The sequence below is a fragment of the Bacteroides sp. D55t1_190419_B8 genome (genome assembly GCF_015558905.1).
GTDB lineage: Bacteria > Bacteroidota > Bacteroidia > Bacteroidales > Bacteroidaceae > Bacteroides > Bacteroides vicugnae.
Window position 1 is genome coordinate 1 of the sequence record NZ_JADMOU010000004.1, and the last position, 57671, is coordinate 57671.

Annotated in this window: 43 protein-coding genes, 1 tRNA gene and 1 pseudogene (1 of these 45 running past the window's edge); 26 read left to right on the forward strand and 19 right to left on the reverse strand. The window is 41.5% G+C overall.

What is annotated here, in order from left to right; all coding sequences use genetic code 11:
- Positions 1-142: 142 nt before the first annotated feature.
- The 9 genes from I2I13_RS04970 to I2I13_RS05010 are packed head-to-tail and all read right to left on the reverse strand — an operon-like array spanning position 143 to position 3866.
- Complete coding sequence (locus tag I2I13_RS04970) at positions 143-451, reverse strand: hypothetical protein (RefSeq protein WP_195648978.1); 309 nt, start codon at positions 449-451, stop codon at positions 143-145.
- Positions 448-666 carry a DUF3873 family protein gene (locus tag I2I13_RS04975; RefSeq protein WP_195648979.1) on the reverse strand — a complete coding sequence of 73 codons (219 nt, stop codon included), beginning with the start codon at positions 664-666 and terminating at the stop codon, positions 448-450. The genes I2I13_RS04970 and I2I13_RS04975 overlap by 4 nt, the downstream gene beginning before the upstream one ends.
- Positions 667-701: 35 nt before the next feature.
- Positions 702-1085 carry a hypothetical protein gene (locus tag I2I13_RS24415; RefSeq protein ID WP_229128562.1) on the reverse strand — a complete coding sequence of 128 codons (384 nt, stop codon included), beginning with the start codon at positions 1083-1085 and terminating at the stop codon, positions 702-704.
- Between the two features lie 3 nt (positions 1086-1088).
- A complete protein-coding gene (locus I2I13_RS04985) occupies positions 1089-1334 on the reverse strand; it encodes a hypothetical protein (RefSeq protein WP_195648980.1) in 246 nt (81 codons plus the stop codon).
- Positions 1335-1355: 21 nt separating this feature from the next.
- Positions 1356-2639 carry a PcfJ domain-containing protein gene (locus I2I13_RS04990; RefSeq protein ID WP_195648981.1) on the reverse strand — a complete coding sequence of 428 codons (1284 nt, stop codon included), beginning with the start codon at positions 2637-2639 and terminating at the stop codon, positions 1356-1358.
- Positions 2640-2644: 5 nt separating this feature from the next.
- Positions 2645-3064: a PcfK-like family protein gene (locus I2I13_RS04995; RefSeq protein WP_195648982.1), complete on the reverse strand. Its 420-nt coding sequence runs from the start codon at positions 3062-3064 to the stop codon at positions 2645-2647.
- A 21-nt stretch (positions 3065-3085) separates the two neighbouring features.
- On the reverse strand, positions 3086-3307 hold the full coding sequence (locus tag I2I13_RS05000; protein ID WP_195648983.1) for a hypothetical protein: 222 nt from the start codon (positions 3305-3307) through the stop codon (positions 3086-3088).
- A 7-nt stretch (positions 3308-3314) separates the two neighbouring features.
- Complete coding sequence (locus tag I2I13_RS05005) at positions 3315-3650, reverse strand: molybdenum ABC transporter ATP-binding protein (protein WP_195648984.1); 336 nt, start codon at positions 3648-3650, stop codon at positions 3315-3317.
- Between the two features lie 6 nt (positions 3651-3656).
- Positions 3657-3866, reverse strand: a complete 210-nt coding sequence (locus I2I13_RS05010; RefSeq protein WP_195648985.1) for a hypothetical protein — start codon at positions 3864-3866, stop codon at positions 3657-3659.
- Between the two features lie 695 nt (positions 3867-4561).
- On the opposite strand from I2I13_RS05010, the gene I2I13_RS05015 reads away from it, so the two are divergent.
- The 5 genes from I2I13_RS05015 to I2I13_RS05035 all read left to right on the forward strand — a co-directional run bounded on the left by I2I13_RS05015 (position 4562) and on the right by I2I13_RS05035 (position 11913).
- Complete coding sequence (locus I2I13_RS05015; protein WP_195648986.1) at positions 4562-4837, forward strand: hypothetical protein; 276 nt, start codon at positions 4562-4564, stop codon at positions 4835-4837.
- Positions 4838-5585: 748 nt separating this feature from the next.
- Entirely contained in the window at positions 5586-7448 is a 1863-nt protein-coding gene (locus I2I13_RS05020; protein WP_195648987.1) for a hypothetical protein, read from the forward strand.
- A 367-nt stretch (positions 7449-7815) separates the two neighbouring features.
- Complete coding sequence (locus I2I13_RS05025) at positions 7816-9261, forward strand: SIR2 family protein (protein WP_195648988.1); 1446 nt, start codon at positions 7816-7818, stop codon at positions 9259-9261.
- A 3-nt stretch (positions 9262-9264) separates the two neighbouring features.
- On the forward strand, positions 9265-11319 hold the full coding sequence (locus tag I2I13_RS05030) for an ATP-binding protein (RefSeq protein ID WP_195648989.1): 2055 nt from the start codon (positions 9265-9267) through the stop codon (positions 11317-11319).
- A gap of 506 nt (positions 11320-11825) precedes the next feature.
- A tRNA-Ser gene (locus I2I13_RS05035) sits at positions 11826-11913 on the forward strand.
- A 91-nt stretch (positions 11914-12004) separates the two neighbouring features.
- Here I2I13_RS05035 and nuoE read toward each other — a convergent pair.
- From nuoE to I2I13_RS05050, 3 genes are read right to left on the reverse strand one after another with little or no spacing between them, the layout of a single operon-like run.
- Positions 12005-12481, reverse strand: a complete 477-nt coding sequence (gene nuoE / locus I2I13_RS05040; RefSeq protein ID WP_117935149.1) for an NADH-quinone oxidoreductase subunit NuoE — start codon at positions 12479-12481, stop codon at positions 12005-12007.
- 19 nt (positions 12482-12500) lie between these two features.
- On the reverse strand, positions 12501-14267 hold the full coding sequence (locus tag I2I13_RS05045; protein ID WP_117935148.1) for an NADH-dependent [FeFe] hydrogenase, group A6: 1767 nt from the start codon (positions 14265-14267) through the stop codon (positions 12501-12503).
- Between the two features lie 12 nt (positions 14268-14279).
- Positions 14280-16187, reverse strand: a complete 1908-nt coding sequence (locus I2I13_RS05050; protein ID WP_195648990.1) for an NADH-quinone oxidoreductase subunit NuoF — start codon at positions 16185-16187, stop codon at positions 14280-14282.
- A gap of 164 nt (positions 16188-16351) precedes the next feature.
- On the opposite strand from I2I13_RS05050, the gene I2I13_RS05055 reads away from it, so the two are divergent.
- The 15 genes from I2I13_RS05055 to I2I13_RS05125 all read left to right on the forward strand — a co-directional run bounded on the left by I2I13_RS05055 (position 16352) and on the right by I2I13_RS05125 (position 43380).
- Positions 16352-19105 carry a heparinase II/III family protein gene (locus I2I13_RS05055; protein ID WP_195648991.1) on the forward strand — a complete coding sequence of 918 codons (2754 nt, stop codon included), beginning with the start codon at positions 16352-16354 and terminating at the stop codon, positions 19103-19105.
- A gap of 240 nt (positions 19106-19345) precedes the next feature.
- Positions 19346-19891 carry a DUF3575 domain-containing protein gene (locus I2I13_RS05060; RefSeq protein WP_148366366.1) on the forward strand — a complete coding sequence of 182 codons (546 nt, stop codon included), beginning with the start codon at positions 19346-19348 and terminating at the stop codon, positions 19889-19891.
- A 26-nt stretch (positions 19892-19917) separates the two neighbouring features.
- Positions 19918-21951 (forward strand): tetratricopeptide repeat protein, encoded by a 2034-nt coding sequence (locus tag I2I13_RS05065; protein WP_195648992.1) that lies wholly within the window; start codon positions 19918-19920, stop codon positions 21949-21951.
- Between the two features lie 24 nt (positions 21952-21975).
- Positions 21976-24342 (forward strand): hypothetical protein, encoded by a 2367-nt coding sequence (locus tag I2I13_RS05070; RefSeq protein WP_195648993.1) that lies wholly within the window; start codon positions 21976-21978, stop codon positions 24340-24342.
- 363 nt (positions 24343-24705) lie between these two features.
- Positions 24706-26118, forward strand: coding sequence for a glycosyl hydrolase family 28 protein (locus I2I13_RS05075; RefSeq protein ID WP_148366008.1), 1413 nt, complete (start codon positions 24706-24708; stop codon positions 26116-26118).
- Positions 26119-26447: 329 nt separating this feature from the next.
- Positions 26448-26777 (forward strand): hypothetical protein, encoded by a 330-nt coding sequence (locus I2I13_RS05080; protein WP_229128564.1) that lies wholly within the window; start codon positions 26448-26450, stop codon positions 26775-26777.
- Positions 26778-26821: 44 nt separating this feature from the next.
- A complete protein-coding gene (locus I2I13_RS05085; protein WP_195648994.1) occupies positions 26822-30898 on the forward strand; it encodes a hybrid sensor histidine kinase/response regulator transcription factor in 4077 nt (1358 codons plus the stop codon).
- Between the two features lie 114 nt (positions 30899-31012).
- Positions 31013-31387, forward strand: a complete 375-nt coding sequence (locus tag I2I13_RS05090; RefSeq protein WP_195648995.1) for a hypothetical protein — start codon at positions 31013-31015, stop codon at positions 31385-31387.
- A 237-nt stretch (positions 31388-31624) separates the two neighbouring features.
- Positions 31625-32155 carry a sigma-70 family RNA polymerase sigma factor gene (locus tag I2I13_RS05095; RefSeq protein WP_148366018.1) on the forward strand — a complete coding sequence of 177 codons (531 nt, stop codon included), beginning with the start codon at positions 31625-31627 and terminating at the stop codon, positions 32153-32155.
- 49 nt (positions 32156-32204) lie between these two features.
- Complete coding sequence (locus tag I2I13_RS05100) at positions 32205-35453, forward strand: TonB-dependent receptor (RefSeq protein ID WP_195648996.1); 3249 nt, start codon at positions 32205-32207, stop codon at positions 35451-35453.
- Between the two features lie 33 nt (positions 35454-35486).
- The gene (locus I2I13_RS05105; RefSeq protein ID WP_195648997.1) at positions 35487-37283 is read left to right on the forward strand and encodes a RagB/SusD family nutrient uptake outer membrane protein; all 1797 of its coding nucleotides are present in this window, start codon (positions 35487-35489) and stop codon (positions 37281-37283) included.
- Positions 37284-37319: 36 nt separating this feature from the next.
- Positions 37320-38513, forward strand: a complete 1194-nt coding sequence (locus tag I2I13_RS05110) for a DUF5013 domain-containing protein (RefSeq protein ID WP_148366024.1) — start codon at positions 37320-37322, stop codon at positions 38511-38513.
- A 49-nt stretch (positions 38514-38562) separates the two neighbouring features.
- Positions 38563-40602 carry an IPT/TIG domain-containing protein gene (locus tag I2I13_RS05115; protein ID WP_195648998.1) on the forward strand — a complete coding sequence of 680 codons (2040 nt, stop codon included), beginning with the start codon at positions 38563-38565 and terminating at the stop codon, positions 40600-40602.
- Positions 40603-40660: 58 nt separating this feature from the next.
- Positions 40661-41959, forward strand: coding sequence for an alginate lyase family protein (locus tag I2I13_RS05120; RefSeq protein ID WP_195648999.1), 1299 nt, complete (start codon positions 40661-40663; stop codon positions 41957-41959).
- A gap of 14 nt (positions 41960-41973) precedes the next feature.
- Positions 41974-43380: a glycosyl hydrolase family 28 protein gene (locus I2I13_RS05125; protein ID WP_195649000.1), complete on the forward strand. Its 1407-nt coding sequence runs from the start codon at positions 41974-41976 to the stop codon at positions 43378-43380.
- 386 nt (positions 43381-43766) lie between these two features.
- Here I2I13_RS05125 and uxuA read toward each other — a convergent pair whose 3' ends face one another.
- Together uxuA and I2I13_RS05135 are read right to left on the reverse strand one after the other, a co-directional pair.
- Positions 43767-44954, reverse strand: coding sequence for a mannonate dehydratase (gene uxuA / locus I2I13_RS05130; protein WP_195649001.1), 1188 nt, complete (start codon positions 44952-44954; stop codon positions 43767-43769).
- A 30-nt stretch (positions 44955-44984) separates the two neighbouring features.
- Complete coding sequence (locus I2I13_RS05135; protein WP_117935118.1) at positions 44985-45800, reverse strand: SDR family oxidoreductase; 816 nt, start codon at positions 45798-45800, stop codon at positions 44985-44987.
- A 120-nt stretch (positions 45801-45920) separates the two neighbouring features.
- Here I2I13_RS05135 and I2I13_RS05140 point away from each other — a divergent pair, with 120 nt between their 5' ends.
- Positions 45921-46802: an AraC family transcriptional regulator gene (locus I2I13_RS05140; RefSeq protein WP_148366036.1), complete on the forward strand. Its 882-nt coding sequence runs from the start codon at positions 45921-45923 to the stop codon at positions 46800-46802.
- 252 nt (positions 46803-47054) lie between these two features.
- On the opposite strand, the gene I2I13_RS24675 is transcribed toward I2I13_RS05140, so the two are convergent.
- The gene (locus tag I2I13_RS24675; protein ID WP_370540801.1) at positions 47055-47261 is read right to left on the reverse strand and encodes a PIN domain-containing protein; all 207 of its coding nucleotides are present in this window, start codon (positions 47259-47261) and stop codon (positions 47055-47057) included.
- A complete protein-coding gene (locus tag I2I13_RS05145; protein ID WP_195649002.1) occupies positions 47258-47533 on the reverse strand; it encodes a hypothetical protein in 276 nt (91 codons plus the stop codon). Before I2I13_RS05145 ends, I2I13_RS24675 begins: the two co-directional genes overlap by 4 nt.
- A 136-nt stretch (positions 47534-47669) precedes the next feature.
- Here I2I13_RS05145 and I2I13_RS05150 point away from each other — a divergent pair, with 136 nt between their 5' ends.
- The gene (locus tag I2I13_RS05150) at positions 47670-49625 is read left to right on the forward strand and encodes a glycoside hydrolase family 97 protein (RefSeq protein WP_195649003.1); all 1956 of its coding nucleotides are present in this window, start codon (positions 47670-47672) and stop codon (positions 49623-49625) included.
- A gap of 295 nt (positions 49626-49920) precedes the next feature.
- Here the strand turns inward: I2I13_RS05150 and I2I13_RS05155 are convergent, their stop codons facing one another.
- Positions 49921-50763, reverse strand: a complete 843-nt coding sequence (locus tag I2I13_RS05155) for an aldo/keto reductase (RefSeq protein ID WP_195649004.1) — start codon at positions 50761-50763, stop codon at positions 49921-49923.
- Between the two features lie 232 nt (positions 50764-50995).
- On the opposite strand from I2I13_RS05155, the gene I2I13_RS05160 reads away from it, so the two are divergent.
- Complete coding sequence (locus I2I13_RS05160) at positions 50996-52612, forward strand: alpha/beta fold hydrolase (RefSeq protein ID WP_195649005.1); 1617 nt, start codon at positions 50996-50998, stop codon at positions 52610-52612.
- 25 nt (positions 52613-52637) lie between these two features.
- On the opposite strand, the gene I2I13_RS05165 is transcribed toward I2I13_RS05160, so the two are convergent.
- The gene (locus tag I2I13_RS05165; protein WP_195649006.1) at positions 52638-53021 is read right to left on the reverse strand and encodes a DUF3037 domain-containing protein; all 384 of its coding nucleotides are present in this window, start codon (positions 53019-53021) and stop codon (positions 52638-52640) included.
- The gene (locus I2I13_RS05170) at positions 52999-53781 is read right to left on the reverse strand and encodes a HipA family kinase (RefSeq protein WP_195358738.1); all 783 of its coding nucleotides are present in this window, start codon (positions 53779-53781) and stop codon (positions 52999-53001) included. The genes I2I13_RS05165 and I2I13_RS05170 overlap by 23 nt, the downstream gene beginning before the upstream one ends.
- Positions 53782-53945: 164 nt before the next feature.
- Here I2I13_RS05170 and I2I13_RS05175 point away from each other — a divergent pair, with 164 nt between their 5' ends.
- The 3 genes and pseudogenes from I2I13_RS05175 to I2I13_RS05185 form a co-directional block, all read left to right on the forward strand.
- Positions 53946-55877, forward strand: a complete 1932-nt coding sequence (locus I2I13_RS05175; RefSeq protein ID WP_195649007.1) for a glycoside hydrolase family 127 protein — start codon at positions 53946-53948, stop codon at positions 55875-55877.
- 139 nt (positions 55878-56016) lie between these two features.
- A pseudogene (locus tag I2I13_RS05180) lies at positions 56017-56907 on the forward strand (alpha/beta fold hydrolase); the annotation flags it as partial.
- 139 nt (positions 56908-57046) lie between these two features.
- Positions 57047-57671, forward strand: partial view of a two-component regulator propeller domain-containing protein gene (locus tag I2I13_RS05185; protein ID WP_195649008.1) — the beginning only. The gene runs 2108 nt beyond the window's last position; 625 of the gene's 2733 nt are visible here — the first part of the coding sequence; its start codon is at positions 57047-57049; the stop codon falls past the right edge of the window.

Genomic DNA, 57671 nt, shown 5'->3' on the forward strand with positions numbered 1-57671 from the left:
AAACTATTTTTGTATAACATGTTGTTATACAATAATGATACAATAAATAGTTTGGATAATGGATAAGTTTTGATAAGCTACTTTTGTGCCGCCTTAGCTCACTGTCAAAAGTAGTGCCGGGCGGTTTTCACCGCCCGTCCTATCATAGCCTTGTGTATAATCCTGTGGTGGAAGTGAACATTTCTTCCAGCATATCGCAATAGACGCCTTCATGCAGCGCAATATCCTTTTTAGATACTTCAAAGGTCTTTTTGCTGAATGTCTGACGGTAAAACTTCATTGTATAAGTGTCCGTTTCCCTATCCAAAATTATTTCAAGACGGTTTGCGGAGGTCTTGTTCCTCGCAAGGCTCATTCTTAACCCGTTTCCCAAATCTATGAAATTCTTGCTTCCGGTCATGGTGGAAAAACGACTTCCGCCTATTTGCTGTAAAATCGTCTGTGCTATCATTGTTCTTTGTTTTTAGAGTTTAACCATTCGTCCTTTCGTTCTCTGCATATTTCCAATGTCGGGGCTACAGTGCTGAAAAGTACCCCTTCGGGGGTGCGATAGTCGTATTGGCAATACCTGCTTTTCTTACGCAATCGGGGCATTAGGTTGAAATACACAGACTTTTCCTCTCCTGCTTGGCATACGGATACGCCGTTCTTGTTCAATGATTCCATAAGCTGATTTATAATTATTCTATTCGTTATTGTGATTAAATGAACCTCTCCAAATATTTTTCCTGTACATTCAACGCTTTTGCATAAACGCTTAATTGTACGGCATACCTGCCTTCGTAAAAATCCTTCTCCATGTTATTTTTTGAGTATTTGATGTTCTCTTTTATTTCGTTCAGATGCCTTTTTACAATGTTCTTGTAATAGTGGCATTTCTTTTGCCTTGCTTGGCTGACAGACACTTCGTTTCTGTTTAATGGTTTCATGTTTACTACTGATTGAAATTTATACCAACTATCGTGATAATTGTCTCCTATGAGAGTGAACACGCCTATTAATCCACTCTCTGTTGCAAATTTCTTGGCTTCCCGAATGGTCGGGAACTCGCCTATTTTCCGAAAGCCTATAAATAATCTGTACATGGCTTAGTCCTCCTGCAATGTTTCTATCGGTGTATATCGCTGTAGCCACTCGACAACATGTTCCATGTTATACTCGGAAGTGATTACCACCGTATTTTTGCCAATCTGTACAAGTCGGCTGCTTTCATAGGCATCTACCCACTCTTTGAGAGTGGATACTCCCCACGTTTGGGGAGTATCAAAGATGTTGTTCAGCCTGTCGATACTTTCTCTGAAAGTAACAATTATCGTTTTATAGGTCGTTTCCATATTCTATTATCTGTTAATTGATTATGCTGCCATCCGTTTACGGATAAGGCGTTTGTTCTTGTTTACAAGTTCAATAATACGGTCGTGATATTCGGTATTCTTATTGCAAACACCACGACTTTGCAGGACTTTCAGCGTTTTGAGCGACACTTCTATCGTTTCTATCCGTTTGCCGTCTATGCAGGCGGAAAGTATAAGGCTGTCGGGTTTGAGATAATAAGTATTGGTAAATACACAATGGTGCATTGCTGTTCCTTCCTCTAAAAACTCGGCTACACTTTCCAATACCCGTACTTGTATAGTGCCGTCGGTAAATGATATGCCGAAGAATTTGGCTTTCAGTTCTTGGAATTTCCGTTCATTTTCCAATGCCTTGTGCTTCTGCTGTTCAATCCGTTCACGTTCCAAACGTTCCGTTTTCTTCCGCACAAGGCGGTCATGCTCGGCTTTCAAGTCGGCAGGACAAATGCATTTCGGATTGTTGGTGTCCTTATTGAAATAGCGGAGCAGGTCGATATAATCACACCATATACCTGCATCTTCCACTATGTATTTGCTGCGGGTTGCAATACGGATAGCATTCCAATAAGTGGCGACACTTTTGGATGAATAGCGTATGAAATAACTTAGCAGGCTGTATTGCCCTGTCTTTATCAGTGTTTCCGCTTGGTTGTTCTTTAATAGTTCACAGAACAGTTCAAACGGTTGGAGGTTATGAAACTCCCCTTTGAAGCCGTTACGCTTGAGTTCGGGAATTATCCTCACTCTCGGATAAGTGCAGGCAGGGGTTATATCATATACATGGTGGTTCCTGCGGATTTCCATCGGGCTGTATTCCTGCCATAAATCATAGTAGATGAAACTTATTCCCCTTAGTTTGGCAATCGTTTCAAATTTACCATTGGGGGCAATCCAACGTTGGGCAACCTCGTAAATGGAGTATTCGGCAGCTTGTCCGATTTTATAATATGCTTTCGCAAAGAAAAAACGTATTACTTGATAACCTTTGCAGGCGGTAATGATAGAGAAATACTCGTTCTCCTTAAATACCCGTTTTCGGGTGGTATGGACTTTTAGTTCCATGCCGCAATGAGGACAAGTACAATCGCAAAGGGTATCTGCCAACGCTCCATTGCCCTGCCATTGGTGTCCGCACTCACCACAGGTGATGATGCCTTTGGCAGACCTGCGCCCGATATGTTCAAAACTGTGGTGGAAAGCATACCGTCTTTGTACCTCTGTAATTTTAGGAAGTCGCTTGCTTAGGCGCATTACCTCTTTCTGTATCTTTGTTCTCGGTTTCATAATTGTCAGAATAATAGTGTCATTTGTCCGTTATTGTTATTTTTGCTCTCTTTCTTGGTGGAAGCAGGCTTACGTTGCGCCATTTTTTGGTAAGCCTCGTTCTCGGCTCGCTTAATGGCATCCTTACGTGCCTGTGCCTTTTCTTCTTCGGTTAGTTCCACATGGTGGTTTACCACTACTTTGCAGTCGATTGGCTTGCCTATCTCAATATCGGCTTCATCGTAGTAGTGTACGGCTTGCCCGAATATTTCATCATCATCAAAACCGTTACAACCGCTTTTCTGAACATAGTTCAAAATATAGGTTATACAATCTTCTATGTTTTTCAATGGGTTGCGGTACGAACGGGCGAATAATTCGTCATATTCGGCTCTCTGTTCCAGATAGGATTGGATAGCGTTCTTAAAAGGTGCTGATACTTTCATTGTATATTTATTTTAGGGTTGTTAAATGGTTGCTTGTATTATTTCTATCCGCCATGCAGGGATTACCTCGTTGAACAGATAGTCGATAAAGTCTTTCTTCGCTTCACGGTTCAACTCCTTGTGCAGTTCCTTAAATGAAGTGATGTTGCCGTTTATGTAGGTCGATACCATATACTCGAAAATGTTGTCTACCTCGTAATATCTGCATTGCTGCGCTGCTGTCTTTCCTCTTCTTGTTCTCATTATGATACTATTTTGATTGAATTTCTACTATTTGATTGATTGTGCCGTATAAGGTATTGCGAAGGCTTGTTTTGTCGGGCGCATAATATTCGCTCCATTGTCCGTATTGGTTCACAAGGAATTTGCGGAGTACGTCTGAAAAGTCGAAACGGTAGCCCATCAGTGGCACTGCGGTACGGAAACAGGCGTTGTTCCGCACATTCTCCGCAAGCCAATCCTTTTCGGCTCTGTCCAATTTTTGTCCGTTGTTGAGTTTTTCCCGAAGCTGGTACACACGGCTTCCATTCAAGTTTTCAAGGGGTTGAACTTCCCACTGTACGAATTGTGTCGCTATCATATCCATATTGTTTTATCCGATTAATATCCAAAGTATTCCACCGATGATGAAGGCATAGACAAGACAGTAAATGACTATCGCCAACGCTATGGTAAAGAGTATGCGTATTACAAACTTGCCCACCAATAAGCCTGCTAACCACCACCAAAAGCCACCACCCAAAAGGAGTGAACCTGCTACGGCAACAAGTGCCCAAACTGCTATCTTATACCTTGTTTTCATTTTCGCTGTTTTTTTAAGTTTATGCGGATTCAAGAGGTGAGGGAGTTGAGTTTCAATTATTTTTTTATCTGCCTCTCGGTTATCCGACGTTTTTTTTATGCGTTTTTCGGTCGGGTCGGTCGTTTTCGTTTCAGGGGCACAAAAAGGTGTAGGGTTTAGGACAAACAAGGTTTATGAAAAAAATACTCTCCGGACGAAGTACGGCAGGAAGATTTTTTTCAGAACCGCTTGCGGCTCGACCTTGTTTGTCCGTGAAGAACCCGTAAATACCTTTGCCACTTAAACGAGAATGACTGATCTGACCGATTAAGATTAATTCAAAACGGAGGTAAACGAATAAAGAGGCAGATTTAAGAATTGATTATTAATTACCCATAGTGGTTACCCACTATGGTATTTGAATTTCCAATTATCTATCTGAAATATGACTTGGAATCAATGATTTATAAATACTTTCCAGCATAGGGAATAAATATATTCTTTTCTTTTTCTATCTTTGCAATCGGCGATGCAAATAGCATCGTGGTATTTGTTCGTTTACTGCAATCCGGAAATCGCCAATTTCAAAAAGCAAGAGTAAATGAACCGGATGGGTTATATCTTGACGTAACCTGTCGGTTCATCTTGTTTTGGGCGTTTGGCGATGCCTCGGATGCGTGACCGGCAGCGTTACGTCATTTTTAAATATACAACCTATGGAATTACAATCAACCGCCTTACAAGGCATCGTAAAATCCTCTGACGGGGATGAACTCTTTTATTTGTTGCCTATTCAGGATTTATCAACATTACAGGAATTGAAAGGACATCTGACTACGGCAATAGATGTATTGAGCAATCCGGAAGAACAAAGTGCAGAACATCGTTTAGATGCCATTCGTACCTTAAACAGCTTTGTAGCTGCTTTAAGTATTCATGACGGCGACCATTATGAGGCTATGGACACGGCTTTTAAAGACGTTACCAAATAACGGGCGGGTAGATAATCATAAAAGATACCGCTTCGCATAGCCGGAAAAAGAAATATCCCCCGTCGGCAAGTGTTCTGATGAACGCTGTCGGCGGGGGATTGTTCTGCGGCTATGCCATAGGCTGAATATGGTTGCCCGATTTATAGGGTAACGGTATTCAGACGAAAAGAAGGTCTTTTATACCGCTGAAAAGGGTGGAGATTTAATCTTTAGATTTTATATAAAACTTCTTTTGGTATATCCATTTTTTACGCTACCTTTGCATAAAGAGTTATTTGAAGCTATGCAACGCACAGAAATCCAAAACATTCTGTATATAACTAATTCGTAACCTATTACGATACTTGGTTGCAACTCTATTCTGATGCTCAATAACTTATCTCTTTTTTATATATTCTGTGGACACATACTAAAAAACAATTATTTATTTATCCGTTTCTGTTATATTTTAACTACTTTTGTAGATAAAGTCTCTGACATAAAGTAAGGAAAAGGTATAGTAAAAAATAGGTTGAGATTCAAGTATATGAATTAAGCACTTCTATTTCGCTTATTTTTCAAGAGGTTATTGTTATTCTTACATGTAAAAGTGCTATTCATGATCTTATAAATATTGTTTGCATAGTGGTACATGGCGATAGAAATCAAGATGTAAGTTATTATGTTGAATGGTTTATGTGTTAGAGTTAAGAAATAAGATACACAATTAAGTAAATTAAATATTGCTACAAAAAATAGTGAATCAATTATGGTGAATGAAAATCTTTTAGCTACATATTCATTACTCTCTTTCATAAGAGATAAGTATGAAAATGATTGTAATGAAAGTCTTACACAACTTTTTGTACCATTGATTAAGGAAACTTTAAATAGAATGTTGCGTAAGAAGGGATCTGCAATAATGGGTAAGGACTATTCTGAAATTTTTGATTCTATAAAAGAATATTTTCAAATAGAGATACCAGTTCCAGTCATTTCTACATTAATGTCACAGGTTTGCGAACATTCGGGAGGTAGTTTTATATTAAATAGCGATCATTCGTTTGTTATTGGTTCAGAATGTGTATCTACAATTACTGAAGATTATCAAAACCAAAAGAAACTTATAAATATACTTGCAAACAATTACAAAGTATATTGCAAGGGACGCAATGTACCTTACAATTTTGAAGAACTCGTAACTTTTATTCAAGACCAAAAGAATAGAATTTTCGACAATCAGTCCACGGCTATCTATAATCAATCATATCATGTTTCAAAGTATGTATATGATAGAATAAAAAAGAAAGACTTTTATTTTGATATAATTTGTAGCATTTATCTAGGTGGAATTATTTCTTCTTATTTTAAATTTGAAATAAGGGATCGTATTATCGACACAGAGTTACTAGTTGATACAAATTTTTATATCAGTTTAATTGATCTTAATACAGAAGAATCTTATTCGGCTTGTAAGCAATTATATGACTTGACAATTGCGATGGGTTTCCGTTACTCTATTCTTGAAACAACAATAGAACAGATTCGCATCTTGTTATCTAGCAAGGTTAAACAATTTAAATCTAAAGATTTATTTGCGACATTAGATGTTGCTGATATACTTTCTGCGTGTAGTAGGCGTGGTTTAGATCGTTCTTTTTTAGAAGCATGCAAGGACAATTTAAGGAACGATCTTTTAGAAAAGGGAATTTCTATTGTATACAACCAGAATATTCGGACACTTTATGAAAAGACGAGTAAATCCAAAGATTTGCGGACTCTCACTAATATTCGTGGAAATAAAGAAAGTGCTTTTAATGATTTATTAGCTCAGGAATATGTTGCATATAAACGAAAGGATAAAATTATAACAGAATTTAATGATGTGAACTGTTGGTTTTTAAACAACTCCTATTCTGTTAATAGGAAAGAAAAGAACCTACCTGTTTGGCAGAGGATTAGCATTACTGCTTCCGATTTGCTTGTATTGTTATGGTTTGCAAATCCTTCTCTATCTATTAGAAACACTAAAAGTATGCTTGCTATGACAAGTCTTTCAGCCAACGTAATTAAATACCGTTCTGAACATTATCCGTCTCACAAAGTTATTTCAAAAATACAAGATAGAATTGCAAGATTACAAATAGAAAATAATATTAGTGAAGCATCTATTGCAAAGTTATGTATTAGAATGTCTGAAGGTGAAATTGACAAAAATGAAGCTGATAGGTTATTAACGTTGTCATCTCCGGCCTTGTTGGAATATATTGAACGAACTGCAAAGAATGAAGATATTTATCTCGAAACTACTGCAAAGAATGAGGAATTAGCAAGTGAAAACAGTTCTTTGAAAGTCCAATTGGAGGATAAATATATTGAAAATAAGATTATGAAAATGAGAGTGTGGGGAGTCGTATATGTGTTTGTTGTCATTGTAATATATTTATTGGGGATAAAATATGTGAATTCTAATCCATCAACTTGGTATGGATATTTGATCCATATAGGATACTGGCTTTTAACCACTGTCGTTGTGAATTGGTATAATCATATGTACTTTGTGAATGGTTTAATTTCTTTTGTTAAACGAGATTTTATAATAAAAAAAATAAAAGAAAATAGCTCCGAATAGATTTCATATTTTGTTGTTTGTATAATAAGTTAATACAAATATTCAATATAATATCAGTAAAGGTATAATTTGATATTATATACTGCAATTATATCTGATGAGGTATATTACAAAAAAATATTCAAACTCCTTAAACAAAGCAATTCCAAGAAAATACTACCTTTGTATTCAATAGCTTGTATCCGATAGCGAAAAAACAAGCAAGTGACAGAGAATATATTTATTCTAAACTTGGCCGACTAATTATGTTATTAAAGGATTGATAAAGCTTAAAGATGAATAGTATTTTCAAGGCAAGAGAATGAGATACGATTTAAAAAATCTTTTGCATCGAATAAATATAGTTACAAATCTATTAAATCTATATATGGATACAAAACAGAAAATAGAGAAAGCCCAAACAGTGCTGGATGCTGGCGGGAATGTTATCAAGACTCGGGATGACCGCGAACTGATTCTTGTTGACAAAGACGGGAAAGTGCAGAATGGTGACGCTTGCGGTTGGCTGCCTGATACTAGTGAAGTAAATAAGACTGTTTTTCGTTCACGCATAGAACCTTGGCTAACCTCACTTTTTCAGTCTGAGCATTTGTCACTACTTTGTGGCTCTGGAATAACTAATGCTATCAGTTTCTTAGCTGGAGCAAGTGGCGGCACTACGATGGGTTTAACCACATTCACCAAGTATAAAGATGAAATTAAAGCGGCTGCTGAAGTCTCGGCAAAAGCTAGTGGTCGTGAGAATGGTAATATTGAAGACCAGATAAGAACAGCCAATGATTTGCTCCGTGGATTGAAAATCTTAAAGAAAGACACCGAGGCTACAGCATTAGAAACAGAACTAAACTCAATCATCTCAGAGTTTGCAAAATCCATACTAAAGACCGAAAATAGTATAGCAACTGCTAATGAAGATAAACGAGAGAACGCTTATTCGGTACTCGTTAATTTCCTTCTCAGCTTTGCAAGTCGTACAGGAAATAGAGAAAGGCTGAACATATTCACTACCAATTATGACCGTCTAATTGAAGTTGGCGCAGAGTTGGCAGGTGTCCATTTGATGGATAGGTTCGTAGGAACCATGATGCCTGTGTTCCGTTCTTCAAGGCTCAATTTGGACATTCATTATAACCCGCCAGGAATACGAGGGGAACCACGTTATCTGGAAGGTGTAGCAAGGCTGACGAAGCTTCATGGTTCTGTTGACTGGATACAGAATGGGAGTGAAATCCGACGTGTAGGAGTACCGTTGGGTGCTGATGATATTGCCCCATATCTGAATGCACCAGGACTGCAGAGTGCTGATCCACTAAAGTTGATGATATATCCCAACTCTGCCAAAGACCGCGAAACAGCTGAATATCCATACGTGGAATTGTTCCGTGATTTTGCTGCTGCCATTTGCAGACCAAACAGTACACTGGTAACATACGGATACGGATTTGGTGATGAACATATTAATAGGGTAGTTCATGATATGCTTACTATTCCTTCAACACACTTGGTGGTTATATCCTTTGATGATCCAATTAGCCGTATCTTAAAGTTCTATTATGAATCTGCTCATTATGCACAGATGTCTATTTTGATAGGTAAAAACTTGGGTGACATTACCAATCTGGCTAATGACTACTTGCCTAAGTCTGCTATTGATAGAACCACTATTAGAATGGCTGAACTATTACAGCACCGCATGGGAGCTGCTTCAGGTTCACCTGCGGCTACATCGCCAGTGTTATCTACTCCGACTTCAGCTACTACAGCTGCGCCTGCTTCCATAACACCCACTACTCCAACTACATCAATTGTATAGCATATGATTACAACGCCTATTGAACAACTTGCTTCACTACGTGTAGGTACGGTGGAATATATTTCACCGGATAGAATAGAAGTGCAACTAGACATAGAATCACCCGATAGTGTCGCACTTAATACAGGGATGCCACGGAGTTTTCCACGTATCAACGGATATTTGATGATTCCCGTTGATTTGGGTTTTGTAGTAGGGCAGGTATCGTGGATTACCATACAGCGATCACCTTATCCTAAACGAAGTGGATTTCAAGACTTTGGGCTGATTGACTTGCCATTTCCATTGCGAAAAATGGAGTTACAGCCCGTGGGAACACTAGTGGCTACAGAGGATGGCTATAAGTTTAAACGTGGTTTAGAGACATTCCCGTCAGTAGGAGATATTGTTATTCTACCAATGGAGGACCAGTTGAGGTCTATAATCGAATCAGGAGATAACCGAAGAGTGTATATTGGTAATAGCCCTCTTGTGGGTAATGCCAAGGTTATGATTGATCCCGATCGCTTGTTTGGACGTCATCTTGCAGTACTTGGTAATACTGGGAGTGGGAAATCTTGTTCCGTAGCTGGTCTGATACGTTGGTCGCTTGAAAGTGCTAGAGAAAAACTGGTTGATAGTGCAAAAACAGTGAATAGTAGGTTCATTGTATTAGATCCGAATGGAGAGTATAGCAAGGCTTTTGTTGACAAGCAGGAGGCAAATATCTATATGGTGAATGTAGAGAATGGCGATGGGAAAAAGCAGCTCGAAGTGCCTTTGTGGTTTTGGAATACTGACGAATGGTGCGGGTTTACCAAAGCATCACCCAAGACTCATAGAACAACGATTGTACATGCGTTGAAGTCTGTGAAAAGTGGAATCGTGTTTGAGGAATTATCTAAGCAACGAGAATTGGCCAGCTATGTCCGTACAATTATTGATACTATTGAGGTCAATAAAGCGGCGGGTAATCCATGGGGGAAATTTCCTTTCCCTAAGAATTTCCACCAATCTGTTGAGAAGTGGGTAAGCGGGATAGTAAGTGACGAGGATTATTCTGGTGAACTGAAGGATGCTATTCAAGCATTTGAAGCCAAGGCGAACGAATTGATAAATGCAAGAAGTGGAACACATCCTCATTATGATTATACAAGAGCCGAAGTTGATAGTTTGATAACGCTGTTGAAAGAGGTGTATGCAAAGGCTGGAGGTAAAGAGGAGGAGTTTCTTCCAACCGATGAGGATAGCCCTATCCCGTTCACAGGAGAGAATTTTATACGCTCAATAGAAGCCAACGCGGAGATTCTGAATACCACAGACTATATTGTTACTCTTATGCCACGCATCAAGACATTGCTGACAGATGTACGAGTCAAGAAGGTTATTGATAACGAGACCCTCAAGCTGAGTGAATGGTTGGGAAACTATATAGGTGCTGACAATAAAGAGTCGCTGACAATCATTGATTTGTCCTTGCTCCCTACTGATGTGACAAGCATTGTTACGGCAGTCATAGCTCGTATGGTATTTGAAGCACAACAACGTTATCTCAGGCTGAATAAGCAATGCCTGCCGACGGTCTTGGTTATGGAAGAGGCACATTATTTTGTGAAACGTTACAATGATGATGCTGAGAATACTGGACCAACTACACAATGTTGCAAAGTGTTTGAGAAGATTGCGCGAGAGGGCAGAAAGTTCGGATTGGGATTGGTTTTATCATCACAAAGACCATCTGAACTATCATCGACAGTGCTATCACAATGCAATTCTTTCCTATTGCATCGTATATCTAATGACCGAGACCAAGAATTGGTTCACCGTTTGTTGCCAGACAATATGAGAGGGATTCTTCGTGAAATGCCATCGTTACCTTCTCAATATGCTGTATTATTAGGGTGGGCATCCGAGCTACCTATTATGGTTAAAATGCGAACATTGCCTAAGAATCAATGCCCTCAGTCGGATGATCCAGATTATTGGGACGTATGGACTGGATTAAAGGAATGCAAAATTGACTGGGGCATGATTGCCGATGATTGGCAGAATAAGAAAGATGATATGCCAACAGAGTAATCGTTAGAAAAATAGGCCTAACAGTCGGGCATGATCAATAATGATATTCAATTTGTGCCAAATATATGTCAAAAAATGAATTTGTAAAATCAGAGCGAGTTATTTTGATAATTGAATGAGTTATATTATCTTTGTATAGTAATGTTGTATGAGCTGACATCATAAAGACGATGAAAGACATAACTGGACATTTTTCAGTTACTAAAACATTACTAAGAGATAATTTGACATTATTATAACCTTGAAAACAAGGTACTTGTGGAGAAAAGGTTCATATCCCTGTCTCTCCGCCCAAAAAACTTAAGGCAATAAAAAAGTCCTACATGACATATTATCATGGCAGGACTTTTTTTTATTTCTCTCCCTATTCGAATATATTACCTTGAATTTAAATAAGTAGATGTATAAATCTTTTCAATAAAAGTCTGAATATAAAAAATATTGCATTATTCTTCTCAAATATTTGCGAGTTACGGAAACTTCCTGTACTTTTGCGCCCCGAACAAGGAGAGGTGCTCGAGTGGTTGAAGAGGCACGCCTGGAAAGCGTGTATACCCCTAAAGGGTATCACGAGTTCGAATCTCGTTCTCTCCGCTTTTTTTAGTGTTATTTGAAATTTGTAAAAGCGACTGTTTTGAATAATCAAAGCAGCCGCTTTAATTTTTATATAGAAACGTTTGAGCGTTTATTCCAATTCTTCAATAATCTTTTTTACATCTACCGGTTGCAGGCGTCCGTACACCTTTTCGCCGATCATCACTACCGGAGCCAGTCCACAGGCGCCTACACAGCGCAGACAGTCTAATGAGAATTTTCCGTCCGGAGTCGTATCTCCTACTTCGATACCCAATACACGTTTGAACTCTTCCAGCAATTTTTCAGAGCCACGTACATAGCAGGCTGTACCCATACAAACAGAGATGGGATGTTTCCCTTTGGGAGTCATGGTAAAGAAAGTATAGAAAGTGACCACACCATACACTTTTGATACGGGAATTCCGAGTTTGGAAGCGATAATCCGTTGCGTCTCCTCGGGTAAATACCCTTGCAGATGCTGTGCTTCATGCAAAATATTGATAAGTTCGCCCGGGTTATTTCCATGTTTGTCGCAGATCGTTTTGATTTGCTCTGCCATGTCACAGGCTAGTTTGATATCTGACATAATACTCTTCATTTAAAAGTTAATCAATCGCTTTGTTGAAATAATGCGTATGCAGGAGAGTTTCCGATTTCTCACCCAGCGGTTTGCCGAGATAATCCTCGTATAATGTCTTGATATACGGATTCTCGTGCGATTTGCGCAAAGGTTTGTTGGCGTCTTCGCGGTAAAGTGCGTTAGCGCGTGCATAGAGTATTTCCGAGTTGCCGTGATGCAAAGGCTGCCCGCCGCCACCGATACAGCCTCCGGGGCAAGCCATAATTTCGATGACATGATATTCGTTGTGCCCGTTCCGTATATCTTCCAATAGATGACGAGCGTTGCCTAGTCCGTGTGCGATGCCTACTTTTAATTCAAATCCGTTTAGGTTAATAGTAGCACGACGAACACCGCTTAGTCCGCGTACTTGTTCGAAATTTACATTTTTCAGAGGTTCTCCGGTATAGATTTCATAGACAGAACGGAGAGCGGCTTCCATTACGCCACCTGTTGTTCCGAAAATGACACCGGCGCCTGTCGATTCACCCATCGGGTTGTCGAATGGGCTATCCAGTACGAGAGGGAAGCCGATATTGGCACGTTTAATCAGTCGTGCCAGCTCACGGGTGGAAATGGAATAGTCTACATCGGGGATACCGTTCACTTTGAACTCATCACGGGCACATTCGTACTTTTTAGCCAGACAAGGCATGATAGATACGACTACCAGCTTTTCTCTGGGTATGCCCATTTTCTCCGCCCAATAGGATTTGGCGATGGAACCGAACATCTGTTGTGGGGAGCGGGCGGTAGACGGAATGTCCAACATATCTGGGAAATGATGTTCGAAGAAGTTGACCCATGCCGGACAACAGGAGGTCAGGATAGGTAACCGCACGGATTTATCTCCGTTGAGATAACGTGTCAATCGGTTCAGAATTTCAGAACCTTCTTCCATAATGGTAAGATCCGCTGCAAAATCCGTGTCAAATACATAGTCGAATCCCAGTTCGCGAAGCGCATATACCATTTTCCCGGTTACCAGAGTGCCGGGAGGAAATCCGAATTCTTCACCTAGGGCAGCCCGTACGGCAGGTGCGGTCTGCACAATCACTACTTTGTCCGGATTAGCCAGATCGTCAAGCAGGCGGTTGGTGTAGTCACGTTCCGTTAATGCGCCTACGGGACAGACAGCCACACACTGACCGCAGTAAGTACATTCACTTTCCGTCATCATTCGGTCGAAAGCGGGAGCGATGGTGGTGTTGAAGCCGCGACGGATGGCTCCCAATGCTCCGACAGTCTGTACATCATTGCAAACACTTTCACAACGGCGGCAGAAGATGCATTTATCCATATTACGGACGATAGAAGCAGTAATTTCCCGCTTACGGGGGGACAGCTCACCACCATTGAAAGGCATTTCGCGAATATTGAAACGCAGTGCCAACGTTTGAAGTTCGCAGTTGCCGCATTTAGGGCAAGTGAGACAGTCATTGGGATGATCCGAAAGGATCAGTTCGGCTACCACTTTACGGGCGTTCATTACGCGCAGGGTACTGGTTTTTACCACCATGCCCTCCGTGCAACGGGTAGCGCAGGCAGGAGCCAGGTTGCGTCGTCCCATCACTTCAACCACACAAATACGGCAGGAAGCCGGATTATTTTTTATACAGGTTCCTTTCAAGTCGATATGACACAGCGTAGGTATATTGATACCGATTTTGATAGCGGCCTCAAGAATGGTGCTTCCCTCGGGCACAGTGATGAAATGACCGTCTATCTGGAGAGTAATTTGTTTTTCTTCCATAGTAAATAGATTTTAGCAGACAAGAATAGCATTGAATTTGCAGCGTGCCATGCACATGCCGCACTTGATACATTTATCAGGATTGATTACATGCGGTTTTCGCACTAAGCCGCCGATTGCATCAGCCGGACAGTTTTTGGCGCATAAATGACAACCGATGCAATGCTCCGGATTGATCGTATAAGTCAGCAGTGATTTACATTGCTTGGCGCGACAGGTTTTATCCCGCACATGCTCCACGTATTCATCATAGAAATTGTCCAACGTTGATAAAACAGGGTTCGGAGAAGTCTGCCCTAATCCGCAGAGAGCGGTGTCCTTGATAACTTGTCCCAAAGTGGCGAGGGTATCCAGGTCTTTTTCCGTACCTCTTCCTTCCGTTATCTTGTTCAGCAGTTCCAGCAGACGTTTGTTGCCGATACGGCAAGGCGTACATTTTCCGCAAGATTCTTCAACGGTGAAATCGAGGTAGAAACGGGCAACCGATACCATACAATCGTCTTCATCCATGACAATCATACCTCCCGAACCCATCATAGAGCCGGCAGCCAGAAGATTATCGAAGTCGATAGGAGTATCCAGATGTTTCTCTGTCAGACAACCGCCCGAAGGTCCGCCTGTCTGCACTGCCTTGAACCTCTTTCCGCCTTTGATACCGCCACCGATTTCATAGATTACTTCCCGGAGGGTAGTTCCCATCGGTACCTCAATCAGGCCGACATTGTTTATTTTTCCTGCAAGGGCGAATACTTTCGTTCCTTTGGAACGTTCCGTTCCGATGGCTGCAAACCAGTCGGCACCTTTCGTCAAAATAATGGGGATGTTGGCAAGCGTCTCTACATTGTTTACGTTAGTAGGCTTCCCCAAATAACCGGATTCGGCAGGGAAGGGAGGTTTGAGGGTTGGTTCACCCCGTTTTCCTTCCATGGAGTGAATCAGGGCGGTTTCTTCTCCGCAGACGAATGCACCTGCCCCATATCGTATTTCTATATCGAAACAAAAATCAGTCCCCAAGATATGATCTCCCAGCAACCCGTATTGGCGTGCCTGGCCGATAGCTGTTTTCAGGCGGTTGATAGCCAGCGGATATTCGGCACGGATATACACCAATCCTTTGGAAGAACCGATAGAATAACCGCAGACACACATCGCTTCTACAATCGAATGAGGGTCTCCCTCCATGATGGAACGGTCCATAAACGCACCCGGATCTCCCTCGTCGGCATTACAGACTACATATTTGACATCTGATTTCTGTTTATGGGCAAACTCCCATTTCAATCCGGTAGGAAAACCGCCACCGCCGCGTCCGCGCAAACCGGACTGTTTGATAATATCAATCACATCCATCGGTCGTTTGTTGAGCAGGCAATCGGCTAATGCGAAGTACCCCTCTCGGGCGATATATTCTTCGATGTTTTCGGGATCAATAAAACCACAGTTACGCAGGGCGATACGGAGTTGTTTCCGATAGAAATCCATGTGTTTGGAGTCACTGACAGTCTGTTCCGTTTTAGGATCTATGTATAGCAGCCTTTCTATTTTCCGGCCGCCGATGATATGTTCGGTGATGATGTCTTCCGCATCTTCGGGAGTGACCTGTGTGTAGAATGTATTGTCGGGAATGATTTTCACAATGGGACCTTTTTCGCAGAAGCCGAAGCAGCCCACTGTGATGACTTCTACCTTTTCGGCAATGCCGTTCTTTTCGATGGCTGTCCGGAGATGTTCCGTAATGCCTTGACTGGAAGAGGCTTTGCACCCTGTACCGCCGCAGATAAGAATCTGAAGATGCTGTGTGCCGGACGCCAGTCCGCAGCACTTTTCGGTCACTTTTTCATTACTCTCTTCACGTAATGAAAGTTTGTGTTCTGCTCTCTTCCTGATTGTAGCCAAATCATGGATAGATAAGATTTTCATAAGTATCAGAATTGTTAGTAGGTTTTTTGCAAATATAATTCTTTGTTTGGAATAACAGCATGCTCTTGTGCAAATAAAACCGATCTTTGACGGAGGATTTAGGTAAATAAATCTCTATCTTCGTATTTAATTAGGTATCAAACCTAATAAAAGATAATTGAAGTATGAGACGAATTTTACTGGGACTGTGTTTTTTATCCTTTCTGAACAGTGCATCCGGACAAGCGATTCCCTTGCCGGAAACGATGCCGCAGGCGCATCCGCGGGTACTGACCACTCCGGCGGGAAAGCAGGAAACATGGAAGTTGATTAGAAAAGAAGAATGGGCGAAAGATGTCTTCAATAAATTGAAGGAACGGACGGAAGTATATACAAACCTGACGGATGCTCAACCATCTTGGTTGTTGTCCCGTTTGGCGATGTACTGGAAATCTCATGCCACGGAAGTATATGTGAAAGGTGAAACGTTCGACCATGCAGGCGGTGAAAAGGCTCCTTATCCTACTGTGCGCTATACAGGAACCCGTGGAACGGCTGCTAGTCACGGCCGCCCCAAATTGGCGGATGTCGTTCCTTATGATGATGCGGACGGGAATGTGACTTTTTGCAATAATGCACTTCCCGACCGTCCTATGGAGAGTGTACACCCATCCAAAACCGGGAGGAATATCGAAAGTCTGAACTGCGAAATTCTGGGAATTGCCCGTGATGCCGCTTTCCTTTATTGGATGACGGATGAAGAGAAGTTCGCCAAACTTGCCGCAGGAGTCTTTGATACATATATGACGGGGATTTATTATAGAAATGTCCCCATCGACTTGAACCACGGGCATCAGCAAACATTGGTAGGGCTGACTTCTTTTGAGGTAATCCATGAAGATGCACTCCATATCGTTGTCCCTTTATATGATTTTCTATATAATTACCTAAAGGCTAATTACCCGGATAAAATGGAAATCTATGCCGGAGCTTTCAAGAAATGGGCGGATAATATCATTGCGAACGGTGTACCTCATAACAATTGGAATTTGTTACAGGCACGGTTTATTATGAATGTCGGATTGGTATTGGAAGACAATAAGGAATATGCCGACGGAAAAGGACGCGAATATTATATCGACTATGTGATGAACCGTTCCAGCATCCGCCAATGGAGTCTGACGCGACTGGCGGATTACGGTTTCGACACCAATACAGGAATTTGGGCTGAATGTCCGGGATATAGCAGTGTGGTGATCAATGATTATGCCAATTTTGTGAATCAGTTTGATACGAATCTGCAATATGATTTGGTGAAAGCAATGCCTGTATTGTCGAAAGCGGTAGCAACCACTCCCCAATATCTGTTTCCCAACCGCATGATTTGTGGCTTTGGAGATACGCATCCGGGATATTTGAGTACGAACTTCTTTATCCGTATGATACAGAATGCACAGGCGAACGGGAAGAAAGGACAGGAAAACTATTTCACGGCTTTACTGAAATGCCTGAACCCGGATTTGGGAAATGATAAAACAGAAAAGAAGAATGTGCGTGTATCTGTCAATTCTTTCTTTGAAGATAAACCGCTGACGCTAAATCCCAAAGTGCAGCCGGGAAAGATAGAAGATTATGTTTCTCCTTTATTTTATGCTCCCAATGTGTCGTGGCTGGTACAGCGCAACGGTATGCATCCGCGCAATAGTTTGATGATTTCGTTGAATGGCAGTGAGGGTAATCATATGCACGCTAACGGTATTTCGATGGAACTTTACGGAAAAGGATATGTACTGGGACCGGATGCAGGTATCGGACTTTTCCTGTACAGCGGACTGGATTATGCAGAATATTATTCTCAATTTCCTAGTCATAATACAGTTTGTGTGGATGGAATATCGAGCTATCCGGTGATGAAAAGTAACCATTCTTTTGAGTTGCTTTCCTGTTTTCCGGCATCAGCGGAACCGGGCAAAGCATTTACGTCCGTCACTTACAGTAACCTTTATTTCCGCGAACCGGAAAGCAGGGCGGATCAGACCCGTATGATGAGTATTGTCACTACCGGGGCGGAGACAGGATATTATGTCGATGTATTCCGCAGCCGGAAAGAGAAAGGAGGCGATAAGATGCACGATTACTTCTATCATAACCTTGGGCAGACTTTGACATTGACGGCAGCAGATGGCAGCGACCTGAATCTCCAGCCTACGGAAGAACTCTCCTTTGCAGGTGCACATCTTTACGCTTATTCCTATTTATATGATAAGAAAGTGGCTGCAACCGATAAGGATGTCAAGGCAACTTTCACCATTGATATGAAAGATAAGGATGGCGATGATATATACATGAATCTTTGGATGAAAGGCGCACCGGATCGTGAAGTCTTTACGGCCTTGGCGCCAATGACCGAAGGGTTGAGCCGCACACCGAATATGCCCTATAATATAAAGGAGCAGCCGACGCTGACATTTGTTGCCCGCCAGCATGGAGAAGCATGGAATCGTCCTTTTGTTTCGATATACGAACCGAGCACGAAAAAGGAACCGTCCGCTATTCAGTCCGTCTCTTACTTTGATGCGGAAGGAGCAGGTTTAGAAGACTTTGCCGGAATCTGTGTGAAAAGCAAAAACGGACGTATAGATCATATCTTCTCTCTATCCGATGCCGCACAAACCGCTACTTATCAGGGAATGAAAGTGAAAGCGGATTATGCCGTTATCAGCAATGAATATGCAGGAAACCGGACGTTGTTTTTAGGGAATGGAACCCAATTGGTTACGCCCGGGATAATGATCCAGACCGACAATGCCGCCAATGTATTGCTCGAAAAGAAAGGGGGAAAATGGTATATTATTTCTTCTGCCCCCTGTACGGTTGTTATCGGCGATAAGAAGATAAAATCCGATGCTGCGCCGGAGCCTATATTGTTGCGTATCTGATGTTTCATTTGTAATAAAGAAAAATTGTATATCTTATCCGTAGTATGATATATTATGGCCTAAGATGGAAATAGTTGCAATAAAAAACAAAAAAAGCGCGTTTAAACGTTTTTAATACTATATTTTTTCTAATTTTGTGGCTTTCTGTCCAAGTAGTATATAAAATGGACAGTAAGCCCTTTTTGTGTGGGTAAATATTAGTGGGAAATATTTAGTGGGAAATAAATGATGGTATATGTGATGAGAAATGGTCGCAGGGTAATTGCTGCATTATCATTTCTGTTATTATGTTGTGGTGTACATGTGCACGCACAGCGGGTGGCTGTAAAGACAAATGCATTAGGTTGGCTGACCGCCAGTCCGAATGTAGAAGCAGAATTTGTATTGGGTAGCCATGTCTCCTTAAACATGGGGATTGCTGCGAACCCAATCAGTACAGACAACTTTAAAACGACTTTCACGCATTTTCAGCCTGAAGTTCGTTACTGGCTAAATCGTCCGATGGTGAGTCATTTTCTTGGAATCACCGCTTTCGTGAATAATTTTAATATGATGGTGAAAGATGTGCATCACAAAGGCGATGCATACGCCGCAGGTTTGACCTATGGATATGCATGGGTGCTGGGCGATCATTGGAATATCGAAGCAACTGCCGGAGTGGGTGTGTTGCGCTACCGTCAGTTTAAGTATGATAAGGGTACTCCGAAACCGGGTGCGGTCAACGATAGTAAGACCACCATTGCACCTGTCAAACTGGGGATATCTTTTGTTTATATTATTCGATAACGAACATTAGCTAGTCAGAAAAGAGAATGAAAATCAATTTGAAACGTGATAGATTAGCAGGTATACTTCTCGTGGCGATGATGTTAGTCGGCATGAATGTATCTGCCCAACGGATCCGTGTGCAGGGGCATGTCACAAACCCGCAGGGAAAAAGTGTTCCGAATGTAAATGTGCTGAATCCGGTCAATGATGAACGTATAGAAATGTCCGACGAGGATGGCCGTTACAGTGTATTGGTTGAGAAAAACGGCTCGTTGAAGTTTACATGTGTCGGTTATGAGGGCAAAACGGTGAAGGTGGCAGGCAAGCAGATTCTGAATGTGGTATTGAAAGATGCCGTCATCGAACTGGACGAGGTAACGATTACTTCCAAAGTGAAGGATAAAGTGATTCCGGAACCTACGGACATCGAAATCAAAGGTGATTATTTCCATCTGAAAACCCGTGTCCCGGTGCCTAAGGAGATGTTTAACTCACATCGCCGCTTGGTATTGCAGCCTTCCATTTATGATGTGACACAGAAAAAGCGTCTGTTGATGCGTCCTGTTGTATTCGACGGAGATACTTATAATACAACGCAAAATCGAATGTACGATTATGATATGGATAAAGACCCTTTGCACGATTACATCCGTGTGAAAACGACTTCTTCACGCAAAGGGGATATTATTGCTTATCATGATTCTATCTATATAGAATATCTGCAACATGACTATCGTGCGGATGTGCATCTGGCGATGGAAAATTACCGGAATATCATTTATCGCGACTCTTTCTCCATTGCACGCGGAACAGTCAACCCGCTTCGTTTCTTGGAGTATAAATTCTCCGCTTTCAGCCTGACGGACGAGAAATATCTTCCGAAACCCGTGATGCAGTTGCGGGATACGAAAGGGGAGGTTAACCTGACCTTCCTGGTAGGTAAAGCCGATTTGGATGATAAGAATCCACAGAATCAGGTGGAACTGAACCGGTTGAATCAGGAATTACGTGGTATTGAGACGAATCCGGATGCCTCTTTGAAGAGTTTCCATATCACGGGAGTGGCTTCACCGGACGGTTCCTACGAGACGAATCTCCGTCTGGCAAAGTTACGTACGGATAAAGCACTGGAACGTATTTTGGCCCAACTGGATCTGGAAACACGCAAGCTGCTGGAAGTAAAATCGGATGCGTCGGTAGCTTCATGGAAGGAAGTGGCTGAATTGCTGAAGAAGGATTCCAAACCGGAATTGGCGAAAGAAGTAGAGGACTTAATCAAACAATATGCAGCTACTCCTTACCGGTTGAATGGGGTCTTGAAATCGAAACCTTTCTACAAGGAACTTGCGGCTACTTATCTGCCTAAATTGAGAAAGGTGCAATATACGTATGGTTATTCAATCTTCCGTTCTTTGACGGACGACGAGATTAGAGAACTTTACAGAAAGAATCCGAAGGAACTGACCCGTTTCGAATATTACCGTATGATTACGACGGCAAAAACTCCCGACGAAAGAGAAAAGTATTGCAGGGAAGCTCTTGAACTTTATGATAATTTTACGTATGCAGCCAATGAACTGGCAGTGGCAAAAATACAGAAAGATACTCCGGATTCACGTATTCTCGAACCGTTTGTCAGTAAATCGGCACCGGCAGAGTTATTGTCCAATCAGGCTATTGCCTTATTACATGAAGGGAAATATACAAAAGCGGATTCTGTACTGACGTTGGTTCCCGAAGAAGCGGTTTCTGAAGATTTGCAGGCCATCGTTCAGGCATTGGCCGGTTATTATAATGATGCTTTCGAAAAGGTGGCGGCTACCAGTCCTTTCAATGAGGTGGTGATGCTACTGGCAATGAAGAAAAATCAGGAAGCATGGGATAAGATTTCTGCCATGGATGTAGAGACAGCCCGCGAATATTATATAAAAGCGATTGCCGCCAACCGTCTGGAGAAAATAGGTGATGCGATTATGAGCATTGAGAAGGCCCTTGAACTTGATCCTTCCTTATTGGAAGTAGCGAAGGTGGACGGGGATATTATTGACTTGCTGCCGGAAGAGCAGAAAATTAAATAATGATATATACAACAAGAGTAAACGATGAATATCTTCAGAATCAACAATAAATATGTGGCAGCGGCAATCTTCCTGATGCTTGCTGTTACCTTACAGGCACAGGATTATGGTGCATTGCAATATATGTTACAGAAACGGCCTGCGAATGAAAAGTTCGAGAGCAATAAATTCAATGAACATCTCTTTTTCTCCGCCGGAATCGGGCCATACAGCTTGTTTACAAGTGGAGATAGTCAGGATGGGATGGGAATGACCGCTCATCTCTTTATGGGAAAGTGGATTACTCCGGTTCACGGACTTCGGATAGGGGTGAATTTGGGTTATCTGCCGTCGAGTATCTACGATTCTAAAATAAAAATGGGGGGCGGTAGCCTGGACTATCTGTTGAATATGTCCTCTCTGGCATACGGATACAATGCGAACCGTTGTTTTGAATTATTGGGGATTGCAGGTATAGAAGCCGGTTATTCTAAGGTGGGCGATAATAGCGGGCGTTCCGAAAAGTATCCGGATTTGAAAGGTGGCGGTCAGCTTTATTACGGCGCTCATCTCGGTTTACAGGGAAATGTACGTCTTTCTCCTACATTGGATTTGTTTGTAGAGCCACGGATCGGATGGTATAATGACGGTTTGGCCCATACGGAAAGTTGGAGAAATTATAAAATGGCAGGTTCGGTTCTGGTAGGTCTGAACTATATGCCTGCTGCTCCGATGGGAACTAAGATCCATTTCGATGATTTTGATAATAGCTCTTTCCTGAATCATATGTTTATCTCTTTATCCGGTGGTATCAGTACGCTGAAAGTTCCGGGAATCAAGAATACGATTAAAGGAGCAGGACCGCAGTTCTCTGCCGGAATCGGTAAATGGTTCAGTCCTTCTTCCGGTCTGCGTTTGTCCGGGACAGTTGGACTTTCAGACACCCCTTCGGGCAGTGCAAGCGGCTACTTTAAGCATGTCGATCTGCATGCGGACTATCTGTTGAATATCAATAATGTTCTTTGGGGATATGATGAAGACAGAATATTTAGTCTGATCGGTATTGCCGGAGTTAACCTGGCAGGTACGAAAGGAGTGGATAAAACCGCCAAGTATGCTCCGGGAATAGGAGTTGGTGTGCAAGGAAGTTTCCGTATCAACCGTTCTGTGGATTTATTTATAGAACCTCGCCTTAATGTGTATACTAAGAGATATGCAGGAGGTCGCGGAGTAGGTAGCAATACAGACCAACTCGGAGAGTTGAATTTTGGTTTGACTTATCATACGATTGACCGTGCGGCACGTCCGAAGAACGGATTCTCAAGCAATCACATTGCAGACAATCTGTTTATGACTTCGGGAATCGGTGTGCAAATGTTCCTGAATAAGACGAATCTTGAAAACCTTGGTTCTTTAGGTCCGCAGGCCTCTGTCTCTATCGGTAAGTGGTTGAGTCCTTACTCCGGTTTGCGCCTGGTGGGTATGGGTGGACTCTTTACGAACTATGTAGTTCCGGGAAGTGTTAAAGCGGGCAAACTTAGACATGCCAGTGTTAGTGGCGGCCTTGATTACTTGTGGAACATAACGTCTACCATGAGCGGATATAATCCCGATCGTATCTTTGATTTAATAGGTTCGGTAGGTGTCAACCTTGCTTATACTTCCCAATCAGACCATAAAATCCAACCGGGTGTTAATGCGGGCATACAGGGATTATGGCATGTGAATGATTTTCTCGGTTTGTATATTGAACCACAGATTCGCTTGTATGGAGATAAATTCATCGAAGGCAATCTGGGCTTTATGCAGAAAGACGTGATGGTAGGAGTCAATGCAGGTTTCCACTATCGCTTTGTTCCTTATTCAAAAGCAGCCAATCGTAGCGTGTTTGGTCAGGATGACAAGCGTTACTTCATCTCCGGTGCACTTGGATTGGGTAGCTTGCTCGTAGCCAACAAGGATTTGGTGAAGAATGCAGGTGTAGAAGCAAAAGGAAGCATTGGCAAATGGTACACTCCATTATCTGCATGGCGGGTAAACGGAACAATTATGTACAAGGCCAAAACGTCGTCGAAGATGAATCTCCATTATGCCGGTTTGGGTATGGATTATATGATGAGTCTGGCCACATTGGCAAAAGGATATAGCCCCGATCATGTGATAGACGTTGTTCCTTTTGTGGGAGTTACTGCCGGACTGGTACGCCGTTACGGTAAGTTTCAGGCAGTGCCGGGACTGGATGCCGGTGTGCAGGTTAAGCTGAAAGTGGCTTCTTCTTTGTATCTGTATGCCGAACCTAAAGTGGGTATCCGTACCGATACATACGATGGCTCCGAACAGGGAAGACCTGACCGCGTAGCTTCCATGGTAGGTGGATTATTATACAGATTCAAGATGCCTACTTTCCAGTAAGAAAAGAAATAGGCACTTTATTATCCGACTATTTATTGTATGAAAACACACAGGGAAACTGAATGCGCCCTTCTATATATATTTCGCCGTATCGGGCTAGCTGATGGTTTGCCTGATAATTATGAGAGAAGTGTTTTTGCAGAGGCAAGTATAAAAGGCGGGAAATAAGAAAACTGAAAAAACAGAAATACTCTAGGTAAATCTCCTTTATTGTTCGTAATAGACAATAAAGGAGATTTTTTGTATTGGTTCCTTGTTTGGCAGTTTCTGTTACCAGGTTGCCAACCTGACCGGAATAGAAAGTGTAGCTTTGCAAAGAACTTCAATAAATAGAATAATTAAAGTATAACATAGTTTGGTGATATGAATATGGTAGAAGTTTTATTTGGCAAAAGAAAATGTTTATTAGCGATAGCTATTGTGTTTTCAACATTCGGGAACGCTCAATTAGTAACCTATCCGGAAGGACTGAACACAGGTATGCCACATAATGATGATTATACAGTCAAAGTACGTGAAGCAGGTGGTGAATGGAAAGATGTATTCGAATATGAAGTTCAGGTAGATATGGATCGGGTACAATCTGCTTCAATGGTACAGTTTGATATGGGCAGTCCCGTAGAAGTGATGGTGAAAAAGAACAATGGTTCAATTCAGGATGTGAAAATCCGTCCGTTGGCAATAGGTATACAACATACGGTAAATCACAATGCAATCTTTTTTACATTAATTAGACCTCAATACCTGTCGATTGAGTTTAATGGTGATCGTTTGCATAATCTTCATTTGTTTGCTAATCCTTTGGAAACAGAAACTTATACTGAAAGCAGTGACAAAGTGATGTATTTCGGGCCGGGTGTCCATCGTCCGAAAGATTTGCCGAATACACAGATACAGATTCCTTCCAATACTACTGTTTATTTAGCTCCCGGAGCTGTTGTAAAAGCTAAATTACTGATTGATAAAGCTGAAAATGTACGCATTGTCGGGCGTGGTATTCTCGACCATTCGATCCGTGGAATAGAAGTTACTCATTCTAAAAATGTATGGATTGACGGTATTACAGTCATAAATCCTGATCACTATACAGTATTTGGTGGTGAATCTACTGGCATGACCATCAAGAATTTAAAGTCTTTCAGTTGTAAAGGATGGAGTGATGGCATAGACCTGATGTGTTGCAGTGACGTATTAATAGACAATGTTTTTATGCGGAACAGTGATGACTGTATTGCCATCTATGCCCATCGCTGGAACTATTACGGAGGAAGTCGTAACGTGACTTTACAGAATTCAATCCTTTGGGCGGATATTGCTCACCCGATCAACATTGGAGGACACGGTAACCCGGACGACGCAGTGGGAGAAGTGGTTGAGGATATAACCGTCCGGAATGTCGATATTCTGGAACATGACGAAGATGATCTTCTTTATCAGGGCTGTATGGCGGTGGATTGCGGTGATAAAAATCTGGTACGTAAGATATTATTTGAAGATATCCGTGTAGAAAGTATTCAGGAGGGAAGATTGTTTCATATTAATGTCCGTTTCAATTCAAAGTATGATAAACAGCCCGGACGGGGAATTGAAGATATTACTTTCCGCAATATCACTTATAATGGAGTGGGTGAGAATCCGTCTCTATTGAAAGGGTTTGATAAAGAACGCTCCGTCAAGAATATCATCTTTGATAATGTGATGATCAATGGTGTGAAGATGAAAAACACAGATGATTTTATCACGAATGAATATATAAAGAAGATCACCGTCAAATAGCATAATCTGGAACATGAAGTATGAATAGATAAATTTCTTTGCATTAGGTGCAAACTTATTTTCTTCTAATACCAAACTTTCTTTAGGTTAAACATAAACTATAAATGCAAGTTTTATTTATATAATCAGAACTTGCAATTGTATAAATGAAACTTTCGTTTTTATAATCAAAGCTTGCAATTATAGATTTCTATTAGTTAAGAGCAACTTTAGTATTAGAAGGAAAGAACTTTGCAATAGAGAGATAATAACTTATCTATTTGAGCTTCTTTTTACTACGAAATGCTATCTTTGCTTGTCATTTGGTAGAAAAGAAATCGAATCGCACTATGATTAACAGAATTATATGGATTATTGGGATTGTATGGATAGGGAACATTCAAAATGGAGTACAAGCGCAACGACGTAACTTCATTCATCCCGGAATCACCTATTGTCTAGTTTATCAATCAAAAGGAAATTCTTTATTGTCCGTAGCTTCTGATTCGGAAGTAAAGACGGAACCAGTGCAATTACCCTGCTCCGCACAATGGACGGAAAGAGAAATAGGAAAACTCACTCTTTCCGCAGGAGCTTGCGTACTTCGCTTACAGATAGAGCAAGCCGGAGATAAACTCGAAATCCAGAAAATAATAGTAAAGCAGGATAAGGGGATTTGATTTCTCGTTCGTACTTAATAATAGTACTACAAAAAAAGATGGCCATGAAAATTCGAGTATGTTTGTTAATTATACTGATGGGATTATTGTATCCGGGTTATATTAGCTCGCAAGAGTCCCCTTATGTATTCCGCCAGATTGGAGTTGTCGAAGGATTACCGGATAACTATGTAAAAAGCGTTTTCCCCATCCCGGACGGACGTATCGGTGTGCGAAGCACTGTGCTGTTAAGCCTGTATGACGGTGCGAACTATTCAAATTTCCCTTTCAATATTCATGGCGAATATTCGATAGCATATAACCATATCATTCCTGAACAGTATATTGATGCTGATAAACGTTTGTGGATGAAAGAACGTAAGAGCCTGCGTGTTTTCGATTTGACTACCGAACAGTATATATATAACGTAGATTCTTTATTCCAACAGTTCGGCTTAAAGGATAAAGTGGCGGATATCATCATTGATTCTGAAAAACACTGTTGGTTTCTGACACCGGGTTCCTCTGTCTATATGTACGATGCAGAGACAAAATCAATCGAGCAGGTTTGCAGGAACGATGAGTTTATGGAATACTATGGTGGATTGCTCGGGGTGGAAAGTCATGGAAAATACAGTTGGATGGTTCATCAGAAAGGAGCTATCCGTTGCTACGATTTGGAAAAGAAACGTTTTGTACAGCAACTTGATTTCCTGAAAGACCAACTGAAACCGGATGACCGTGTAGTTCTGAAGATACTCGATAATGGTGACTTTTGGCTGATGTGGGATCGTGGAGTAGGCTATTATGATGTCTATAATAAAAAATGGAATCAAATTTCAGGTATCCGACTCGGACACTATTCATGGTTCACTTCTATGGACATTGATAAAGGTGGAAATGCATGGGTAGGAACCGTTATCGATGGATTCTATGTCATTGATATGCATAATTTTTCTGTAACCCGGACACAGGACATTCCTTTATTATCAGGTAATACAGTACGTAATGGCATTCAGAGTATCTATTGCGACAAGGAAAACAATTCTGTTTGGATAGGACTCTATAATCAGGGAATGTGCTATTACCATCCCAGCATGAATAAAATAGTGCTGTACAACAAAAAGATGATAAATGGCGACTGGAAAGGAGAGGAAATACGCTGTATGCTCGAAACGTCTAAAGGAGAAATTCTGATGGGTACTACACAAGGTGTCTATCGTTATGAACCGGAGACTAAGAGAATGGACAGATTCTATCATGAATTCAGCCAGAAGAATTGCCGTGTACTCTATGAAGACAGTAAGAAGCGTGTTTGGGTCGGAACATACCACGATGGACTCTACTGTATAGATCATGGAAAGGTACGGTCTTACGATTATCCCGATACGGATTATCAGAATGAACTGGATTTCAGTAATATCCGTGTCATGGTCGAAGACCCTTCCGGTCGGTTGTGGGTAAGTATATATGGTGGTGTAGGATTATTCAATCCGGAAAACGGGCAAATAAACTTATTGTCCGAACAGTTCCCCGAACTCAAAAAATACAAAGTAGCCAATGCATTGGCCATAGATAACCAATCCCGGTTGGTCGTAGGCAGTGATAACGGACTTTACATTTACGATCCTGCAACGAATAAAATATGGATACCGGAGCAAGACGGCCAGGCTAATTCAATCTTCAATCAGGGAAGTATCAAGTACAACCAAATACTCAAAGACCATGAGGGAACTTTATGGTTTGCCACTCAATATGGCTTGAGCGTCTTGACTCACAATGGGCAAAGCTACACATTAGGGAGAGAAGAAGGTCTTTCCAAAGCCATCCTGAACGTAGTAGAAGATAAGAACCATGATCTCTGGATTTCGACAGTCACTTCTATTTATAAGATAAAAGTAGACAGAAGAGCTGATAAATACGGCTTTCATGTAATCAGCTGTCTGTCGGAAGATGAAATCCGTCAGGATGATTTATATAGTTTCCCTTCGTTAATGACCAGAGACAATCAGCTTTTCCTGGGGTTGATGAACGGCTTTATCGCTTTCTCACCGGAAAACATGATAGATAATCAGTGCCTCAATCGTCCTCTGTTTACCTCATTCCGCTTGTTTAATGTTCCGGTTGTTTCGGGTGAAACATATAACGGGCGTGTCTTATTTGACAAAGCATTGAGTTATTCGGACGAAGTACAGTTGAAATATGATGAGAATTACATTACACTTGAATTCTCCGGCCTGAACTTCCCCAATCCTTCCCAAACCTTTTTCCGTTACCAGCTGGAAGGATTTGACAAGGAATGGACAGAAACCCTTTTTGAGAATGGACAAGGACGTGTTGTCTATAATAATCTCCCTTCGGGCGAATACATCTTCCGTGTGTCCGCTGCCGGAAACGACCGGATATGGGGACCGGAGTCTGCATTCAAAATTGTAATTCATCCCCCGTTTTGGGATACACTGGCCGCTCGTGTTTTCTATGCAATTTTAGGTATTCTCTTAATCTTCGGGCTGATCTATGTAATAAACCGCCGCAACCGGCAAAAGATGATTCGTATGCAGGAGGAAGAAGCGTTGAAGCAGAAAGAAGAACTGGATCAGATGAAATTCCGCTTCTTCACAAATATAAGCCATGAACTCCGCACTCCGTTGACGTTGATTATCACGCCATTGGATATGATGATACGTCGATTGACAGACGATGCGATGAAAAAACAACTGAATACCATCTATAAGAATGCTCAAAACCTATTGTCATTGGTGAATCAGCTACTCGATTTCCGCAAACTGGAAATGAAAGGAGAGAGGTTGCATCTGATGAACGGCGATATGGAGGAATTTATTGTTTCGGCCTATAACAACTTCATGCCAATGGCAGTAGAGAAGCATCTTAACTTCGTGAACCAATCGGAACATAGAGCGCTTTATATGTTCTTCGACCGGGACAAGGTACATAAGATTGTAAATAATCTCTTGTCCAACGCCTTTAAATATACGCCGGAAGGCGGGACGGTAGACTTACTGCTTGCAACAGAAGAAATAGAAGGAAGAAACTACGTGAGAATATCCGTATCCGACACCGGAATCGGAATATCCGAATCAGATCTTCCCTATATCTTTGACCGTTTCTATCAGGTAGGAAATGAAGGGGACGAAAAAATAGGCAGTGGCATCGGACTTCATTTGGTAAGGGAATATGTAAATATACATGGTGGCCGCATTAAAGTGGACAGTCAGATAGATCGCGGATCAGTATTTACCGTTTGGCTGCCGATGGATCTGAAACCGGAACCGGATGAACTGCCGGAAGAAATTATCGGAACGGAAACAACGGACGTTAAAGAGAAAGAAACCACTACATCCATAGTTGACGATAACCTGAAGAAACTGTTGTTAGTGGAGGACAATCAGGAATTCCGTACTTTCCTGAAAGAACAGTTGGAAGATTTCTATCAGATCGTTGAAGCAGCAGACGGCGAGGAAGGAGAGCGAAAAGCGATAGAGGAGAATCCGAACCTGATTATCAGCGACATTATGATGCCGAAAGTAGACGGTATCGAACTTTGCCGTCGGATCAAGACGAATGTGCAGGCTTCCCATATACCTGTGATATTGTTGACGGCCCGCACTGCCGATGATATCAAGATCAATAGCTATGAAGTAGGAGCAGACTCTTATATGTCGAAACCCTTCAACTTTGATATGCTCATGGTGCGCATTGAAAAACTGATAGAGCAACAGGAAAAGAGAAAGCAGGAATTCCGTAAAAACATAGAAGTAAATCCGAGTGCTATCACTATTACTTCAGTAGACGAACAACTCATACAGAAGTGTCTGGAATATATAGAAAAGAACATGGACAATCCGGAATATGGTGTAGAAGAGTTGAGTGGGGATTTGGGTATGGTGCGTATGAGCCTTTACCGTAAGCTACAATCCATCACCGGACACACACCGACGGACTTTATCCGCAGCATCCGTTTGAAACGGGCGGCACAGTTATTACAAGGAAGCCAGTTGCCGATTGTTGAAATTGCGAACCGGGTAGGATTCAGTTCACCCAGCTATTTCTCGAAGTGTTTTAGAGAAATGTTTGGGGTGCTACCCAAGCAATATGCCGAGGAATCGGGAAGAAAAGAATGACATTGTGCTTGTATTTGTAGTTTAATTATTACATTTGCGCTGAATAAGTGAGATAATTGTAAGATCTTGTTCACATTGGGGCAGAAGAAGTTTTATTTTATAATATATATTGATATGAAAGTATTAGTTTTAATTTCGTTGGTAGGAGGTTTGATGTTATCTTCTTGCGGAGGTAGCAGTTCAAAAAATAATGCGAATGGTAAAGAAGTAAATCCGGCAGATACAATCTATTTGGGCGATTTGCGTGAAAAGTTTGCGGATGACAGCATTTTCTTTAAAGTAGTGGCACCGGATTTGATGTTAATGGATTATCAGTATCTTTGGGCAGTAACAGAATCGGAAGCGGTAGAGAAAGGACTGACAAAAGAATACTATAAACGTGTGAAGAAAGAAATCACCGATACGAATGAAGCGATCAAAAGAGGTGTGATGAAAGGTGCGAACGTAAAACGTATACCGGATTTCCAGACATCGCAGGAAAATAAATAATGAATCCTTCCGGATGAAAGCTTTCATCCATGCAAATTTAAGAACAGGGGAGTCGTCTAATGTAACGGCATCCCCTTTTTTATTGGAGTGACCGTTAGATTTATCCCGATGAAATGGGACGTTTTTGCAAAAATACACGCTTGTTACGATAGTTTTGTTATCTGTTACTTTTGTGATATTTTAGTTCGAAACTTGTTCCTACTTTTGTATCATCGTTAAACGGATAAATTTAATGCCATGAATAAACAGCAAGCTACATTTGACGACTTTTTCTCTGAATGCTACCTTAAATATAAGGAGTATATCAAGAACTACATCGCTATCCGCATTTGCCATCCGCACGAAGCGGAAGATTTGGCGCAGGATGTCTTTGTCCGCTTATGGGAACACAGGGCATTCGTGAACAAAGATACAGTCTGGTCTTTGCTCTTTACTATCGCCCGCAATATCGTAACTGATAAAATCCGTCGTTATTATAAACAGGAAGATTTCGTCGCCTATATATATAATAGGATGGAAGACATCGGTCGGAATACCACAGAAGATGCCGTTCATTATCGTGAACTAAAAAAGATACACGACAAAGTTATGGAAGCTCTTCCTGTCAAACGCCGCCAGATCTATGAACTTAGTTTCAATCATGAACTGTCTTGTCCTGCCATTGCAGGAAAGCTGTCCTTATCTCCCCGTACAGTAGAATGTCAATTATTGCTGGCTCGCAAAACTGTTCGTACTTGTTTGAAAAATGAATTCTCCAAAGTCGGTTAAATACCAGATTCGGAAAAACACATATTAACTTTAACAATTTAATAGTATTATGGAAATTAAATCCAAATTCTTGTGTTCAAAAGGAGTCGCATTGGCTTTTGCCATGCTGCTGGGTGGTTCGCCCGGTGTATTGCTCTATGCAAATGATTCTGTAGAAGAGAGTTTGATGGTAGCCCAGACAGGCCGTATCATCAAAGGTCTTGTGACAGATGCGAATGGTGAACCATTGATTGGTTGTAATGTAGTGGTCGTAGGAAGCAATGCAGGAGTGATTACCGATATTGACGGTCGGTTTACACTGAATATTCCTGCTGATGCCAAACAAATTAAAATTAGCTATATCGGATATGTAGATCAGATCATTAACCTTCACGACCGCTCTGATTTTAAGGTAGTATTAAAGGAAGATAATAATGCATTGGATGAGGTTGTTGTAGTGGGGTATGGTACACAGAAAAAAGCGACATTGACAGGGGCGGTAGAACAAATAGGTAGCCAGGTATTGGAAAGCCGTGCCATTACCAATGTTGGTGCTGCTTTGCAAGGAGCTACTCCGGGTTTGGTAGTCACTCGTTCTTCCTCACGTCCGGGTAATGAAGGTTTGAATTTCCAGATTCGTGGTCTGACATCTGTCAATGGAGGTAGTCCGTTGATTATTGTAGATGGAGTACCTGTATTGAATGCAGAGTCATTCCAAAATCTAAATTCGGATGATATTGAAAATATTAGTGTTCTGAAAGACGGTTCAGCTTCCATTTATGGTGCGAAAGCAGCCAATGGTGTTATTTTGGTAACTACCAAAAAAGGTAAGGGCAAGACCACCGTAGATTATGGCTTCAATATGCGTTTTACCACTAATGGCATTATGGCTTTCTCTCCCAGTATGCAGGAATATGCCACCATGTGGCTGGAAGCCAATAAGGAAATGCCGGAGCATGACTGGTGGGGCTGGGGAGAAGAAAATCTGAAAAAGATGGCTCAAGGCATTGAAGGTATTTATGAGTCGACTGTGGCCGATTGGGGTACGATGTTCGTAGGTAATGCCAATCGCCTGGATGAATTGTTTGCCCGTCGTTATTCCTACCAGCATAACTTGAGTGTAGCAGGTTCTACGGATAAATCCGATTACCGTATTTCTTTAGCTTATGCTGATAACCAAGCCAATCTGGCCACTGCTTATGATGGACAGAAACAGTTGAACTTGCGCTTGAACTACGGAATCAAATTGACCGATTGGTTCAAACTGGAGACTTCAGCCAGTATGATTAAAACAAATACCGAAACGCCCACACATGGTATCGATCGTACACTCTACGGGAATGATGCTCCATTCTTTCCGGCTAAGAATCCTTATGGACAATGGTATGCTAACTTCGGTAATGTAGGTGACCGCAATGCGGCAGCAGCTACAACAGATGGCGGACGTGACGAGAGAGAGAATCTGACCACTCGTGTTGATTTTAAAGCATTGGTGGATATTTGGAAAGGAATTACTTTCGAGGGTACTGCTTCCTTTCAAAATGAGGAATATCGCAGGGAACGTTATTCGCTTCCGGTACAGTGCTACAATTGGTTCGGCGAGCAGACGGCGAAGTTGGTGTATGAAACAACACAAACCCTTAGTACTCCGCAAGATGTGATGAATTTTAAAGATTCCCATCAGCCGGGATATCTGGTACAGGCAAACAATTCCCGGTATCAATACTATTCAGGGCTATTGAAATATAAGCGTACATTTGCCGAAGTACATAACATAGATGCCATGTTCGGTATCAGTGCCGAGAAATGGGTGACTAAAAAAGTGGTTACCGCTCGTGAGAAGTTTGAGGATGTCGGAATTTACGATCTGAATCTGGCTACAGGTACACAGGGGAACGGGGGAGGAAAGACTCATAATGGTACCTATTCATATATTGCCCGTTTGAATTACAACTATGCGGAAAAATATATGGTTGAATTGATGGGGCGCCGTGACGGAAACTCCAAGTTTGCTCCCGGTTACCGTTTCAAAAGCTTCGGTTCCGTTTCTTTGGGATGGGCGTTCTCGGAAGAACAATTTGTAGAGTTTCTAAAGCCTGTTCTTTCTTTTGGTAAGCTGCGTTTAAGCTATGGTAGTTCAGGTAATGATGTTGGGCTGGGCGATTACGATTATGTATCTACTGTCTCTCTTGGGACGGCCGGTTTTGGAACTATACCTGCCAACCAGGTATCTTCAGGTTTCGGTGGTTTAATTTCTTATGACCGTACTTGGGAGAAAGTTTCACAAAAAAACTTCGGTATTGATCTTAACTTCTTCGATAATCGCTTGAAAGCTACATTCGATTATTTTATAAAAGATAATGCCGGTATGTTGGTAAATGTCACCTATCCGGGCGTATTAGGAGGTAAATCTCCTAAAACGAATAGTGGTCATTTGAATGTAAAAGGTTGGGAGTTTACTATCGGATGGCGCGACCAGATTAAAGACTTTTCTTACTATGCCAACTTTAATATTGGTGATACAAAGAGTCTGTTGAAAGAGATGGAAGGAGCAGATTCTTATGGGGCCGGTTGGAATGCGGCCGTGAATGGATATCCATTGAATTCGTACTTCCTTTATCGCACAGATGGTTACTTTAAAGATCAGGCGGAAGTAGATCGCTATTATGCACTTTATGGAGAGGGTAAAGAAGATTTGACTGGTGTAGGAGCAGGAAGTGCAAGCCGGTTGCGTCCGGGTGATACCAAACGTTTGGATTTGAATGGTGATTATAAGATTTCCGGTGCAGGGAATGAGAATAGCGATTTGCAATACCTCGGTGACTCCAATCCACATTTTGTTTTCGGTTTCACATTGGGAGGATCATGGAAAGGTTTTGATGTGAACGCGATGTTCCAAGGTGTCGGCAAGCAGTATGTTATCCGTAATGACTGGATGGCTTATCCTTTTCAAACACGTACCGCCAATCAGAACCCGACATATTTGGGAAAAACATGGACAGAGAGCAATCCGAATGCAGAATTCCCTCGTTTGACTACTAATGCGAATCTTGCACGCTGGAATTATCAGAATAACGACTTTATGATGCAGAATAACCGCTATATCCGTTTGAAGACATTAATAGTCGGCTACACATTGCCGCAGATATGGACGCGCAAGGTGAAACTGGAAAAAGTACGTGTTTACTTCTCTGGCAATGATTTATGGGAAGCTACCAGTATTCGAGACGGTTTCGACCCGGAAATGGGAGCAGCCTCCAACAACAGTGGATACCCGTTTGCACGTACTTGGTCGTTCGGTCTGAACGTCACTTTATAGTAGCTATGGAAAATTAAATACAGAATAGAAGATATGAAAAAGATAACGAACTATATATTAATTTGCACCTGCGCACTGGGATTTTCTTCATGCGTGAATACGTTCCTTGACTTGGAACCACTGGATGCCAAGACAGATGTGATTTATTTCAAAACTCCGGAGCATTTTCGTGAATATGCTAACGGGCTTTACGGGCAATTATTAGGATGGCAATCTTCTTATGGAAGTATATTCGATCACATGGATGCAGCATCCGATCTCTCCACTTGTTTCAGATATTCGTATGGTGTAGGAACCGGTGTGATGGGAGTTCCTAATGACGATAGTCGTTGGGAGAACTGCTATGGTAATATTCGTGCCACTAATCACATGTTTGAGAGGGCAGTTTCTTCCTATACAGGTAATTTGGCGGATATTAAAAAAGAATTAGCCGAAGGTCATTTCTTTCGTGCCTATAACTATTTTTACTTATTAAAGTTTTTTGGCGGAGTGCCTGTCGTTACGAAAGTTCTCGACGTGACTTCACCGGAGTTGTATGGAAAACGTAATAGCCGTTATGAAGTTGTCAATTTGATTCTCTCTGATTTGGATGAGGCTATCGCAGGGCTGCCGTTGGAACAGAATATAACCTCTGCCGACAAAGGTAAAATCAGTAGACAGGCTGCACAGGCATTTAAAGCTCGCGTGTTGCTTTATGAAGCTACTTGGCGTAAATACAATGGCACTTCTACCGATTTTGAAGGTTCTGCCGGTCCGGCTTCCGATCAAGTAAATGCTTTCCTGGAAGAATCTCTTCAACTATCCGAAACTGTGATGGGGGATGCTGTTTATTCTCTTTGGAATTATAATAATGTAGCAGCGATGAGAAATATGAGTAGCCGTTACCTGTTTAATATTGAAGAAGAAGCTAGCAATCCTGCCGGTGCAGGAAGAGCGACGAACAAGGAATTTATCATTGCTTCTGTATATAGTCAGGAAACGCGTAAAGGACAGGTTGCTTTGAATCAGGTGATTTATACGGATATGCGTCCCAGTCGGAAATTAATTGATATGTTTTTATGCACTGACGGGCTTCCGGTCAGTATGTCTGATAAGTTTCAGGGATATAAGAATCCGGGGGACGAATTTCAGAATCGGGATTTCCGTTTGACTTCTTATGTGGGTTCATATGCTACGAGCCTGACAGTTGAGAACTGTGGGTATGGTGTTTCCAAATTCGCTATTACTGATATTCAACGCCAAAGTAAAGATGAATCGGCCAATTATCCGGTACTTCGGTTGGCAGAAGTATACTTGAACTATGCCGAGGCTGTAATGGAACGTTATGGTGAAATATCAGATGACCAGTTGAATAAATCAATAAATAAAGTCCGTGCCCGTGCAGGAATTGCCAACCTGACAAATGCATTGGCAAAGCGAATTCAGGAAGGAGTACCGGCAAATGCGAGTAAGACAGTTAATCAGGTAATGCTGGATGAGATCCGTCGTGAACGTGCTTTGGAACTCTATATGGAAGGTTTCCGTTGCGACGACCTGAAACGTTGGGGTATTGCGGAAGAGAATCTGAATGAGTCTCGTTGCGGTGCGGTAGTAGGTAATGCCAGCTATCCGACGGCATTTATAGACGAAAACGGGAATGCTACCAGTGCTTTCAATCCGGCTATTTTTACGAAAGGGACGGAAGAAGTAGAGACAGGTAAAGGTAAACTACCTTGTGTAGTGCTTCTCAAATCATCCGACTGCGCATTTACTAAGGGAGATTATTTGTGGGCGATTCCAAGAAATCAAATCAACCTGAATTCAAATCTGGTACAAAATCCGGGATATTAATCATTCAAACGTTTAACGTATAATACCATAGATTATATGAAGTTTTTATTCAAATATACATTTCACTTGGCAATACTTGCTTGTGTTTCCGCACTTTTCTCCGGTTGTGAGCAAGATCCCAAGTATAGAGTTTATGATTATCCTGTGCCGGTAGTGGAGAGCATTTATCCAACGGACGGATATGTCACTACACAGGTAGTTATTACGGGAACCAATTTTGGTGACCGTGCAGAAGCTGTGAAGGTCTTCTTCGGTGAAGCTCAATCAAATAAAGTGCTCGATTGCAAAAATAACCGTTTGGTAGTGGAAGTGCCGGAAACAGCAGTAACAGGCAATCTGTCTTTACAGATTTATAATAAAAAGGTGGAGAATATCGGTTATTATACAGTATTGCCGACACCACGTGTCATTACAGTGACCTCTGATAGTGAAGACGGTGAGGGGGTAGCTGATACGGGAGACAGGGTTACTATAACAGGTGAGAACTTTGGTGCGGATCCATCTGATATTTCTGTCAGCTTCAACGGAACGCCGGCTGAATTTGAACTGGTGGATGAATCTACTATTGTTGCGACAACTCCTGCAGATTATAAGACAGGTAATGTGACTGTAACTATTCATGGATATACAATGACAGGTAGTGCAATGTTTAATCCTAACTCAAAGGGTGATGTGACAGTGCTTTACCTCCAAAACTACAAGCAGCCGTTTGCCAAGGCAAATGACGAAAATTGGAAGAACGGTGAATGGTGGACTCCGGCAGTATGGAATCAGAATAAGGCATCTTTCAATGCAAAAAACAATACTACTGTTACCGGAATGCAGTATAAAGCAGCAGAGGGCTTCACATTAGCGTTCCAGAATGGATGGGACAAGGAAGCTTATGCGAATGGGAAAATGTGGCAAGTTGCTACGCTCCGTCCTGGTAAGTATAGATTGGAAGTTACTTATGCCTATTCGTTGGTAGTAAATGATGCGGGGAATTTTATTTCTGCATTAATAGCTAAAGGAAATAGTGAGAGTGATATACCGGATGTGGCTGATATTGAGCAATTAGATGGAGTTTGTGTGGTCTATGATAAAGCTGGTACAAATGATGATTCGGGTACGTTGGTGACACCTTCGTTTGAAGTGGCGGAGACAACGGATGTTGTCATTGGATTCCTTACTTCTCTGGCCAAAGGCAATTCATACTTTAAGGTAACAGAATTGAAATTGATTCTTGAATGATGTGGAAAAAGAAAAAAGAGTAATTCATCGTGATAATATAATTAAGATTATGAAGAAAATATATAACTATCTGTTTCCCGTTTTCCTCTCGCTTTTCGCATTGGCTGCTTGTGACGAGGATAACGAAGAAATTGTTCCAATGAGTTACACTGATCCTGTGGCAACTGTAACAAAGATAGATCCTGTAGAAGGATATGTTGGGAATGAGTTTACCGTTAGTGGCAGTGATTTTGGTATCAGAACAGAAGATGTGAAAGTTTTTATCGGTTCCCAGGAGGCAGCAGTAGTCTCCTGTGTCGACGATGCAATTCTTGCGAAAGTGCCGGAATCTGCAACAAACGGAAAGATAACCGTTGAAGTCTTCGGACAACGTGTAGAGACTGATCTTGTTTATCGTGTACTTGGTAAGCCGGGTGTTAGTGTAGTGAAACCTTCCTATGGTTTTCCGGGTGCCAGTATTGTTTTCGAAGGACAAGAATTTGTTTCTTCTAAAGCATTATACACTTTGACTTTTGGAACTTCCACAGAAAAGGCGGAGATTGTGGGTACGCCTACTGATACCGAATTTACAGCCAAAGTTCCCGAGACAGCTGGCAGTGGAGTCATGACACTTGTTATGGCAGAACAAACGATTGATTTAGCATCTTATCCTTTCACAGTGTTGAAGCATGCAACGCTTGATATTCCTAAGGAAGGCGAACCGGTTCCATCTGGTTTTGCAGGCAGTAAATTTGCAATAACAGGAACCAATCTTGTGCAAGAATTGCTGGATAGGTCTGTTGAGGGGTTGGAGCCTTTGAAAGTCACTTTCTCTAAAGCTGGCGGAGAACCTGTAGAAGCTGCAATAGATACTGATAATTTGACAGATAAGAGTATTCCACTCACTGTACCTGTTTCATTGGAAGCCGGAGATTATACAATTACTGTCATCACTCCGTTTGAAACTATTGGGACACAGTTGAAATATACGGTATTACCGATGCCGACAGTAACAGGCATTTCAACGAAAGCCGGATATATTAATGCGGAAGTAACGATCATTGGTCAGAACTTTGGTACGAAAGCTGAAAATATTCAGGTCTTTTTCGGAGAAACAGTTTGTGATAAAGTGACACTGAATGATAAAGGTAATATTGTAGTGAATGTTCCAAAAGGAGTTTCATCTGAAGCTCCGGTGAAGATTAAACTGATCATTCAGGGTAGGGAAATAGAGATGGGCGAATCGGGCACATTTGAAGTTTGGGAAACTCCGGAAATCACTTCCGTTGAAACACCGTATATTTATCCTTATGGTACATTAGTAAAAGCCGGACAGGAAATAACATTTACAGGAAAAGGTTTTGGAACGGATAAGAATTCTGTTACAGTTACTTTTGAGGGAATATCCGTACCTGTTGCGGTTAAAGAGATTACTACGACTGCTATAACAGTAACAGTTCCGCAAGGTTTCAATGGTGGAAAAGTAACAATGGTGTTTGAAGGCATTACACAGCCCGTAGAGAGTGATATATTACAACCTCTGCCGGCGGATGGAGATATTTCTCAATATGTACTTATGAATTATAAACAGCCTTTTGACTATGTAAAAGAAGGTGGAGATAATGGATTCCATAAAAAAGGAGAGTGGGCAAAAGCCGCTTATTGGATAGTTCAGAACTCTAACTTGACTGCCGGTGAAGGAGGTGCTGCTGTTGATTTGGCATTTAAAACGAAATATGGTGATGGAAGTGACGCAGGTTTGGCTTTACAAACAGATTGGGGATTTGACAATCCTAAAAATGATGGTAAGGTATATCAGACTTCTCATCTTCAAAAAGGAAAATATAAGTTGACGGCACACGTTTATGAATATGACGGCAGAGGTTTTACCGGTTATATTGCGGTTTGTAAAGGCAATGAGATGGCAAATACTAGTGATATACCAAGTAAGAGTCTGGCAAATGCTTCTATTTCCGGTACGGGTGATGTAGTCGTTGATATTCTTGTGGAAGAGCCTACCGATGTGGTCATTGGTTTTGTTTGTACGATTACAGTAAAACAAGGGCGGGCTAAGATAGATAATTTCAAATTAGAGTTAGTAGAGCAATAAACTATAATTGGGTACACCGTAATCAATGGTAGATGCGGTGTACCATTAAACCAAAAGTATGATGAAAAAGATATATTACATAGCTGCAGTATTCGCTACCCTGTTTTTGGCAGGATGTGGTGACGGCATTGACCTTCCGGATGTCAATGTGGAAACTGATTTGAATAAAATTCCCCTTCCTGATAATAACGTAAATTTGGAACAGGTTGAACTTAAACCGTCAACAGAACCCATGCTGCATGAAGGGTTGCATACGGAGGCAGATTTCCAGCGTATCCGGGATAAAAAAGCTGCCGGAGAAGAGCCTTGGGTAAGTGCTTATCAATTATTAGTAGAAAGTCAGTTTTCGCAGAAGACGGCAGATACTTATCCTACGGAATGGATTAAACGTGGCATTTCCGGTGATGAAAATTATATGAATGCAGCCAGAGGGGCTACTATCGCATATCAGCAAGCGCTTCGTTGGAAGATTGAACAAGATGATGAATATGCGGCAAAAGCGGTGGAGAATTTGAATAAGTGGGTACAGACTTGCGTCGGTGTAACGGGTAATACGAATTTATCTCTTGCCGCAGGACTTTATGGTTATGAATTTGCTATTGCCGGTGAATTATTGAGGGACTATGGAGGATGGGACCGTGCGGACTTCGCAGCTTTCCAGAATTGGTTACTTAAAGTGTTCTATCCTGCCAATGACGATTTTCTGAAACGCCATCACGATACGAATGCGTTACATTATTGGGCTAACTGGTGTCTTTGTAATATAGCGGCTAAAATGGCTATCGGCATCGTTACCGATCGTCGTGATATTTATAACGAAGGTATCGACCATTTGCAGACTGGTGATACAAACGGACGTTTACGTCGTGCTATCTATCACGATTATGCACCGGACTATAACTTTGCTCAATGGCAGGAGAGTGGACGTGACCAAGGGCACACGTTGATGTGTGTCGGATTGATGGGAATTATTTGCCAGTTGGCATGGAGTCAGGGAGACGATTTCTTTGCCTATGATGACAATCTGTTCATGCGGGCTTGCGAATATGCCGCTTGTTGTAATTATACCAATGAGACTGTACCATATACTACTTATATATGGCAAAAACAGAGTCAATGGGGATATCCGATTCCGGAAGAGCAAACAGCACTTGGTGATGGTAAATGGATCAAACGTGCGATATGGGCGTTGCCTTACTATCATTACAAAGGGGTAAAAAACATCTCGGATGATAATCTCAAATACACTAAGATTGCTACCGAATATGTAGGAATAGAAGGAGGCGGCGGTTATTATGATGCTAATTCCGGCGGATATGATGTACTTGGACTTGGTACATTGATGTATGCAAAATAAATGAACAACTTAAAATGAATAGACTGATACGAATAGCGTTTACATTTTTACTTGTAATGACTTCAGGAGTTATACAGGCAGAAATTGTCATCTATCCGGTGCCACAAGGTATCTACTATGCCCGTCACAACGATGACTACACAGTAAAGGTACGTCAAGTGGGTGAAAAAGATTGGGTAGATCTTTATGAATATAATGTAAAGGTGGATATGGATACCAAGTCGGATGCAACCATGGTACAGTTTGATTTTTCCGGTAAAGTGGAAGTGCTGGTGCAAAAGAATAACGGAGAACTCCGTTCAGCAGTAGTGCGTCCGTTATCCAAAGGCATTCAGCCGGAGATAGACGGAAATTTTCTGCTGTTCACATTGGATAAACCGCAAAAGCTCTCTGTAGAGTTCAACGGTGACCGTTTGAATAATCTGCATGTGTTTGCCAATCCGATCATTGAGAATGTGCCTGATAAGAATGATCCGAATGTGATGTATTTTGAGTCCGGTATACACGAACCCACTGATGTGGCAGGCAAATGCTTCCGTATTCCTTCCAACACGACTGTCTATCTGGAAGGTGGAGCGGTGCTGAAAGGTTGCCTGACTTGCGACAGTGTAGAGAATGTAAAGATTCTCGGACACGGTATGTTGCTTGAACCGCAGCAGGGAATATCGGTGGCATACTCCAAGAATGTACTGATTGATGGAATTACAGTCGTCAACTCCCGTCACTACACTGTTTCCGGTGGGCAATCGCAAGGAATCACTATCAAAAACCTGAAATCATTCAGTTATCAGGGCTGGAGTGACGGATTGGATTTTATGTCCTGCTCGGATGTAGTGATTGATGATGTTTTTCTTCGTAATTCAGACGACTGTATAGCCATCTATACGCATCGTTGGAATTATTATGGAGATTCTCGTAATATCCGTGTACTTAATTCTACACTATGGGCGGATATTGCTCACCCCATCAATATCGGTACACATGGAAATACGAAAACAGGAGATGAAGTTTTAGAAGATATATTGTTCAAGAATATCGATATCTTGGAACATGATGAGGACGATCGTGATTATCAAGGCTGCATGACTATCAACGTAGGAGATCACAATTTGGCACAAAACATTACTTTTGAGGATATTCGTGTGGAGCATATTCAGGAAGGACAGTTATTTCATCTTCGGGTGATGTATAACCAAAAATATAACACAGGGCCCGGCAGAGGTGTCAGAAACATAACGTTCCGTAATATTTCATGTATCGGGAAATATATCAATCCTTCTTTGATGGAAGGTTATGATAAGAATAGGAAGGTTGAGAATATTTTGTTTGAAAACATCGTGTTGAACGGCAAACGGATCACCTCTTTGGAAGAACTGAATATAGATAAAAAAGATTTTGTAGGGAAGATACGGATAAAGTAGCTAACAAATAAAAGATTGTGTTGATTTTACCCTCACACTCTCACCCGGCTCTCAATCCCTTTATCCATCGAACTTTCGTGGGTGAGGGTAAAGGTGAGAGTAGTGTGAGGGTAAAATTTACCCTCACATATGATCATAACAAAAGGTCCGGAGGAATAGTCGTTTCTTGTCTTTGAGACTGAATTTTCCAGCTTTAGAAACTATAGTTTTCCGCTTTTGGAACTGGAGTTTCGAGCCTTTGGAACTAAAGTTTCAAGGCAGGAAACCATCAGTTTCAAGTAACGAAACACTTTGTTTCACACCGTGAAACAAAATATTTCCCGCCTTGAAACAAATAACTTGGTTATTGCTCTGACGAAGCTCTGTACTGTATCAGTACTGCAAGATTATAATACAATCTGTCGTTCTTTCTCATCATCCACCACAGCCATCATTCCTTCTACTTGTGCAAGAGCCAGCATACGTCCGTGGAAAGAATATCCCGGATTGTAGCCTTTATCTTCATCTCCCAGCATCATTCGTCCGTGGTCTACACGCATCGGTAATCCCGGATTTTCCTTCTCGAAGATACGGATAAGGTCAATCAGATGTCCTCTTCCCGTAAGATGGGAGCTTTCAATGAAGTTCCCACTTTGCATGGCAGCCGTGCTGCGCAGGTGTACGAAATGAGTCCTTTTTGCAAATTTCTTAGCCAACTCACGTGTATCGTTATGCTCGCCTGCACTCAAAGAGCCTGCACAGAAAGTTAATCCATTATGAGGATTATTTATGGCATTCAGGAACCATTCAATATCACTTTCATTGGTAACGATACGTGGCAAACCTAATACCTGAAATGGAGGATCATCCGGATGTACGCACATATTAACTTCATATTCTTCGCATACAGGCATGATTGCAGATAAGAAATAACGCATATTTTCACGCAAAGTATCGCGGTCTATATCTTTGTACAAAGCGAGTAGCCGCTTGAAGATGGCAACCGGATTTTTATCTCCTTCTTTGATATTGCCGTTGACAAAACCTTGTGTCTTGACGATAATGGTATCAATCAAAGCGTCTTTTTCTGCTTCTGTGATAACCTTATCTAACTCGGCAACTTTCTGAAGTTCTTCTTCAGTGTAATCTTTTTCAGCTCCTTCACGTTCTAGGATTCGGATATCGAAATAAGCAAAACGGATGCGGTCATAATACAGGGAACTGGTACCGTCCGGCCAAGGGTATTGCAAGTCTGTACGTATCCAGTCGATAACGGGCATGAAGTTGTAACAAACTGTTTTTATGCCGCATTTACCCAAATTGGCAAGGCTTGTTTTGTAGTTATCAATTAACTGTTCACGTTCCGCTCCTGCGTATTTGATTGCTTCACAAACAGGAAGGCTTTCCACTACCGACCAGCGTAACCCATACGATTCGATGTATGATTTCAAATCGTTAATAGCTTCTACTGTCCATATTTCACCATTCGGTACATCATGCAGGGCAGTGACAATCCCTTCTACTCCTATTTGTCGGAGCATCGGCAAGGTAATCTTGTCTTTCTTGCCGAACCATCTCCAAGTTTTTTCCATCATAGTTTCTTTTCTTTATTAAGGAGCGATTATTTATACTCCGCTGAATGCACTGAAACCACCATCGATAGGTAGCATGGCTCCGGTTACGAAGCTAGCGGCTTCACTACACAAGAAATGCACGGCGCCATTCAATTCTTTAATATCACCAAAACGTTTCATAGGAGTTTTAGCCAATACTTTCTTGCTTCTATCTGTCAGTGAACCGTCCGGGTTGATGAGCACACGACGGTTTTGGTCGCCGATAAAGAAGCCCGGTGCAATAGCGTTTACACGGATACCATCACCGTATTTCAGTGCCATTTCACTTGCCAGCCATTGAGTGAAATTGGCTACGGCAGTTTTTGCAGCCGAATATCCCGGTACACGGGTGATAGCGCTGTATGCTGCCATTGAGGATACATTAATGATACATCCTTTGCCTTGTTTTGCCATTACTTTACCGAATATCATAGATGGGTAGACTGTCCCGTTCATATTCAGATTAGTCACTTTTTCCCAGCAAGAGATATCCATATCATAAAAGTGCTGATCCGGTTCAAGAGTAGCTCCCGGCATATTGCCACCGGCAATGTTCAATAGAATATCGATCTGTCCCCATTTGGCTACGATTTCTTCGGCTACTTTCTCCAAGCTGGCGATGTCAAGTACATTACCGATGATACCGATTACATCGTCACCGTATTGCTTAAGTTCAGCCACACGGTTGTCTAGTTGCTCCTGACGAATGTCAATAGCGACTACTTTTGCTCCCTGCTGTACAAAGTGTTGGGCAATATTTCCACCCAGTACACCACCTGCTCCGGTAATAACAGCAACTTTACCGGCAATACTAAATAATTCGTTCATGGTTTCTATCAAATGTTTTTATGAATTGATGCAAAAATAGCGGGTTTTTATACATGCTATGATGCGTATTTTTGCAAGATATTTACCTATCTTTGCAAAGGTAGTTTAGAAAGGAGATTTATGAAGAAGATAATGAATGAGAAGTTGACTATTACGACTTCCAATCCCGTCCGTGCCCGCTTTTATGAATATCCGCGTTTTACGTATCCGTGGCATTTTCATAATGAGTATGAAATTATCTATGTAGAGGAGGGAGAGGGGGATTGCCTGGTAGGTGACAGCATTATCTCTTATTCAAAAGGTGATTTGATTCTTTTCGGTTCCGAGCTGCCTCATAGTATGCAAAGCCCACCGGATGACGGAGAAGAATCCGATAATGGAGAAAAATCCAAACTGAAAGTAAAAGGAGTGAATATTCAGTTTGAGAAAGATTTTATGCATTATTCTATTTCTCAATACTCCCAGTTTATTCCTATCAGGAATTTATTGGAAGATGCTTGCAGGGGGATTAAATTCACTGTTGTCCACTCAGGGAAAATTATCAAGCTATTAAAACAGATACCTTCTGCCAGGGGAGCGGAGCAAATCATCCTGTTGCTTTCACTTTTACAGATGATGGCTACCAATAATCACAGGAAATATCTGACTACTTCCCATTATACCCCATCTCCTTCCATCATGCGTAATGAAAGAATGGAAAAGGTGATTGCTTATTTGAATAAACATTATACCGAGTCTATCGGTCTGGATGAAATTGCTTCTTACACAGCGATGAACCCTGCTGCTTTCTGCCGATACTTTAAAGAAAACACAGGAAAGACATTCAAAGAGTATGTACTTGATATGCGTATCGGATATGCTTGTAAACTATTGAATAGTAGTATGATGAATATATCTCAAATTAGTGCTACTTGCGGATTTGAATCACCTGTACATTTTAACCGCATCTTTAAAAGGGTGACAGGAATGACACCGACTTTATATAGAGAGCAGATGGAATAATATCAAAGTTCAGATGATATTTTTCTTATAAATTCTTCGGGAGTTACAATCTCTATTTGGTCATTGTTGGTATAGAAGTCTTTTTTATTCAGAGTTATTAGGTATTCACATTGTTCGGCTATTGCATTTTGATATTGATAACTATCTTCTATATCTGTAAAATTAGCATCCCATATGCCTTTGTTTAATTCTTCATTTGAAATGTCGCAAATATCCGACATTAATAATATGTTATTAAGTATATTACGTAGCTTATCTAAACGTTGCTCTTTTGGATAAAGAATCTGTTTTCTTTAAGTATGCCTCCACAAGATATGTAATTGTATATAAAGAATCTTGAGAAATATAGCAGTCGACAACTCTAGTTTTATATAGATTGTATATGCGGGAGATTTCAGCGGAATGTGAACGGTTGGTTATGGATTCCATTAATATATTGGTATCTAAAAAGACTCTCATTCTAGGTTATATTTTTCTTTTAAAATATTATCTCTCATCTCTTCCCAAGGAATTTCAGAATCAATACTTCCTATTAAGGATTGGCTATCGAACAATTCTCTCCTTTTCTTTCTGGAAAGATTAATCTGTCCCCCTTTTTCTTTTTGAAGCTGCATATACTGTTTTAGTACATCAACATTTTCTTCTTCTCTGATGGACTTAATAATTTTACGTCTTATATTTTTGATATATGACTGGGAATAATATTCACCTATGGGTTCTTCTACTTTCATATCTTGTTCTGCTTACAATCTAAACAAAGATACTATTAAATAATAGAACTAAAAATAATATTTTATTTTTTATCGTATATTTGATATTGAGTATAATATCTTTCTCGTTCGTATATAATAGGAAAGATGAATAAACATGAACGTAAATAGAAGAATGAAGAAAAGAATTTTGCTTTTGTTGTTGGTGATACCGGCATTGGTAAAAGCGCAAGATGTGATGACAGAAACCCGCCAGGAACTGATGTCTCCTGATGGAGCTTACCGCTTTACCTTCTATCAGCGTGCGGTGGGAGAGGATAATGCACAAATGTATTATACCTTGACTTATAAGAACCGTCCGGTGATTGAAGAAAGTAAATTAGGAGTTCTGATTGAGAATCAACTGTTTGAGTCGGCGTTGGGCGTTCCGAACGATACTTGTCATTTTTGGTGTGAAAATCTGAAATTGACAGGGACTGAACAACGAAAGGCGGATGCAACATGGAAGCCTGTATATGGCGAACGTGCGGAAGTACGTGACTGCTACAATGAGATGACTTTGAAATTCAAGAAGGGAGAAGGGGATGGCAACCGAGACGGTGGCTATGATAAGCGTAAGAATTACTTTATGAACGTTATCGTTCGTGCCTATAATGAAGGAGTTGCTTTCCGCTATCATTTTCCGGAAACGACAAACGGACTTTTCTTGCATATCATCGGTGAGCAGACCAGCTTCACAATGCCTGAAGGAACGATGGCATATTACGAGCGTTGGGCACAAGGACCTTGCGTACTTCGTCCGTTGGAAGGATGGGGCAAAGAGGAGAGTGAGCGTCCTTTGACTTTGAAACTGCCTGACGGATTATCCGTAGCCCTGTTGGAAGCGGAAATGGTGGATTATGCCCGTGGTAAATTCCGTTTATCGACAGAGAAACCTTCCACTTTGGAGACAAGTCTGTATAGTAGTGTCGATATTATTTCTCCTTACAGTACTCCGTGGCGTGTAATCATGGTTGGCGAACGTCCGGTCGATTTAATTAATAATAATGATATTGTCTTGAATCTGAATCCGGCTTGCAAACTGGCTGATACTTCTTGGATTAGACCGGGAAAAGTATTCCGTTCGGGAGACCTGAAACAGGAAAGAGTAAAAGCTGCCATCGACTTTGCAGCAGAGCGCGGCATTCAGTATGTGCATATGGATGCCGGCTGGTACGGACCGGAAATGAAAATGAGTTCGGATGCTACTACTGTTTCTCCTGATAAAGACCTTGATATACCTGCTTTATGTAAATATGCCGGATCGAAAGGAATCGGACTTATGGTGTATGTCAATCAGCGTGCATTAGTGCAGCAGTTGGATACCCTGTTGCCTTTGTATAAGAAATGGGGATTGAAAGGTATCAAGTTCGGTTTTGTACAGATTGGTAATCAGCGTTGGAGTACTTGGCTGCATGATGCAGTCCGTAAATGTGGAGAATACGGTCTGATGGTAGATATTCATGACGAATATCGTCCGACAGGATTCAGTCGTACTTATCCTAACCTGATGACGCAGGAGGGTATTCGTGGTAATGAAGAAATGCCGGATGCCACACACAATACGACTCTTCCTTTCACCCGCTATCTGGCAGGTGCAGGAGATTATACGCTTTGTTATTTCAATAACCGGGTGAAGAATACGAAAGCACATCAGTTGGCTATGGCAGCAGTGTATTACAGTCCTTTGCAATTTATGTTTTGGTATGACAGACCGGAATTCTACCAAGGAGAAGAAGAACTGGAATTTTGGAAAGCCATTCCGAGTGTATGGGATGACAGCCGTGCGTTAGATGGAGAAATTGGTGAATATATCGTTCAGGCACGTCGTTCGGGGAATGACTGGTTTGTAGGAGCAATGACAAATACGGAAGCCCGCACAATTACATTGACTACGGATTTTCTGGAACCGGGAAAGAAGTATATGCTTCATCTCTATGAAGATGATGACAAGCTGAATACACGAACGAAAGTACGCACTACTCATAAGAAGATAAAAGCCGGAGATAAACTTGTTTTGAAGCTAAAAGCAAGTGGCGGGGCCGCATTGCATTTCACTCTATTGGAAAAATAAATTGTTTTTTATGTAAATCAGTAGTTGAATTAGAGTAAAACAGTATATAAATGAACTATTTCACCACAGAGGACACGGAGGACACAGAGGTTATAATAATCTCTGAATTAGAACTCTGAAAACTCTGTGTCCTCCGTGTCCTCTGTGGTGAAAACCGTACGGAAATGAATGAAAGTTTATTTTCAATAGCTGATTCGTAGAATTTTATAATGAGCGCAATTAATGAGAACATCCCCTTTAACCTTGTCTTTCATGTAATGAAAGTAGCAAAAGGAGTAAAGGGGATTTCATTTCCTTATTTACTATAATTAATCAACCACTTCACCATCTCCGGGTCATTATGAGAGAAGAAAAGTGTCTTAGCTGTATCAAGTGCAGCGATAGCCGCCATAGCATCCGGTGTTAAAGAAAAATCGAAAACATTGAAATTCTCAATCATACGTTCTTTATGAGTCGATTTAGGAATCACGATAATATCGCGTTGAATCAGATAACGTAGTGCGACCTGTGCCACTGATTTGCCATATTCTTTACCGATTTCCTGGAGAGTCGGGTTGGTAAAGAAGTCGTTCCGTCCTTCAGCAAACGGACCCCATGACATAATTTTAGTGCCATATTCCTTCATGACTTCCTGTAACTTTATCTGTTGGTTGAAAACATGTGTCTCCACTTGGTTGACGGCAGGAGTGATTTCGCAGAATTCCGCCAAGTCAACAAAGCGGTCGGGATAGAAGTTGCTGACACCGATAGCACGAACTTTACCGGCTTTGTATGCTTCTTCCATAGCCCGGTAGGTTCCGTAATAATCACCGAATGGCTGATGGATAAGTAACAGGTCGATGTAATCACTTTTTAATTTACGCAGTGATTCTTCGATAGAAGCTTTGGCCTTTTCGTAACCGGCATTTGAAATCCATACTTTTGTAGTGATGAACAGTTCCTCACGCGGAATGCCACATTTACTGATTGCATTTCCTACACCCTCCTCATTATGATAGGCTTGTGCCGTATCAATGGAACGATAACCTGCACTGATTGCATCCAACACGCAACGTTCACACTCTTCAGGCGTAACCTGATAGACACCATAACCTAAAATAGGCATTTCAATGCCATTGTTCAATTTTACTTTGTCCATAATTAATCCTATTAAATTAAAATCGTATTCTAATGTTTTTATTATCTTTATCTCCTGTATGCAAAGTTAGTTTGTAAAAGGTAAACTGTTTTTATATAAATTACGGCTTTTGCTACCATTTTCACGGATAACCCTGTCTTTGCATTTAATCTTTCATATATATAGTCGTTTTTTGAGTGTTTTGTTTTCCATATTCGTAATATAGGAAGTTAAATCAATTAAAAGAAGCATTATGAATAAATATTTTCTTGTTGTTTTGTTATCTCTGTTCATGCAGACTACCCGAGTTGCAGCAGCCCCCTGGCAGTGGTCAGTAGAAATAAAAGAGCTGATTTCAGAAGAGACAAACGCCCATCCTTCTGCCTATCTATGGATACCGGAAAACTGCAAACAAGTCCGTGCCGTCATCGTCGGGCAACATAATATGACCGAAGAGACAATTTTCGAACATCCCGGATTCCGGAAAAATATGGCAAAACTTGGGATTGCAGAGATATGGATCACTCCCGGAATAGACCAGCGCTGGGACGTGACAAAAGGTACCCAGCAAATCTTTGAAACAATGATGAAGAACCTGTCTGAAATAAGCGGGTATACAGAACTGGAGTTTGCCCCGGTCATCCCTATCGGACATTCGGCAATGGCTACTTATCCGTGGAACTTTGCCGCTTGGAATCCCGAACGTACATTGGCCGTACTTTCTATTCACGGTGATTCTCCCAGAACTCATTTGACAGGCTACGGAAGTGCAAATTTGGATTGGGGAAACCATACGATTGAAGGTATTCCTTCATTAATGGTAATGGGGGAGGACGAATGGTGGGAAGACCGATTGATAACTTCCTTCGATTATCGCCGTGAATATCCGAATGCTCCCCTTTCATTCCTTGCAGATGCAGGACATGGACATTTCGATATATCCGATGAATTGATTGATTATCTTTCTCTTTTTCTGAAAAAGGCAGTGCAATACCGGTTGCCAAGCCATTTTCCATCGAATACTCCGGTTCTGTTAATTCCGGTAGAAGCAAAGAATGGATGGCTGGCAGACCGCTGGCGAAAGAATGAAAAGCCTACAGCCGAAGCCGCTTCCTATGATAAGTATAAAGGAGACAAGACCCATGCGTTTTGGTATTTTGATAAAGAAATGGCAGATGCCACAGAAAAATATTACGCCAATGAGCGTGGAAAGACAGAGCAGTACATCGGCTTTGAGCAAAAAGGAAAACTGATTACTTTCAATCCGAAATCCCATGTACGTATGTCTCCTTCTTTTCAACCCGAGGCGGACGGAGTTACTTTCCATTTGAAAGCTGTGTACACAGATACGTTAAGGAACGAATATTCTCAAAAACACAGTACACGTCCCATTCGAATGTCGAGAATCTGCGGTCCGGTGGAAGTGGTGAATGATACAACTTTTACTGTACGTTTCTATCGGATGGGATTGGATAATCCTAAACGTACAGGAAGTATCTGTCTGATGGCTTCCGTAAAACAGGATCATAGCTACCGGAGTGCCGTTCAGCAGGTAGAAATTCGTATTCCTTACCGGAATAAGGAAGGAATACCCCAACGTATTATTTTTCCGAAACTATCCGATGTAAAGGCTTCAGTGAAAGAAATAACTTTGAAAGGAACTGCTGACTCCGGTCTTCCGGTTTACTATTATGTAAAAGAAGGACCGGCAGAAATAAAGGGGGATAAATTGGTATTGACTAAAATTCCTCCGCGTGCAAAATTTCCGGTAAAGGTGACAGTGGTAGCTTGGCAATATGGACGTAGCGGGGAACCTAAAGTGCAGACTGCTGAAGCAGTGGAGCGAAGCTTTTACATTACTGCCCGTTAGTTTGACAAAGAGATTGTTCAAGGAGTCAGAGTACCAATTCCTTGAACAATCTTTCCAAAGTCCTATCCAAATCAGCGGAGAATCCCGGATGCGGGCGGGACACCTGTATGCAGGAACTTTTTACTGCGGTCAGCCAACGAAATCTGTCAGGAATATCCATATTGGCTATAGCTCCTCCCTCTTTATTTCCCATGCATATCTTGTCAAAGACCTGTAACCCTTCTTTCAGGCAATTAATATCCAGTTCGGAAGAAAACAGTTTTAGTTTGTTCTCATCTATCGTATAGAGGGATTTCAGGTATTTGGCTTGTTTGGAAAACAATACAATCCCCATATTGATAAACTCCTCCCGTTCTACTTTAGGAACGAAACGGATGACTGCGTATTCATATAAGTGCCTTTCTTGCATTTTGCGCTTCATTTACAAATGTTTCGGAATGCTTAATCCTTTCTTCTAAGAATTGAATATAAATCTCTCTCAAATCCTGTGGAGTTTCTGTACCTTCCGTCCAGTTCAACCAGTCGTCGGGAATAGCATTGACTATCTCACGGATTTTATCAGAAGTTAATATCTGTCTGAATTCGATATCTACTTCTTCCAGTTTATCGGCAAACGGCAATAATACATGGTCTTTTATCTGTACAAAAGGAACCAGTGCCTGTTTTTGCCAGTTAGTCCAGGAATGGTGGAAATAAAGAGAAGCCCCATGATCAATCAACCATAGTTCTTTGTGCCACATCAGCATATTGGTATTTTTAATGGTACGGTCTACGTTAGTCAGCAAGGCATCCAGCCATACCACTTGCGAAGCCGTTTTCCCATCTACTTGATGTACTATCGGATCAAAAGTCAATGAACCGGAAAGGAAATGCAATCCCATATTCAGTCCGCGACTCCATTGAAGTAAATCCTGTATCTCTTCGTCCGCTTCCGTCCGCCCGAAGGCCTCGTCCAGATTCAGAAAAACTATTTCGGGAACTCTGAACCCCAGTGCACGGGCTATCTCCCCACCAATCAGTTCGGCAATTAGCGCTTTTGTTCCGTGTCCTGCCCCTCTGAATTTGACTACATACTTAAATTCATCGTCAGCTTCGGCCAAAGCAGGCAATGAACCTCCCTCACGCAGAGGAAGAATATATCTTGTGACATTTGCCGTACGTAAATCCATGTAGCTCCTTTCTTTGATTTGGGGAATAAAGATAGGACGTTTCAGATGAATTTTATAAGAAAGTGGGCTTTAAATTAAAGAATTGTAGCTTAATTAAATAATTTTGTAGCTTTGAGTGTTTGAGGCACCTTGTTCGTATCTTATAGGTAAAAGATAGAAATAGTATGAATAAGAAAATTTTAGTTACGGCAATCTTGTTTGGTTCATTGACAGTATCGGGTATAGTGTCAGCTCAATCTGTATATCCCGGTCAACATCAGGGAAAGTTGAAAAAGGAAACAGTGGCTCCCCTTCAAGCAGAAAGTTTTGATTTGAAAGACGTCCGCTTGTTGCCAAGTCGTTTCCGTGATAATATGCTTCGGGATTCTGCCTGGATGACTTCAATAGATGTGAATCGCCTGCTGCATAGCTTCCGTACCAATGCCGGTGTATTTGCCGGACGTGAGGGCGGTTATATGACAGTGAAAAAACTCGGTGGTTGGGAATCTTTGGATTGCGAACTTCGCGGACATACTACCGGACATATGCTTTCGGCACTTGGTTTGATGTACGCAGCTACCGGTAGTGAGATATTCAAGCTGAAAGGTGATAGCTTGGTCAATGGATTGGAAGAAGTGCAGAATGCATTAAAAAACGGATATTTGAGTGCTTGGCCTGAAGAATTGATAAACCGGAACATCCAGGGAAAAAGCGTATGGGCTCCTTGGTATACGCTGCATAAACTTTTTTCCGGGCTGATAGACCAATACCTGTATGCGGATAACAAGAAAGCATTAACTATCGCCACCCGAATGGGTGACTGGGCATACAATAAGCTGAAACCTCTTAGTGAAGAAACATGTAAGCTTATGATCCGCAATGAATTTGGCGGTATCAATGAGTCATTCTACAATTTGTACTCAATCACGGGAGATGAACGTTATCGTTGGCTGGCGGAATATTTCTACCACAATGATGTAATCGACCCGTTGAAAGAACTTCGTGATGACTTGGGAACGAAGCATACCAATACATTTATCCCGAAAGTGATAGCCGAAGCCCGCAACTACGAATTAACCCGCAACGAGACAAGCCGGAAACTTTCGGAATTTTTCTGGCATACCATGATTGACCATCATACTTTCGCCCCGGGATGCAGCAGTGATAAAGAACACTACTTTGACCCGAATAAGTTATCCCAACATCTGACCGGTTATACCGGAGAAACCTGTTGTACCTATAATATGCTCAAACTTAGCCGCCATCTTTTCTGCTGGACGGGCGATTCATCTATTGCAGATTATTATGAAAAGGCATTGTACAATCATATCTTGGGACAACAAGATCCCGAAACGGGTATGGTGGCTTATTTCCTGCCTTTGCTTTCCGGTTCTCATAAACTATATAGCACAAAAGAGAACTCTTTTTGGTGTTGCGTAGGCAGTGGATTTGAGAATCACGCAAAGTTTGGAGAAGCCATCTATTATCACAACAATCAAGGAATATATGTAAATCTGTTTATCCCATCACAGGTAATCTGGAAAGAGAAGGGACTGACCATCCGTCAAGAAACGGAGTTTCCACAGGAAGAAACAACGCGGTTCACTTTCCGGGCAGAGAATCCCGTTCGCACCACTGTTTATCTGCGTTATCCTTCATGGAGCAAAGATGTGAAAGTGCTGGTGAACGGTAAGAAAGTATCTGTAAAGCAGAAACCGGGCTCTTATATCGCCATTACCCGTGAATGGAAAGATGGCGATCAAATTTCGGCTACTTATCCGATGCAAATCAAACTGGAATCTACTCCGGATAATCCGGACAAGGCAGCTCTGTTATATGGTCCGCTAGTATTGGCGGGAGAACGGGGAACAGAGGGTATGCAGGCGCCTGCTCCTTTCTCTAATCCTGCTCTTTACAATGATTATTATACCTATGATTTTCGTGTCCCTGCCCATCTGCGCACTTCTTTGAAACTGGATAAGAAGCATCCCGAACGTGCTTTGCAGCGGGTAGGAAGTGATTTGAAGTTTACGACAGAACAAGGAGATGTGATTCGTCCGCTATATGATTTGCATCACCAGCGCTATGTCGTATATTGGGATTTGCAATCAGAATAAAGTCTATTTAAATAAAGTATATCAAGAATTAAGAAACATAAAAACGAATGATAAGATGAACGGTCGCTTATTAATTACTGCTTTATTAAATATCTGCTTTCTTACCGTTTCCTCCAAGGGATTATCCGGTCAGGAAAGCCAGGATGCTTTTTCTTCCTTCTATGGTAGTCCGGTTGTTTCACCAACAGTTATGAAAGGTAATTTATTAGTCGTAAAACAAGGCCGTATTAACATTGGGAATGGCTTTCTGTATTATGAAGAAGCAGGTCAGGGTGAGCCGATTATTTTTGTTCATGGTCATTCGCTTGACCATCGTATGTGGGACGAACAGTTTTCGGTGTTTGCGAAAAAGTATCATGTCATTCGCTATGATTTAAGAGGATATGGTCTTTCTTCTTCCCAAACCGAAGATTATCAATTTACACATGCTGAAGATTTGGTTACGTTGATGGATTCCTTACACATCCAAAAAGCGCATATTGTCGGACTTTCTTTGGGTGGCTTTATTACCGCCGATATGTTGGCGTACTTTCCGGAACGAATGTTATCCGCTTTTTTAGCCAGTGGAAACATAAGAAAATCGAAAGGTCCGAGTGAACCTATGACGAAAGAAGAAGCCATGAGACGTGAGGAAGAGATTGCTGCATTGAAAGAGAAAGGAGTGGAGGTGATGAAGAAGGAGTGGTTTGAAGGACTGATGAAATCCGGAGGAACCCAACGCGAACGGATGCGTGCGCCTCTGTGGCAAATGATTGACGAATGGGATGCATGGCAACCGTTACATAAGGAAGTGCGCGTGGTAGCTGGTTTGGATGCTATTGAGATGCTGAAAAAGAACCACCCTGCCGTACCAGCTTTGATTGTGGAAGGTCACTCGTCTGGTAACCGGTTCTCAAAGGAACCTCAAATTTTGAATTATCTTCCGAATGGAAAGCTGAAAGTGATCGAAGATTGCGGACATATGATGAATATGGAGCGTCCGGAAGAGTTTAATGCGGCTTTAGAAGATTTTTTATTTAGATTACATTGAGTAAATAATTTAATCCCTTCGTATTTGTCTATGTGCATATGGTAAATACGAAGGGATGACTTTTTTTATTAGAAGTACTTCCTTTTGGAGATTTTTATGTAAGTTTGTCACATGTTTAATATGAAAAAGCCCATTGTAGGTGAAAGACACGATTAAATATCTGATTCTTCTAATAATATATTTGGTTTGTGGGGTCAATCTACAAGCCCAGGATTACACGTTCCGTAATGTCGTGATGTCCGACGGCCTTTCCGGGCTGTTGGTGAATGCTATTTATAAAGATTCAGAGGGCTTTGTTTGGTTAGGAACGGATAATTGTCTCGACCGTTTTGATGGAGTAAAAGTACGCCATTTTGAATTCCGGGGCATTGAATCAGGAAGAAAGAAACGGGTAAACAGCGTTACAGAAACAGCCAACAGGCAACTGTGGGTGGGAAATGGAATCGGACTTTGGCGATTGGACCGTACAAACAGCCAATTGGAAAGAATTGTCCCCGAAAAGATTGATTTTGCCGTGAATGCTTTGTTGGCTAATGAGGATATTCTTTATATCGGTACGGAGAAAGGCTTGTTTATTCATAAAGACGGTCAATTACTACAGGTTTTGACAGATCGGAATATGCTTGCCGCCTGTAACAGAATCATGGATATTTGTTTAAATGAAGATCAAACCGTATTATGGCTGGCTACTGTGCAGGGACTGTTTTCTTATTCGCTGAAAGACGGAAAGATTGATTCCTGGCATTTTCAAGAGAATGTGCCCG

What these genes read in the sequence shown, in the direction of transcription:
- I2I13_RS04970 (WP_195648978.1), bottom strand. Translation starts at nt 451, where the DNA reads ATGATAGCACAGACGATTTTACAGCAAATAGGCGGAAGTCGTTTTTCC.
- I2I13_RS04975 (WP_195648979.1), bottom strand. Translation starts at nt 666, where the DNA reads ATGGAATCATTGAACAAGAACGGCGTATCCGTATGCCAAGCAGGAGAG.
- I2I13_RS24415 (WP_229128562.1), bottom strand. Translation starts at nt 1,085, where the DNA reads ATGTACAGATTATTTATAGGCTTTCGGAAAATAGGCGAGTTCCCGACC.
- I2I13_RS04985 (WP_195648980.1), bottom strand. Translation starts at nt 1,334, where the DNA reads ATGGAAACGACCTATAAAACGATAATTGTTACTTTCAGAGAAAGTATC.
- I2I13_RS04990 (WP_195648981.1), bottom strand. Translation starts at nt 2,639, where the DNA reads ATGAAACCGAGAACAAAGATACAGAAAGAGGTAATGCGCCTAAGCAAG.
- I2I13_RS04995 (WP_195648982.1), bottom strand. Translation starts at nt 3,064, where the DNA reads ATGAAAGTATCAGCACCTTTTAAGAACGCTATCCAATCCTATCTGGAA.
- I2I13_RS05000 (WP_195648983.1), bottom strand. Translation starts at nt 3,307, where the DNA reads ATGAGAACAAGAAGAGGAAAGACAGCAGCGCAGCAATGCAGATATTAC.
- I2I13_RS05005 (WP_195648984.1), bottom strand. Translation starts at nt 3,650, where the DNA reads ATGGATATGATAGCGACACAATTCGTACAGTGGGAAGTTCAACCCCTT.
- I2I13_RS05010 (WP_195648985.1), bottom strand. Translation starts at nt 3,866, where the DNA reads ATGAAAACAAGGTATAAGATAGCAGTTTGGGCACTTGTTGCCGTAGCA.
- I2I13_RS05015 (WP_195648986.1), top strand. Translation starts at nt 4,562, where the DNA reads ATGGAATTACAATCAACCGCCTTACAAGGCATCGTAAAATCCTCTGAC.
- I2I13_RS05020 (WP_195648987.1), top strand. Translation starts at nt 5,586, where the DNA reads ATGGTGAATGAAAATCTTTTAGCTACATATTCATTACTCTCTTTCATA.
- I2I13_RS05025 (WP_195648988.1), top strand. Translation starts at nt 7,816, where the DNA reads ATGGATACAAAACAGAAAATAGAGAAAGCCCAAACAGTGCTGGATGCT.
- I2I13_RS05030 (WP_195648989.1), top strand. Translation starts at nt 9,265, where the DNA reads ATGATTACAACGCCTATTGAACAACTTGCTTCACTACGTGTAGGTACG.
- nuoE (WP_117935149.1), bottom strand. Translation starts at nt 12,481, where the DNA reads ATGTCAGATATCAAACTAGCCTGTGACATGGCAGAGCAAATCAAAACG.
- I2I13_RS05045 (WP_117935148.1), bottom strand. Translation starts at nt 14,267, where the DNA reads ATGGAAGAAAAACAAATTACTCTCCAGATAGACGGTCATTTCATCACT.
- I2I13_RS05050 (WP_195648990.1), bottom strand. Translation starts at nt 16,187, where the DNA reads ATGAAAATCTTATCTATCCATGATTTGGCTACAATCAGGAAGAGAGCA.
- I2I13_RS05055 (WP_195648991.1), top strand. Translation starts at nt 16,352, where the DNA reads ATGAGACGAATTTTACTGGGACTGTGTTTTTTATCCTTTCTGAACAGT.
- I2I13_RS05060 (WP_148366366.1), top strand. Translation starts at nt 19,346, where the DNA reads ATGAGAAATGGTCGCAGGGTAATTGCTGCATTATCATTTCTGTTATTA.
- I2I13_RS05065 (WP_195648992.1), top strand. Translation starts at nt 19,918, where the DNA reads ATGAAAATCAATTTGAAACGTGATAGATTAGCAGGTATACTTCTCGTG.
- I2I13_RS05070 (WP_195648993.1), top strand. Translation starts at nt 21,976, where the DNA reads ATGAATATCTTCAGAATCAACAATAAATATGTGGCAGCGGCAATCTTC.
- I2I13_RS05075 (WP_148366008.1), top strand. Translation starts at nt 24,706, where the DNA reads ATGAATATGGTAGAAGTTTTATTTGGCAAAAGAAAATGTTTATTAGCG.
- I2I13_RS05080 (WP_229128564.1), top strand. Translation starts at nt 26,448, where the DNA reads ATGATTAACAGAATTATATGGATTATTGGGATTGTATGGATAGGGAAC.
- I2I13_RS05085 (WP_195648994.1), top strand. Translation starts at nt 26,822, where the DNA reads ATGAAAATTCGAGTATGTTTGTTAATTATACTGATGGGATTATTGTAT.
- I2I13_RS05090 (WP_195648995.1), top strand. Translation starts at nt 31,013, where the DNA reads ATGAAAGTATTAGTTTTAATTTCGTTGGTAGGAGGTTTGATGTTATCT.
- I2I13_RS05095 (WP_148366018.1), top strand. Translation starts at nt 31,625, where the DNA reads ATGAATAAACAGCAAGCTACATTTGACGACTTTTTCTCTGAATGCTAC.
- I2I13_RS05100 (WP_195648996.1), top strand. Translation starts at nt 32,205, where the DNA reads ATGGAAATTAAATCCAAATTCTTGTGTTCAAAAGGAGTCGCATTGGCT.
- I2I13_RS05105 (WP_195648997.1), top strand. Translation starts at nt 35,487, where the DNA reads ATGAAAAAGATAACGAACTATATATTAATTTGCACCTGCGCACTGGGA.
- I2I13_RS05110 (WP_148366024.1), top strand. Translation starts at nt 37,320, where the DNA reads ATGAAGTTTTTATTCAAATATACATTTCACTTGGCAATACTTGCTTGT.
- I2I13_RS05115 (WP_195648998.1), top strand. Translation starts at nt 38,563, where the DNA reads ATGAAGAAAATATATAACTATCTGTTTCCCGTTTTCCTCTCGCTTTTC.
- I2I13_RS05120 (WP_195648999.1), top strand. Translation starts at nt 40,661, where the DNA reads ATGATGAAAAAGATATATTACATAGCTGCAGTATTCGCTACCCTGTTT.
- I2I13_RS05125 (WP_195649000.1), top strand. Translation starts at nt 41,974, where the DNA reads ATGAATAGACTGATACGAATAGCGTTTACATTTTTACTTGTAATGACT.
- uxuA (WP_195649001.1), bottom strand. Translation starts at nt 44,954, where the DNA reads ATGATGGAAAAAACTTGGAGATGGTTCGGCAAGAAAGACAAGATTACC.
- I2I13_RS05135 (WP_117935118.1), bottom strand. Translation starts at nt 45,800, where the DNA reads ATGAACGAATTATTTAGTATTGCCGGTAAAGTTGCTGTTATTACCGGA.
- I2I13_RS05140 (WP_148366036.1), top strand. Translation starts at nt 45,921, where the DNA reads ATGAAGAAGATAATGAATGAGAAGTTGACTATTACGACTTCCAATCCC.
- I2I13_RS24675 (WP_370540801.1), bottom strand. Translation starts at nt 47,261, where the DNA reads ATGAGAGTCTTTTTAGATACCAATATATTAATGGAATCCATAACCAAC.
- I2I13_RS05145 (WP_195649002.1), bottom strand. Translation starts at nt 47,533, where the DNA reads ATGAAAGTAGAAGAACCCATAGGTGAATATTATTCCCAGTCATATATC.
- I2I13_RS05150 (WP_195649003.1), top strand. Translation starts at nt 47,670, where the DNA reads ATGAACGTAAATAGAAGAATGAAGAAAAGAATTTTGCTTTTGTTGTTG.
- I2I13_RS05155 (WP_195649004.1), bottom strand. Translation starts at nt 50,763, where the DNA reads ATGGACAAAGTAAAATTGAACAATGGCATTGAAATGCCTATTTTAGGT.
- I2I13_RS05160 (WP_195649005.1), top strand. Translation starts at nt 50,996, where the DNA reads ATGAATAAATATTTTCTTGTTGTTTTGTTATCTCTGTTCATGCAGACT.
- I2I13_RS05165 (WP_195649006.1), bottom strand. Translation starts at nt 53,021, where the DNA reads ATGCAAGAAAGGCACTTATATGAATACGCAGTCATCCGTTTCGTTCCT.
- I2I13_RS05170 (WP_195358738.1), bottom strand. Translation starts at nt 53,781, where the DNA reads ATGGATTTACGTACGGCAAATGTCACAAGATATATTCTTCCTCTGCGT.
- I2I13_RS05175 (WP_195649007.1), top strand. Translation starts at nt 53,946, where the DNA reads ATGAATAAGAAAATTTTAGTTACGGCAATCTTGTTTGGTTCATTGACA.